The sequence below is a fragment of the Kamptonema formosum PCC 10802 genome (assembly GCF_000332335.1).
Lineage (GTDB): Bacteria > Cyanobacteriota > Cyanobacteriia > Cyanobacteriales > Oscillatoriaceae > Oscillatoria.
On the sequence record NZ_KB235948.1, the window covers coordinates 3828720 to 3878209 of the forward strand.

Genomic DNA, 49490 nt, shown 5'->3' on the forward strand with positions numbered 1-49490 from the left:
TTAGACAAAATCCGGTTAATCGCGATCCGAACTTTCTGGGTGGGGGGGGTTAAGGCATGCATCAGGGGAAGGCGGGGAGTTGCCGGTGAGAGGTTTGGGGAGTTGTTCAATTGTCAGGATCTGGCATATCTTGCCACCGGCACTCTGACTCGGGCATATTAACAGTGTAAGGCGTCAGCCCCCTTTTGAGTGGTGCCCACTCCCAGGCTTCCATACAAATCAACCGGATTTTGTATAGATAAGATAGCTATAACCTATAATAGGTATGGCTTGCGCGTTACAAAATTAGACAAAATCCGGTTAATCGCGATCCGAACTTTCTGGGTGGGGGGGTTAAGGCATGCATCAGGGGAAGGCGGGGAGTTGCCGGTGAGAGATCCACACTCAGGAGATCGCATATCTTGCCACCGGCACTCTGACTCGGGCATATTAACAGTGTAAGGCGGAAACCGCCCAATCACCGGCACCCGGCCAGTTTCGATACAAATTAACCGGATATAAGATAGAGCAGACAGCTATAACCCCTAAGGGATATGGCAGACACGTTATAAAATTAGACAAAATACGGTTAATCACAATATTAACATCCTGCAGCGGGGTGGCTTAAGGCATGCATCAGGGAAAGGTGGGGAGCTGCCGGTGAGAGATCCACACTCAGGAGAGGACATATCTTGCCACCGGCACTCTGACTCAAACCTATCAACAGTGTAAGGCGGAAACCGCCCAATCACCGGCACCCGGCCAGTTTCGATACAAATTAACCGGATATAAGATAGAGCAGACAGCTATAAACCCTAAGGGATATGGCAGGCACGTTATAAAATTAGACAAAATCCGGTTAATCACAATATGAACATCCTGCAGCGGGGTGGCTTAGCTTAAGGCATGCATCAGGGAAAGGTGGGGAGCTGCCGGTGAGAGATCCACACTCAGGAGAGGACATATCTTGCCACCGGCACTCTGACTCAAACCTATCAACAGTGTAAGGCGGAAACCGCCCAATCACCGGCACCCGGCCAGTTTCGATACAAATTAACCGGATATAGGATAGAGCAGACAGCTATAACCCCTAAGGGATATGGCAGGCACGTTATAAAATTAGACAAAATCCGGTTAATCACAATATGAACATCCTGCAGCGGGGTGGCTTAGCTTAAGGCATGCATCAGGGAAAGGTGGGGAGCTGCCGGTGAGAGCTCAACTGTCAGGAGGTGAAATATCTTATCACCGGCACTGAGACTCGGACATATTAACAGTGTACAGCCCTCGCCGAGCCGCCCCCCCATCACTGACGCCAAAACCCCAACCGCCGGCAGTTTTGATACAAATCAGTCGGATTTTGTCTTAAGTAAATCCCTGGAACTGTTTTTGAGCATGACTCTTGCGATCTAAAATTAGACAATTTCTGTTTAATTAGTTTCAAATTGCCCCGCCCCCCGGGCGAAACCCAGATCAGTTCGGAAAAGCCCCGCCGGGGAGCAATCCAAACTAATCAAACGTAATTTGTATAAGTTTAAATTCTGTGAATCATACATGATGGGAGTTACAGTCTTCAAAATCACACAGTTTCCGGTTAATCGCGATCCGAACTGTCCTGGGGGCGGAGGGGTGAGGGTTTGGGAGGGAGTTGCCGGTGAGAGGTGAAAAGCGTGCTCAACTTTCAAGAGCTAGGATATCGTGTCACCGGCACAATCATACATCCAACCCCAACCCTTGAATCAGAAACCTGGTTTCTCATCCCCCCCAGCCCCTGATCGCCCGGCAGAAACCGGGTTTCTGCGACAACTTTGGCATCCAACCCCAACCCTTGAATAAGAAACCCGGTTTCTTATTCCCTCCTCAGCCCCAACGTTTGAGAAACTAGGTTACTACCACAACTTCACAACTAGAAACCCTAGATTTTAAATCTTAGATTAGAGAGGCAATTGGACAGACCCTAATTTAACCTATCTAACTCAAATTTCTCCCTACAAGTCTAAACCTCTAGATCCCCCCAAACCCCCCTTAAAAAGAGGGGCTTTGAGAATGTCCCCCCTTTTTTTAGGGGGCTAGGGGGGGATCTCACCATACTCACTGGTAAGTAGCAACTTGAGCTATCTAATCTAGACTATCAAAATCTAAACCTATAAACCAGGTTGTGCCTTATGGGTTACGTCTTGAATATGCTCAGAGTCTGACATCTTAATGCTCACAATCTCTTGAGCATCCAGATCGCACTTCATCAGATCCACCATGCGAATAAGACGGCTTTCGTAGGTGTGGAAGTAGAACCGTTTGCTCTGCAAATCGCAAGCTGAAGTCCACACGGTATAGTCATAATGATCCGGAGTTTCCGAGTTCGGAGCGGGGCGCACTGAACCTCGGGGAATGTCGAAATTGTTAAGAATGTGGAAAGCCTGAAGCACAGCTTGCTCGCCAGTTTCTGCGGGGAGCACTGCCTGGGTAGTTTTACTGAATACTGCAGCTCGGACGAAGCGAGAGGGAGGCGTAAAATCACCGGGCAAGCCCAGCAACCCACTCCCCTCGCCAAATTGCTCCAGTTTCATCTCACTCAGCTCCACTGGCGGCACGTTTAACGGTGAAAGATTAACATAGTTGCGCAGGTTGGTCAGGTGCCAATCAAAAGTGGGAGAATTCCCTATCAATCCCAGCGGATTATCATGCAACGTTAACTGGCCCTTCACATATTCAACCACAACGCAATTGCCCTCGCTGTCATGAATGACGTAATGAAGCGGTGGGATAAAGCCAAATTCTTCAAATATGACTTTACCTACCTTCACAGTGGGCAATGCAGCTTTGACCTCTGACACTGTGGCGAACTGACTGAGCGCCCAAATCCCAAACTGATCGGGAGCGATAGTCTGGGGATAGTCTTTTTCCGACACCTCTTGGAAATCGGCATATCCGGGGAAATAAAATGAGCCAACCGCTAGCCCCTTTTCATTCAAGCCATCTGTGAGTACTAACGTATCTTTTGCGTTCGGGCCGGCACATGCGTACTTTGTCTCCCAGCTCAATCCCTGGGAGTTATTGTCTGGGGTTTTACCCGTTAACTTGTACTTCCGGGGGACGACAATAACATCCGATTCGATATCAACACCAAACTCCATCGTTCGGGCATGGATAACAGAGTTATCTTTCGCCTTTATGCGAATGCCGGTACACATGAAATCAAGACTCCTTACTAATTTTCGATATACAGCAATCAACAGTCAACTTAGGACTGCGTTGCGTTCGGCCAGCCCTCAGGGACATTGGGACATTGGGACGGGAGCATCCCGTTTTTGAAACTATCCTGGTGAGGGCGAAGAATTCGGATTATCAATTCCTGGTTTTGACCTAGAGATTATTCGCCCTCATGCTCGCCCCTACATAATCGGGATGCTCACCATTGGGACAGCCTCTGGCTGTCCTGCGGGTATAACCAACTCGGAGGTACGGCAAAAGCGCTCTTCGCGCCCGCAGCGCTGGCCCGCAGCTTCCCTAAAGGAACGGGCCGTACCTGGTGCTGTAACAGCACTTCTGTTACCTGTGAACATAATAACAGAGCTAGACTTTTTAAAAAATCATTTTTTCCTATGTCCCAAGGATTTTATATAAGTTTTTCAAATCAAGCCACTTTTCCCTAAAAAGCAATACCCAATGTCCAATCCACTTGCGGTTAAGTAATCTGACTCATGGAAGGGGGAATATCAGTCCAAATGTAAAGTTTTATAGCAATAGACAGCTCAGTAATGGACACGCTCCTTGGAAGGAACGCCTGTCCTACGAAGTATAGGCGTAGCTACGGCTTCGCCCTAGCCCCAAGATCTAGTGTCCTAACCTAAGTTGCTACTGCTCTATATCTGCACCCAATCACCAGGGGCTGCCAACGATCGTAAAAGCTGACCAGTAGAAAGGGTGAGAGAAATTTTCCAAGGGCAGTCGGGGTGCTGCCGGCTGAGGCGGACTCCCTGTGGGGCGCTGTAGCGAACCCCTTTGCAAAGGGACTTGCCCCCGGATCATCGCCATCTGCGCCTGTCTGAGCGCTTCCGCCTTAATCGGAGCGGTTTTCAGGTGACGGTAAAATTCACTCATCAGCGCCAGGGTGCCGGCATCGCTAACATACCACAAACTAGCCACAGCTGACTTGACGCCGCTCTGAACAGCTAAACCGGCAAACCCCAGCTCAGCCTGTTTGTCCCCGATCGCCGTCCTGCAGGCACTCAGCACCAAAAGCTGCACCGGCGAGTTTTTCCAGCCGAGATCGCGCATCTTGTCCAGCGTCAGCTTGGCGTCCCAAAACTGAATGTAGGATTTGTTCGCTTCCCCGGGCTGGAACTCGGCATGGGTGGCCAGGTGAACAATCCCAAAAGACTGCGGCTTCAGGTGAGACTGGAGATTAGCTAAAGTAAAGGCTTGGTTGAGGAACGTTTCACCGGGCCACAATTTGCCCACAATTGCCGACAGTTCCACCGGCACCGCCGGCAGCGGACTGAGTTTTTGGAATTCCGACGCCCCCATTGCCAAGACGCGGGAATTGCGGATGTCCGTATAGAGCGTATCAGTGAGCTTAAAAGCAGGAATGCGGGCGAGACTGTACTTTTCTACCAAAAACTGCTGCCCGTCATGCAAAGCAGCCAGGGGCATAGCCCGCAATCCTGGCCCAGCGCAGAAAAGCAGCGTATCGGCGCTTGCTGCTCGCAACTCGCTTTCCAGCGGCGCAACCATCCACTGATAGAGCTGTTGCGCTGGTTGCAGGTAAGAGGTGGTGCTGAGTTTTCTGGGGTTTTTGATTTGCTCGCCGAAATCTTGAACCACCTCCAGCAGCCTCTCTCGGGGCGCTGCCGGCACGAGAATGCGCACCGGCAGGCGCTGGGGGGCAATCAACACCAGTGCCAATTGCTGCGAGCCTGGAACCAGATAGATCAGGGCCGGTTTGGTGCCGGTCTTGCGCCCGATTGAGTCGAGAGTTGCCGCAATCTCCTGCGCCGTCAGCGGCAGGCCGGCGAGATTGGCTTTAAAGTAATCTTCATAAGACTCTTCCCAGTGGCGCTCGATGGCGGTGACAGCCTCCGCCAGGGATTCTTGCTTGAGGATGTCTTCGAGTTCTAGGGGCGCAGCAGCTGGTGCTGGGACAGTCTGTTCGGCAGCGTGTAGGGGCGGCACCCCGTACTCGCCAGAGGCGCTGCCGGGGGGCGGGACAGGGGAGTGTGCCGGCACCCCTTGTGCGGTGAGGGTTGCCGCCAGGATCGCGGCTGCTAGCAACCGGCTAATGCGGCGTACTGCTGATTTCATGGGGGGTTTCCCTGGGGCGAAACAGTCCAGTTTCCGGGATTGATTCTGGCGCTTGCTGGCGGCGTGCTGCCGGTGAGGAATTCAGGGGAATGCGGCTATCAGCTGTTTTTACTTAGTTTGAGTTCAAGCTCTATGTATAGCACATCAGAGGGTTAAAGATCATCCCCCTTACGGTATAAATTTGCCGGCACCTACACGCACTTGCCGAGCCCGCTCTCTGTGTGAGAATATCCCGCCCGCAGCGAAATAGTTCTATTTCTTAGATTGAGAGCCGGCTCCCCCACCTCCTGTGGGGCAAGGGATTCTGACCCCAGGGTGGGGCACTATACAATTAGTGACATTCCAAGCTGTAAAAAAACTACACTCCCCATTTGGGACAAGAATCAATGGATGCCTTCCTCACCAAACTGCGGCGCTCCCGATGGCTCAAAGACCAGGTGGGCAGGCAAGGGGCGCTGATTGTAGCCATCCCGGTTACCTGTCTGTTCGCCTCACTGCTGGCATTTGCGTGGCTGGAGTTTAACACCAAAGCGGCTCAAAAGCAGGTGCGACAAAGCGAGCGGGTACTTTTGCAAGCCAATCGCTTGCTGGCAACTGTGGTGGATGCCGAAACAGCCATCCAGGGTTACGGGCTGACGGGGCGTCCTGAATTTCTGGCACCCTATAAGGCAGCAAACAGCGTCTTGCCTGACTCGCTAAAAAAACTCGACCTTCTGGTTGAGAACAATCCCACCAGGCGTCAGCCGTTAAAAAAAATTGAAGAAAGCGCTCAGCAGAGAATGAATCTCTCGGGAAAGACGCTGGAGGCGATCGAGAGGTTGGGCAGCCAAACACGGCGATCGCCAGAACTGACTGCGCTGCTGGTGGAAAGCAAATTGAAGATGGATGCTCTGCGGGAACAGATTGCAGAGTTTGTTGCCTCGGAGGATTTGTTGCAGCGCCAGCTGAATGAGCAAATCACATACTGGCAGAGAAGTGCCAGCGCCGTGCAGTGGGCTGCAATGCTTGCCAGCCTGCTAGGCGGTTGCGCCTCCTGGCACCTGTTTCAGCGGCTGGAGCGGGAAGTGGGAGCGCGGGAAGCGGGTTTGCAAGAGAGTAAGGCTCGCATTCAGGCTGTGGTAGACAGCGCCGCCGATGGCATTATCACCCTCAGCGAGCTGGGGAATATTGAGTCGTTCAATCCTCAAGCCGAACGGATTTTCGGGTATAAAGTGGCGCAAATCAAAGGAGCGAACCTGCGGCGGCTGATCGCTGAGCCGGTCCGTCAGGACACGACTGGCGATCCGCTCAGCTATTTTCTGGGAACGGCGAGCGCTAAGCTGTGCAGCTGCCGGCGGGAAACTGTCGGGCGGCGGGCAACCGGCGCTAAGTTCCCAATGGAGCTGGCGGTTAGTGAGATGCGCGCCGGCGATCAGGTTTTGTTCATTGCGATCTGCCGGGACATCACGGAGCGCCGGAAAGCGGATGAAACCGTGCGCAACCAAGCGCAGTTGCTGGATCTGGCGAATGACAGCATCCTGGTACTGGACATCAACGGTACGATTTCTTATTGGAATCAGGGAGCCAGACGGCTGTACGGATGGAAGAAGAAAGAAGCTCTCGGGAAAAACGCCCACGCGCTCTTGCAAACCCTATTTCCCCACCCTGTGGAGAAAATCAAACAAGTGCTGTTGCGGGAGGGTCACTGGGAGGGGGAACTGGTTCATAGCAAGCGCGACGGCACAAAAGTGAATGTGGCCAGCAGCTGGACTTTGCAGCGGGATGAGGAGGGCCAGCCAGTGGCCATTTTAGAAATCAACAATGATATCACCCAGCGCCAGCAAGCGCAGAAGGCTCTGCGCGAATCGCAGAAAATGTTGCAGCTGGTGATGGACAGCATCCCGCAGTTTATATTTTGGAAGGATGGGAATTCTGTCTACCTGGGGTGCAATAACAATATGGCGTGGCTGCTGGGGTTGAACAGTCCGGCAGATATTATTGGCTTGACGGACTTTGACCTGCCGGTGAGCCGAGAGCAAGTCTATCGCACGCGGGAGTTTGACCGGCAGGTGATGGAAACGAATACGCCGATTTATCACGTTGTCGAGCGCTTCTCGCTGCAGGAGCCCGAGAGCAAACTGATTTGTGCCGATGCCAACAGAGTTCCACTTACGGATGCGGCGGGGAAGGTGGTGGGAATTCTGTGCACCTTCGACGATATCACCGACCGCATACGGGCAGAGGCTGCTTTGGCGGAGAGCGAGCAGCGCTTCCGCGCCACCTTCGAGCAGGCGGCTGTCGGGATTGCTGAAAAGACACTGGACGGCCAATTTCTTCGGGTTAATCAAAAGCTCTGTGAGATTTTGGGCTACACCCGGGAAGAACTTCTGGGGCGGATGTTTCAAGAGCTCACCCACCCAGATGACTTGCAGGCTAACCTGGGGCTGTTGCGAAAACTGCAAGCGGGAGAGATGGAAACTTACTCGCTGGAAAAGCGTTACATCCGCAAAGATGGGCTGCCGGTGTGGGTGAATTTGACGGTCTCGCTGCTGCGCCACCCGGAGGGCAACCAATCTCTGATGGGGGTGGTGGAGGATATCACGCACCGCGTAGAGGCGCAGGAGGCGCTGCAAGCCCGAGCTGAAGAACTGGCCCGCACGACTGCTATTTTGGCGAAAACCACTGCGGTGCTGCGCAAGCGCAATCAGGAACTCGACCAGTTTGCTTATGTGGTTTCCCACGACTTGAAAGCGCCGCTGCGGGCAATCTCTAACCTCAGCAGCTGGATTGAAGAAGACCTCGGCGACGCGCTGACTGGGGAGACTCAGCACCAAATGAATCTGCTGCGCGGTCGCGTACAGCGCATGGAAGCGCTCATTAATGGGCTGCTGCAATATTCCCGCGTCGGGCGGGTTCAGAATGCTGTGGAAACTGTGGATGTCGGTCAGTTGCTCGCTGATGTGATTGATTCTATAGCGCCGCCACCTTCATTTACTGTGGACGTTGCACCGGCAATGCCGGCTCTTGAGACGCAGCGGTTGCCCCTGCAGCAGGTGTTTGCTAATCTGATCGGCAATGCCATCAAACACAACCGCTCTGGCTCTGGCTGTGTGAAAATATCTGTTCGAGAGGACGGCGATTTTTACGAATTTGCTGTGGCTGATGACGGTCCGGGAATCGCCCCCGAGTACCACGAGAAAGTGTTTGCGATCTTTCAAACTTTGGAAGCTCGCGACATTGTGGAAAACACCGGCATCGGTCTGGCGCTCGTCAAGAAAATTGTGGAGAGCCAGGGGGGGACTATCCACCTGGAATCCCGAGAAGGTCAAGGCGCAATTTTTCGCTTCACATGGCAGAAAAAACAAGCTCAACATTATTAAACTATGGAAGATAAAATCATTCATCTTTTACTCGTAGAGGACGATGAGGTTGACGTGATGAACGTCCGCCGAGCGCTAAAAAAAAACAATATCAATTGCCCGCTTTACGTTGCTACAAACGGGATTGAGGCTCTGGCTATGTTGCGGGGAAATGGCAAGCCACCACAGATTCCACCCCTGCGCCGGCTCATCTTGCTCGACATCAATATGCCCAAGATGAATGGGATCGAATTCCTGAGGGAATTGCGAGCTGACCCTGACTTGAGAATGATCCCGGCTATCGTGCTTACCACTTCTAATGAGGATAGAGATAAGGTGGAAGCCTATAACTTAAATGTGGCTGGATATATCCTGAAGCCGGTGACGTTTTCCAGTTTTGTTGATGCGATTGCCACGCTCAACAGATACTGGACGATGAGTGAAATTCCTTAATATAGCGGTTCTATTTGATTTGTGCAAATTAGTCCTTAAATACACCGCCCAGTCGCCATCGCCCCCACGAAACCGTACCCATGGCCAGCGCCTGGAGGTAAATTTGACAGTTTCCGAAAGAATGGTTTTTACAAATTCCCGGGTTTAGACCGGTTTTGTATATATGCTTTCTTCCGGAAACCAGAAATGTGTGCCCGTTGCTCCCAAAAATTGCCCCCACAGACGGGCCCAATGTCCCATGTCAGATGCCCAATGGCCAAAAAAACCGGAGCAGTCCCCCACGAAACCGTACCAATGGCCAGCGCCTGGAGAAAATTTTTACAGTTTCCGAAAGAATGGTTTTTACAAATTACCGGGTTTAGACCGGTTTTGTATATATGCTTTCTTCCGGAAACCAGAAAAGTGTGCCCGTTGCTCCCAAAAATTGCCCCCACAGACGGGCCCAATGGCCCATGCCAGATGCCCAATGGCCCAAAAAACCGGAGCAGTCCCCCACGAAACCGTATCAATGGCCAGCGCCTGGAGAAAAATTTTACAGTTTCCGAAAGAATGGTTTTTACAAATTCCCGGGTTTAGACCGGTTTTGTATATATGCTTTCTTCCGGAAACCAGAAAAGTATGCGGTTGGCTGACAAACATTGCCCCCACAGTCGGGCCCAATGTCCCATGCCCCATCGGCGGCTGGCCCATCGGCGGCTGGCCCATCGGCGGCTGGCTCATGCCCAATGGCCAAGGTTTAATTGTTCTGGTTGGGGGATCTTTCCGACAGCAGTAGCGCCCGAGCCGCCTCGCTGTCCACCGGCTTGGAGAAAAAATATCCCTGCCCGTACTCGCACTGCAGCGTCCGGAGGATCTCCATCTGCTGGGGCGTTTCCACACCTTCGGCGACGGCATCCATGCCCAGATTGTGAGCCAGCCGGACAATGGTCTGGACAATTTCTGAATTGTCGCTATCCGCAGTCATGCGGCTGACAAAAGAGCGGTCAATCTTCAAGGTATCGACCGGCAGCTGGTGCAATCGCGCCAGAGAGGAGTAGCCGGTGCCAAAGTCATCAATCGACAGTTGAATGCCCAGGGCTTTCAGCTGCTCTAGCATACCGATCTGAGCGGCGGTATTTTGCATGATAGCGCTTTCAGTGATCTCCAGCTTCAAACTGCCTTGATTGATACCCGTCTCCCGCAGAATTTGGTCAAGCCGCTCAATCATCCCCAGCTGCCCCAACTGGACGCCAGACAGATTCACGCTCATCATCAAAGGCTGAGGGGCTGGAAATGCCCTCTGCCAGAGCCCCAGCTGCCGGCACGCCTCCCGCAGCACCCAGCGGTCGATAAAGCTAATCAGCCCAGTTTCTTCTGCCAAGGGGATAAACTCTCCCGGGGGAACCATCCCCCGCGAGGGGTGTTCCCAGCGCACCAGCGCTTCAAAACCGGCAATCTTGCCGGTCGCGAGCGAGACAATCGGCTGGTAAAAGACCTGAAACTGCCGGCGCTGAATCGCCCGCTGCAGGTCGCTTTCCAACTGCAAGCGCGTCAGGGCTCCTAAATGCATGGCTGGGTGGAAGACAGCGCAGTGCGCTTGACCGTGCACTTTGGCGTCGTGCATCGCCGTGTCGGCGTCGCGCAGGATGTCCTCTGGCAGGTCATAAATCAGGGCGGGCAGTTGAGAGTGGGGATTTTCCTGGTTCGAGACGCGATTCGAGACACGATTTATCGCGTCTCTACAAGAGGCGACCGATGGCGTGTGTTCGAGATGCTCGTCTCTCCAACTTAGCGCAATGCCGATACTGGTAGTGGAGAACACCTCACGCCCATCGAGGTCAAACGGCAACGCCAGTTGCTGGTAAATTCGCTCCGCGATGCTCATCGCCTGCGAGACGTCCTGAATATCCGCCAGCAGAATGGCAAACTCGTCCGATCCGACTCGGGCGGCGGTGTCTGTGGGGCGCAGGCACTTCTGGAGCCGGCGGGCGGTGGCAATCAGCAATTTGTCGGCTACCAGGTGTCCGAGGCTGTACTTAACAATCCCGAACCGCTCCATATCGAGAAACAGTACGGCAAATAAACCCCCCTCCCCCAGTCTGGCACGCTCAATCAGCTCTGCGGCGCGAGCCAGGAACAGGGCTCGGTTGGGCAGCCCGGTCAGCAGGTCGTAGAAAGCATAATATTGCAGTTTCTCCTCCACTCGCTTGCGCAGCGCTGACGCGCCGCTAGCGCTAACGGTGATGTCAGTAATGGCGCTCAGAGCGCCGGCGCAGCTGCCACCGGCATTGAAGATCGGATGGGTAGAGACAATGGCCCACAGCTCTGAGCCGTCTTTGCGGCGGAATTGCAAATCCTGACGCTCCTGGATGCCCTGCCGGCGGAGCGACCTGCCGGTCGCGGCCAGGGTTTGCGATGCCTCGTCCAAGAACGCCTGCAGTGGCTGCCCTTGCATTTCCTCTGGGGTGTAGCCCAGCATTTCTGCCATTTGCCGGCTGACAAAAACTGTTTTGTCTTCCGCATCGAGAACCCAAACCCCTTCTATGGTGCTTTCCCGCAGCTGCTCAATCGCCCGCACGCGGTCGGTGACCTCTGCCACCATTGAAAGCACTCCTGTGACTGTGCCATCGGCTTGTTTGAGCGGCGTGTTGTGCCACTCGCAGATAATCGTGCGGCCATCTTTGGTGAGGTTCTCGTTGAGGCTGTGCGCCGTCATGTCCCCTTCCTTCAGCCGCTGCTTGAGGCTGTCGAGATCGAGGCGAAGCGCTTCCGGAACAAGCCGGTCGGGGACACTGCCTTGGACTTCTGCCTTGGTGAAACCAAAAATTCTTTCTGCAGCGGGATTCCAATCGGTAATGCGAAACTCCGAATCGTGAAGGATGCAGCCAATTGGCATGCGGTTAATTTGCATCAAATGGTGCTCTTGCAGCTGTTTGGTTTTCTCAAACAGCTGGGCGTTGAGAATCGCCATCGCGCACCGCTCTGCGGTGATTTCCAGCAGGTGTGTCTGGCGCTCGCTACAGGGGTGGAGGCTGTGCCAGTCAGCGTGGAGGACGCCCAGCAGGGTGCTGTTGCGCTTCAGCGGCACGCCCAGCATGCTGCGAATGCCGAGCTGTTTGATGAATTCAGTGCTGGTGCGAGGGTCAGTTTGGGCGTCCTCTATATAGAGGGGCTGCTCGAGTGCGGCAATTGTGCCGGCGAACCCCTGCCCGATCTCAACAGGGCTGTCGTAGGGGCAGCGGCTCGCCGAGCTTCCTTCCAGCCCTGCGCAGGCGCGCAGGTGCAGCTGGCCATTTTCCTCCTGCAGGATCGCCGCAAAGTCAGCCCCCATTACCTCTACAATTCGCCCGAGCAGCGCGTCGAGCAGTTCTTCCAGATTCAGGGTGCTGATTCCGCTGGCGGTGACGGCGCTGAGGGCAGCGAGGTCTTCTGTCTCTCGCCTGAGTTGCTCGATCAGGCGCTCCCGCTCCCGCTCGAGGGTTTTGCGCTCGGTTATATCCGAAATGATACCCATTGCACCGGCAATCTTGCCCTTGGCGTCGCGCAGCGGTGCGGTGGAGATGCAGACGTCTATCAGGGTGCCATCTTTCCGCCGGCGCTGCGTTTCCCAGCCAGTAACGGCTTCCCCCTGGAACACAGTCTCCAGCACCCCTGTGAGTTCGTCGAGTTTGTCTTCCGGAACCACACGAAGAGGGCGTCCTTTGACTTCCTGGGAGCTCCACCCAAAAATCCGCTCTGCAGCTGGATTCCACAGCTGAACTCTCCCCTGCAAATCGAGGATATTTATGGCCACCGGCGCGGCTTCAATCAGCGCCTGCAGTTTGCGCTCGGTTTCCCGCAATGCCTGCTCTGCCTGCAAGCGACCGGTAATGTCGTGCGCTCTGCCTATGACGCCGGTGACGTTGCCCTGACGGTTGCGACAGGCGCTTTTGGTGGTGAGAAACGTTCGCCCGCCCGTCTTGAGTGTGGCGACTTCTTCGTAGGGTTGAGTTTGACTTATTGCGATGACTCTCCTATCTGCTCCCACAATTTCTCGGGCGGTTTCCGGCGGAAAGAATTCTGTGTCGTCGCGCCCCAGCACTTCCTCCACCGGCTTGCCGAGGAGGCAGGCAGCGGCGGTATTCACTGTCAAATAGCGACCCAGAAGATCCTTGACAAAAATCGGATCTGTTGTGCTTTCTATCACAGACTGCAGCGCGCCGCACTTTTCCTGCTCAATTCGCGCGCTCCGGCGCATTAGCAGATAGACCAGTCCGCTTGTTGCCAATAGAAACGCCCAGCCTGTAACGGCGACCGGCCAGGCTAGCCCGGCTAGGTCGTAGCTCGGCGCACTGGGCAGCCGGTGGGAAAACAGCACCCACAGGCTGCTGAGCGAGGCATATAGAAAGACAACTCTAATAGCTAAATTCTCTACAGAGGCACGTTCGCTTTTGCGCCGTCCTCTCAGGACATTGGATTTCATAATTCACGGCACTGAATTTTTCGGGCGCTGTTGTGTCAGCCTGTTGCCTTCTGCCAGTTTAGCAGTCCGGCATTTTTACTTGACGAGGGGGTGTTCCCACCTGCTCCCGGCGGCCACGGGGGGCGGCCACGGGGGGCGGCCACGGGGGGTGAGCAACGCTCTCTACTGTGTGGCAAATATTTCCGATCGAACCCGCCCCTACTAGGGGCTGAATCACGAAAAGCGCAGCCAGGACAATCCCACCCAATAGCGCCAGGGGCACCCACAGCTCGGCTGTGCTCTAACATCTGATCTCGATTTTAGTTTTTGGATTTGAAATTGAGCGAAACCTGCTACAATTCATAATATAACCCTTTTCCTGCTTTGGCAAAATCCCCCGTCTATTACTAACTAATCTTCCGGAGGTTGCTGAATTTTACTTCCCCTCGCTTCTCGATCGAGAGGGGTGGGAGTGAGGGCGGTCAGGAGCGTCCCTCTTTGACAAAAATATGGCGAGCTTTAGGAGAGGCAGAGCGAAAGAACTGGCACCGTGAGGTGGCGGTTTCGGTATATTTACGCTATCGGGATGCTGGCGGGAGAACTCTTGGTTTCGCAGGAGAACAGAGAATTAAGAGATGTTCATATAATTTACATTTGGTGAGGGGTGGCGAGTTCAGGAACTTGCATGGGAAGGTGCGTTGCGCGCTTGAGAGCAACACACCCGGCTGTTAAATTCAGCGTTTTAAGTCTAGCTCTATAATGTAAAGAAAAAGTTATGTAAAAGTTAAAGATGGCACCCACAGAGGCGGTGATATGGCGGCGGGAGCGAACAGCCCTGGTAAAAGGTGCTGCCCTCACCGGGGACGCTCTCGGCCCAGATGTGGCCTCCGTGCTGCTGGGCGATGCTGCGGCAGATGGCCAGACTGAGGCCGGTGCCGCCTTTATCTCGGGAGTCGGAGGCGTCTACTTGTCCGAAGCGCTCGAAGACTGTCTCTAGTTTATCTGGGGGGATGCCCCGCCCTTGGTCTTTGACCGCGATCGGGCAGTAGGGGGATTGGGGGTTGGGAATTTGGGCCGGGATTGGGGGATTTGGGGATTGTTTTGGAACTGAGCTAGGCGGCTTTTGGACTTCGCCAGTCAGCCAGACGGTTGTGCCTGGGGGGGATAATTTTAGAGCATTGCTGAGCAAATTTGTCAAGGTCTGGAGGATGCGGTCGGGGGCGGCGCAGAGTGGGGCGTCTGCCGGGATGAGGGAGAGGGTGATGCCGGCAGTTTCGGCTGCCGGCTGCATGGCTTGTGCCGCCCGCACTATCAGGGAGTGCGAGATTGCAGGTCTGTTTTTCCATTTTGAGGTGGCCGGAGTTGAGGCGCTCGATATCGAGGATGTCGTTCACCAGGCGCACTAAGCGGTTGGTGTTGGCGGCGGCAATGTCGAGCATCCGCTGGGCTCTTTCGGGGTGGGAGCGCAGCAAGCCGCCGGTGAGCAAACCTAAAGATCCGCGAATCGACGTGAGGGGGGTGCGCAGTTCGGGCGCTGCACATTGGTGGGATGAACCCGGCACCCCAACCCCCTCCCCGCGCTTCGGGGAGGGGGAGTAAGAGGGGTTTTTGATGAGTGGAAAAAGTTTCAATCATCCTTCTACTGTGCGACGCCGATTTTTTCTCCATTTTTTTTGAGATGAATCAGCTCTCCGCGCCAAGAGCCGGTGGTGGCTAAGGCGTCAAAGGCGGACTGTTTGTCTTCTGGTTGCAGCCAGCGATATTGAGTGACTTCTGCTTGGGGTCTGCCGAGGACTTCATCAGTTGAGAAATGATATAGTCTTTCCGCCGCTTGATTCCAATAAATAATGCGCTGTTGAATATCGACTGCTACCACGGCGTCGCTGACATGAGACAGGACAAATGCCTGAAATCTTAGCTGTTCTTCTACTTTCTCGCGGCGGGCTATTTCCTGTCGCAGCTGTTCGTTGGTTCTGAGCAGTTCGCCGCTGCGCTGCTCGACGAGCTGTTCGAGCCGGTCGCGGTACTGTTTCAATTCTTCCTCAGCGCGAACGCGCTCGGTGGTGTCGCGCATGACAGACAGGTGCCGGTGGGGCAGAAAGTTGGCGGTTGCAGCGCTTTTTTTGCGTTTTTTAATAAGTGGGATGCGCTCGCCCTGGCGGAACGCAAGCTAGAGATATAATAAAGTTAAGCGAAACAGAGGTCGCTGTTCAGTATGGAAAATAAATTGACACAAGCCCAGCTCGATCGAGTGATTGCTGAAGTGCAGCGGCTGTCGCTGCGCCGCGAGGCTGAACTGGACCGGCAGCAGGTTCAGGAGATTTTGCAAGAACTGAATCTGTCACCGGATTTACTGGATGAGGCGCTGGTGCAAATTCAAAGGCGGGAAGCGCTTTCGGTTCGGCAGCGGCGCAACCGGTGGATTGTGGCGGGAGTCACCGCTGCTTTGATAGGCGCAATTGCGACTGCGACGGTGTTTGTACAGCACCGGCAGCAGGTGTTGGCTCGCGTGTCCACCTATGAGAGTCGAATTGCGCTCGATCTGGAGCGTGGGGAAAATGTGAGTGCGGTTGACCGGCAATCGGGTCCAACGGTTTTCTACCGCGTCACTCTCAGTGAAGCGCCGGTGGGTGAAAAACTCTCTCTCTCCTGCGATTGGACCGATCCGAGTGGCAGAGTGGCTCATCAAAACCGCTATCAAACTCGCGAGATTGACCGGGCTGTTTGGCCCACTTATTGCTATTACCAGTTGGGCCCAAATTCGGCTGCCGGCACTTGGCAGGTGCGGATGTTTTTGGATGGGCGCACTCTCACTACGAGTTCTTTTGTGGTAAAATAGTAAAAGGCACAGGTGAGATGCCTGGAAAAGTCACAGGCGTCTCGCCTGTGCTACGTCTCAATGGGGAGGTGCTGTTTTGGCCGGTGCTACGTCAAAAATAAGATAATTTCTGAATAAATTGCGATGGCTGTAGTTGTCTCAAAACCTTATGATTTTTTTGGCTATTGGGGCTGGTGCTATCAGCCTGAATTGCAACAAGAACTCCTGGACGCTATTGTCGGCGGAGGCGCTAAGCTTAAGGCTAAGAGGTTAAGCCGGCAGTCGAGTGGCGGCGAGAGTAAAAATGATGGTGAGAGGGATTGTGTTTGGGGTGTGGCTCACACCGGCACTCCTGACACCGGCACTCCAATTTATAGTGAGGACTTCAGTCCTGACTGCCAACAAGAAGTCACAATCGCCTCTGTGAGTGCGGCGGGATTGCCTGAAACGCCGGAAGCTTGGGTTAAAATGTTAGGAGAGTGCCTGATTTTGGGGCGGGAACCGTTTGGGCGCGCGCCTCTTTACTGGAGTCGGCTGGGAGAAACGATCTGGTTTTCTTCGCGGCTGCAACTGTTACTGCCGGTGATTGAAAGCCGGCAAGTTAGTGTGCCGGCTTTGTACGGATACAGCTGTTTTTCCTATGTGCCGGCACCCCTGTCGCCGGTGGCTGGGATTTTTGCGGTGCCGGCGGGATGTGAAGTGAGGTTTTTTGGCAGAAACGAGGGAGATATCCGCACGGAAAGACTGCGGGAGTGGCGGGAAGCGCCGGCACTATTGCGGGATGAGGAATCGGCGGTGGCGCAACTGCAAACTTTGCTTTTTGACGCCACCCACCGGCAAATTGCCGGCTTGCCTTCCGAACCGGTGGGTGTGTTTTTGTCTGGGGGGATTGATTCCTCAACGGTTGCGGCTTTGCTGGTGCTTTCGGGGGTGAGGGTGCGGGCTTACGCCTTGGATTTTGAGCCTATTTTGGGGCAAACCGGCACTGCAGAATTGCCCTACGCCCAGCAGGTGGCTGAGTTCCTGAATATTCCTTTAGTCAAAGTGCCGGTGACGCCGCAGAAAATACGGCAAGCGCTGACATCCGCCGCCTCCGCTTTGGATTTGCCTTTTGGGGATGGGGCGACTTTGCCTTTATTTTTGTTGGGGGAAGTTGCCAGTCAGGAGACATCTGTTGTTTTCAATGGGGAGAATGGCGACCAATTATTTGCCGGTTGGACGAATAAGCCGCTGATTGCTGCCGGTGTTTACAATCGGGAAAACCCGGCTGGTGCCAAGGACTTTAACCGGCACTATCTCGACACGTTTCACGCCCTCTGCGGGTATGAAGCGCAGATTTACCAGCCAGATGTGCTGGCTCAAGTGGGGGATTTGAATCCAGAAGATTGGCTGCAAGAGGCGCTAGATCCGCAATTTAGCTCTAATCTCCTGGCAAGATTGCGCCGCGCTAGTTTGATGCTGAAAGGGGCGCAAAATATCCAGCCCCGAGCCAACAATATAGCCCGGTATCAAGGGATGTGGGTGCGATCGCCTTTTTGCGATTTGCCTCTGACGGAATGGACATTTCAGCTGCCCGGAGAATTTTGCTTGCGCGGCGCTTGCGAAAAGTATATACTGAAAAAAGCTGTAGAGTCCTGGCTCCCGCCGGCAGTCGTCTGGCGAGAGAAGCAAGGAATGGCAGTGCCGGTGACAGCTTTGTGCTTAAATTCCCTGCGAAAGGAGGTAAGATATTGGTTAAGTCCGTGGCGATTGCGAGAGCAAGGAATATGGCAGCCGCAACTCCCTTTCCGGGTAATAACCGGCCAAATGGGGGGGAATGTGCGCGGGGGAAGAATTGGCAGAATTATGTGGCTGCTGATGATGTGGCAAGTCTGGGCAGCAGCTGTTTTAGGCGAGAAACCCCTCCTTCCCGATCCTCCCTTGGCGTCTATGGCGTCTTGGCGGTTCATAAAATCAATACCCTCCAGCAAATTATTGTACGATTTGCTTTACTTCCCCCCTTGGGGCTGGAAGCGCCGGTGAATCAAAGATTAACGTTTTCGGACACTTAATGGAGAGTGTGAGCAGTGATAGAAATTCAAGAAAACCTGCCGTCAAAGACTTTACATGCAGCGCCGTTTGATGTAGAATTAGGGAGGGAGTTGCTCGACACCTATGGCTCTCCGCTTTATGTCTATCAGGGCGACCGGCTTCGGGAGACGATTCGCCGGATTAGCGGGGCAATTCCCTATCCGCACACGCAGTTTCACTTCGCCAGCGTGACGAATGGCAATGTGGCGCTGCTGCAGGTTTTTCAGAAAGCCGGTTGGGGGCTTCACGCGAACACGCCGGGAGATATCTATTTAGGGCTGCAGGCGGGATTTGCCCCCGGCAAAATTGTCTACACCGGCAGCAATCTCAGTCGCGAGGACATGCAGCAAGTGCTGGGGTGGGGCGTCAGGACGTTTAATTTAGATAGTATTGCCCAGGTGCAGCTGTTTTGCGATGTGTGTGGGGCGGAAGTCGGGGGAGATGCCGGTGAAGTGCGGCTGGGATTGCGGTTAAATTTGCCGGAAATTGCGGGAGACAGTCGCATTGGCGTGCGCCCGGAGGAATTTCCAGCGGCAATTGCCATTGCGAAATCCGTTAGGTTAAAATTGAGTGGGCTGCATTTTTATCGCGGCACCGGCACGAATGCCACCCAAGCTTTCACGCAAGTGATGGATGCGGTTATTGTCACAGCCCAAAAGCTTCCAGACTGGAAATATCTGGATTTTGGGGGCGGGTTTGGCTATCCCTATCATGCCGGTGGGGTGGCGTTTGACTGGGAACTGTTTGGGGCTGAGTTGGCGCAGAAACTTACTGCTGTGGGGCGAGAAATTGAACTGGTGATTGAACCGGGGAGGGCGGCAATTGCCGGCTGCGCAAGTTTACTCGCTCGGGCGATTTCTGTCAAGTGGCAAGAGGACAAGCAAATTGTTGGCGTCGATACAAGTATTGCCAACTTAGCTGTGCTATCTGTACATGGGGGCTACCGGGAAATTGTCACTCTGCAATCTGGGGAAGGGGAAGTGGCGCAACCCCGGCATGTGACGGATATCTGCGGCAATACTACCTATTCCCGCGACTATCTGGGGAGGAATTGCCGGCTGCCGGCTTTACAAATGGGAGATATTGTGGCAATCTTAGATGTGGGAGCTTATGGATATGCGATGTCTTCGCATTTTCTGCACCGCCCCCGCCCGGCAGAGGTGTTGCTGGAAGCGGGGGGGCAGCGGCTGATTCGCCGGCGTGAGGATTATAATGTTTTGCTGAACAACCAAGTGTTTTAAGAGGGGCTGTATATGGGTATGAAATGTGTGATGTGCGGCACGGATAATAATTTAAAGGAGCGCACGGATAATGGGGGCCGGTGTAAGAATTGCAATCATCTATTTGCCTTCGATATTTACGCTGATAGCAATTCTAAATTCAGATTGACAGATGCGTTTTTCGCTAAGGCTATTAAAGATATTTCCGCAAATAATACGCTGTATTATACGCGCGTTCAGCTGTTTTACCTTTTAGAACGGCGCTTAAGTCGGAGAAGCCCTGCGGTGTGGAACAGTGCCCAAATTTTGGGCTGTCTGGCTTTTGTTTTAGCTCCGTTATGTTTAATGATCCTGAAGACGTCGGTTTATCTGGCTTTATTGCCCGCAGGAATAATTATTTTTATATATGGCAGTTCTAAGCCACCCAGAGTAAAAGGCAATAGCCCGAAGAACTTCTTGATCGCTCAGGAGCAGTTTCAAGATTGGCTGAATCGCTGGCAAGAAGTCAAGAATCCTGTGGGCAAGATGTTGCCTCCCCCCCGCGAGGAAAGGCTGCCGGCAGAAGTCAGTACCGAACTCACCGCTTACAGCTTCGATCGGGCGGTTATCTGCGACAGTGCTATCATTGCTCAACTGCTAATTGCCAACAACTTCCACTTTGAAAACAACTGTGCTGTGCTCAGTGTCACCGGCTACCCCCAGAGCATTTTTAGCACAGTTCTGGAAATGCTCAACCGCAATCCCGACTTGAAAGTGTACGCCCTGCACAATGCCAGCCCTCGCGGTGTCACCCTGACTCACCACTTGCGCACCAGCCCCAATTGGTTCCAAAATCGCAATGTGATAATTTATGATTTGGGATTGCTGCCTCGCCAAATTGTTGCCAGCCGCAACATGTTTGTACGCGCCTCAGAGGAGTCGGCGCGAGAGGCGAAAGAAATGCCGGTGGAAGTTCGCCAGAGTCTGTCAGCGTCGGAACTCGAATGGTTAGAAGCTGGCAATTTTGTGGAGTTGGAATCGTTCACTCCGCAAAAGCTTATGCAAGTGCTGAATCAGGGAATTGTGCAGAGTCAATCTGCAACTGCCGGTGACAGTTTGGTGGTGATTGATGGGGGTGGCGATTATCTGTATGCTGCTGACAGTTTCGGCTAGGCAATAAACCTCAGAAGCATCTGCGTTTATCCTTGCTCTTCTGCAGTTCGTTTTTAACCGCAGACGCACGCAGATGAACGCAGATATCAGAGGCATCTTTGTACTTGAGCGTTAGTCTTTCTGATTCACCTGCAGCCAAATTTCTAAACTCACCAGCAACCAGAGCAACTGGCCATATCGCGGCCACAATTGCCCCCGGTAATCTAGCCACTCTCGAATCAAGGATTGATTCAGGTAAGGCGCAATGGCGGCTCTTTTGTTTAACAGCAACCCCCTGGCTTGTCGCTGCCAAATTTTGCGGAACCACTGCTGCATGTGCATGATCATGCCACTTTTTTGCCGTTTCAAGATCGCCTCTGGCAATAAATCCGCTACCGCCCGCTTCAGGACTGCCTTTTCTTCCGCACCGGCAAGTTTGTATTCTGGGGGGATTTGCAGGCTCAACTCTACCACGCGCCGGTCAAATAAGGGAGAGCGCCCCTGCAAACCGGCAGCTTGCGTAAAATTACTCACTTTTGTTAGAATGTAATCAGCTCCCTTAAATTTGATGTTGAGCAGCATCAGCCGGTTTAAATAAGTGGCGTCTGGGGAGTTTAAATCCACTTCAAACACGGAGGGTTCGGCTTGTACCGCCGCCCAAACCTCAGGCTGCAAAAGGCGCGGCAAATCGGGGTAACATTTTTTGAACGAGGTCAAATACGCCGGCAGGGAACCGGCTGTCTCTCCAGTAATTGCGCAGCCGTATAAACTGTTCAATAGCATTGGCTGGTTTTTCGGCCCGCCAAAGCAGGGATCGCCTCCTTCTCCATTGAGTGCGACGCTGACAGATTCTGTAGCGAGTTCTCCTACTAGCAAATTGGGAACAGTTAACCCCTCGCCAATGGGATCGTCTAAATGCGCCATCGCTAAGGGCAACTTCTCCCACAGGGTATCGGGTGGGATTTCCAGAATGTGGTGCTGAGTTTTGCAGTGTGTGGCAACTAAATTGGAGAATTCCAATTCATGGGGATGTTCGAGTCCGAAATGAATGGAGTAGGTGTTAACAGGGCGGTGGTGCAATTTGGCAGCGAGGGCAGTAATGCAGCTGGAATCGATTCCGCCGGAGAGGAAAACGCCCACCGGCTCACCCGGAGGCAAGTATTCCGCAACAACCTGTTCTAAGAGTTGGCGCAGCTGTTTGGCGTGCCATTCCAAAGGTTGCGAAGCGTCGCGAATTTCTTCTCGCGGCTGCCAGTAAATTTGGGCAGTTTCATCGGGGAGACGCAAACAGGTTCCGGGGCGCAATTCGCGCACATTTTGCCACAGTGTGCGCTCTCCGGGCACAAAAGCGCAGCAGAGATAATCTCGCAGGGCGACTAAATCTAATTCCGAGGAGCGGTGCGGTGCGAGGGTGCGCAATCTGGGGGCGACAAAACGAGTTGCGCCGGCAGTGGTATAATATAAAGTGCGGGAGCCGGTTCTGTCGCGCACCAGCCACAATTCCTGACGCTCCCGGTCCCAAATCGCCAGGGCAAACATCCCTTCTAGCAGCGACAGGGATTCGACGCCCTCTCGCTCCCAAAGTTGGGCGACAATTTGACTGTCTGTGCCGGGATCTGCGCCCTGTATCTCCTGCAGTTGGGAGCGATTGCTCAGCCAGATGTCGCCCGTGACGGCGAAGCGCTCTCCGGGGCTGAGTGCGGGTGATGCGCCGGCAATTGCCAGTCGATCGCTGCGCCAGGTTACGCTTTGTGAGGAGGTGAAATTTCGCATCTCTACCTCTGAACATCCCCAAGCGAGAAACCAAGCCGGTGCCGGCATGACTTGGGAGCCGGCAGCCGCGAGCCGGTTGGGAAAAAGTGCCTGCAATTGGGGTAACAGAAAAGGCATGTTCCACTATCGATTATTATCAATTCTAGACGGTTTGGGGGACAAAAACGGAGAGGGCTTGCGGGATGACGCGAAATTGAGCCGGCGTTTGGCTTGCCAGTTCGCCATCTGCGTCTATGGGGTGGGGAGTGCGAGTGCTTATCCTGATTTCTTTGGCTTGGAGAGTCAGCACGCCGCGACTCGGTTTCCCCCTAAGTATGGCAGGCAGCAGCGGAACGATCTGCAGCCTGTGCTGAATTTGAATGCAGTAGAGGTCGAGCCTTTCGTCATCAATCTCTGCGTCATCCGCCACACTCAAACCGCTGCCGTAATAGCGCCCGTTGCAGACGGTTATCTGAACGGTTTTTACCGAAACGGACTGTCCGCTGCCTTCTATTTCCGCCCAAAAAGGCCGCCTGTAGAGGAGAACCTGCAGGGCGGTGAGGGCGTAGGCGATCACGCCCCAGCGCCGCTTGAATTCTTTTTTCACCTGCTTGTTGATTTCGGCGCTCAGCCCCATGCCGGCGACATTGAGGAAGTATTTGCCATTCACCCAGCCCAAGTCTATGCGCCGGATTTTCCCGCCGGCAATAATCTGGCAAGCTGCCGGCACCGACTGCGGAATTCCCAGATTGCGGGCTAGATTGTTGGCGGTTCCCAGCGGCAGGATACCCAAGGGCAAGTGAGTGGAAGCCAGCGCATCCACTGCTGCATTGATCGTGCCGTCCCCACTGCCAATGATAACGCAGTCCACCTGCTGGCTGTACTGCCGGATCAGCTCGGGCAGCCGCTGAGGGTTTTCTGCTGACTCTTCTATCAAATCCAGCCCAAATTTTTGCAATTCTTGAATAGCTTGCAACCGAGCTTCTTGCCCCCGCCGAGCGTGGGGGTTCACTAGCAGCAGTGCGCGTTGACTCATTGGGATTTTATATTTTGGATTTTAGAGTTTGGACCGCCGCAAAATCCGGGTGAACCGGCAGCAAAAAGCTACAGCGGGGCTAGGGTTGGGGGTCAATCGGAATCAGGATCGTGAACTCCGCGCCCTCAGCGGGGGCTGAGTTACATTGTAGCTGACCGCCGTGTTTTTCCACAACAATCTGATAGCTAATGGAGAGGCCGATGCCGGTGCCCTTGCCGACGGGCTTGGTGGTGAAGAAGGGATCGAACACCCGCTGTTTTACCTCCTCAGTCATGCCTGGGCCAGTGTCAGAAATCCGGATTTCCGCCCAGCTGTCTTCTGTGACGCCGGTGCGAATCCAAATCGTGGGGATTGGGCACTGGGCGCTGGGCCCGGACAAGAGCTGTTCTTTCCCGCGCCCGACGTCCTTGTGCCCGTGACCAATTTCCAAGGCGTCAATGGCATTGCTGAGCAGGTTCATAAACACCTGGTTGAGCTGACCGGCATAGCAAGTTACGGGAGGCAGTTCGCCGTACTCTTTAATCACCTGGATGCTGGGACGCCCCGCCTTCGCTTTGAGCCGGTTCTGCAAAATCAGCAGGGTGCTGTCCAGTCCGGAGTGAATATCCACCGGCTTTTTCTGGTTTTCATCCAGGCGCGAGAAGTTGCGCAGCGACAGGACCACTTCCCGGATGCGATCTGCCCCCACCTGCATGGAAGACATCAGTTTGGGGAAGTCTTTGCTGAGGAAATCGAGGCCCATTTTTTGCATTTGAGCCTGAATTTCTGCTGCGGGGTGGGGGTAGTGCTTCTGGTAAAGGTCAACGAGGTGCAGCAGTTCTTGAGTGTACTGCCGGGCGTAGGTAATATTTCCGTAGATGAAGCTCACGGGGTTGTTAATTTCGTGGGCGACACCGGCAACCAGCTGCCCGAGAGAAGACATTTTTTCCGTTTGAATGAGTTGGGTTTGAGTCTGTTTTAGCTCTTGCAGGGCTTGCTCTAGCTGTTGGGCTTGCTGCCGGAATCGCTCTTCGGAGCTGCGCAGCGCTTCCTCAGCTTGTTTGGCGAGGGTAATGTTTTGCGTCATCACCATGCCGGCGAGTACATCTCCCTGTTCGTTTCTCACCGGCAGGGTGTGCGCCAGGTAGATGCGGCTGTCGAAGGGGACTTCGGCGACAACCGCAACTCCTGCCAGTGCGGCGCGGTAAAGCGGCTCAATGGCAGCGCTGGTTTCCGGCGGAAAGACTTCCCAAATGGTTTTTCCTTCCATTAACTGTTTGGAAAGTCCCATTTTAGCGAGTTCAGTGCCTTCAGCGAGGGTGTGGCGCAGCTGGGAGTCAAACAAGCACACGGCACCGTTGGGGAAATTCTCCGCCAGCGTGCGGTAGAGGTTTTTGCTGCGGTGCAGTTCGGCTTCCATCCGCCGGCGCTCGGTGATGTCCACCCCGACAAACACCGCTTGAGTGCCTTGATGGTACTTCTGAGCTACTATTAAATAATTGCGGCGCGTGCCGTCAATTCCCACGCCCACCTCTTGAGAGGTTGTCTGAGACTTTGAATTAAAAAACTGGCGGGCAAATTCAGCGAATCCGGGGCGGTTTTCCATAAAGCCCACTTCTCGACCGGCAAAGCTGTCTGCCGGCAAGTCAAAGGCGGTAGCGAGATGCCGGTTGACGCCGAGATACCGCAAATCGGACCCTATCCAAGAAACCAAACCGGGCACGGCATCCAAGACGGCTTGCAGCTGATCTCTGGCATTTTGCAGCTGGGCTTCCGCTTGTTTGCGCTCAGTAATGTCCCGCACGAAAGCGCAGTGGTACTCAGAGCTGTTGAATTTTAAATAATTGACAGTGACTTCCACCGGGAAAAGCCGGCCCTCTTTGCTGCGGTGGGTGGATTCAAAGGTGAAGGACTGAAATTGCTTGATGGCTCGCCAGTGTTCCGCCCAGGCACCGGCTGAAAAGCCGGGGTTGATGTCGCAGACTTTCAGCGACAGCAGTTCTTCTTTGGTGTAACCCAGCAACCGGCAGGCGGCTTCGTTGACGTAGCTCAGGGAAGCGTCTGATGTCATCCAGAAGATGGCGTCAGCGGCTTTGTCCATCGCGAACTGCGTCAGCTGCAGCCTCGCCGCCAGCTGCTTGCGCTCCGTGAGGACTTCGCTGAACAGGATCAGCCCGCCGATTTCACCGGCACTGCTGTGCCAGGGCTGGATGTCCCACTTCACCCACTCGGCGCGCCCGTCAGGCGTGGTGAAGCCATCTTCCCGGCACTCCCCCTGCCCTTTGGCCAAACAGCGCTCGCAGATTTCTTTCCAAGAATCGGGGAGGTTGGGAAAGACTTCGTAGTGAGAGCGCCCGATAATCGAGTGTGGCGCTCTGCTGGCTGTGGCGATGCCGGTGTTGCGGGGTTCGGCTGGCTGAGGGGGTTCCAAGCCGTAGTCACTCAGCCACCGCCGGCTCACCGCCAGATAGCGCATCTGGCAGTCCACCATCGCCACAGCTGCCGGTACTTGCTCGACAAACCGGCGAAATCGTTCTTCACTGTCGTGCGCAGCCACTTCTGTCCTCTGGTGTGCGTGTGGGGCTGTCCCCGGTAGAGCTATGGGGTCAACTGTTTCTAGGGTAACGACTTGCAGGTGAATCGTATGCTTTTGCTGGACTGATGTGTTCTGCACGAAAAGCAACCTCCATTCGGTGGATCTGGGTGAGAATTTTTCAGGACTGTCACAAGCCGCAACGGACCTGCCGGTGGAACACTCCTGGATGCCCCGATGAATGAGATCCACCGGTCAAACCCAAACTGCGGCTCCAAAGCTGTCAAATCCTGACAGTCCAGTTGAATGAGATGCGAACCCTGATACGCCTCGAAGGTAGGACGCCGGTGCTCCCGCACGCGGGTGCTGGCGGTGGCTTATGTCTGTTATACAGGCGCAAGCCTCTCCCATAGCGTCAGTATTTATACTAAATGCGACTAACTTAACCGTTTTTATCAGCGGCGTCAATTTTTCTCATGAGAGCGGGTGCTGCGTTTAAGGTAGTTTTTCATATCTTAACATAAATTTAATAAATTTTACATTTAGCCGGTTGACGCAGCGCCAAGCCTGTGCTGAGTGGCTCGCCGGCCCGCTCTGGTCAAATTGAGCAACAGATGCTATAATCTGCCGGTGCTTGGCAATCGCAGCGATCCATATGTCTGACAAACCGATCTCGCGCTATGTCACCCGGAATCCTGATATCTTGCAGGGGGAACCCATGATTGCCGGTACGCGAACGTTAGGCAAGCGCCATTGTCGATTCCAGCTGATTGGCGGCTCCCGGATTAGTGGCCAATCAATTTAACTAAAATCACTTTCAAGACTCAGGCAATCATTATCTGTGAATTATCTGGCACATTTATATCTAGCTGAAGACTCCCCAGAGTCTCTCCTTGGCAACCTTCTAGGAGATTTTCTTAAAGGGAGTGTGCCAGACGGCTACAGCGAGCCAATCAAAAAAGGCATACAGCTGCATATAAAAGTTGACCGATATACTGACTCTCACGAAGTCGTGCGCCTCTCAATGCCAGCCGGCGTCCCCTGAATCCGAATATCCCCGGTTGATGTCAAGTCGAAAATCTAACTGCCTCGCTCATCCCTATCTCTTTTTTCTGCTATCATATATTCAGGAATCCAAAATCTATCTGGAGACATCAGGATAGCCACCGGCACAAAGATATCGACATCTCTGCCTCCTAAATTCGCCGGTGGCAGGAACCCAAAAAGTTCCCCCTCACTCCTCACCTCTTCCAGGATATCAGCAAAATACTTTTGAAGATCGTCGGCATATAAGCAGTGGATTCCCCTCTCGTGTTCATAATATGCCTCCTCCTCGGGAAGATACTGAGAGGGTTTGAGCCCCTGCATGAGATACCCCAGCCTGTTAAACTCCTCAACCGGGATGATAGCCGCTACTTCTTCACCGGCTTGCTGCAAGAGGATGCGCTCGCCTTCAACCAGCACTCTTCTCATTATATCAACCAAGCCCTCCCGAACTTCATCAGTTGATAAGCGGATAAATCCCTCGCCCTCACCGGCACACTGTTGATTCCTCAGCGTTTCCATATCCCGCAACCCTCACATTCTTCTATTCACGCCCACTCTGAATATCCAGCCCTAAGCCGGCTGGCAAACTTTCTCGGAAGCTAGTCCCATAGAGCTAGCTATCGCGCCACTCACCCGCCGCGCAGTTTAAGAAACCAGGTTCCTTAACCCCTCCTGTAGAGACGCGACATGCCCTTGTTCCCACACCTGCATTGCACGAAGGATTTAGATTTGCTATATTATAGATCGCGATAAATTTCGCGCCGGTGTCCCACCCGCACCACAGCCACCAGAAGCCGGTCATCCTCTATCCGGTAAATGACCCGATATTCTCCAGCACGAATCCGCAAAAGTCCCGGATATCCTTGTAAGGCTTTAACTCCAGGTGGGCGCGGATTTTCTGCTAGAGCCTGAATTTTAGCGTTGATGCGCGAACGTTGATTTTGTGGTAAAGCATTCAATGCCCTTCGAGCCTGAGGAGAGAAGAAAATTTGGTAGCTGCTATCTTGAGGCATTACTCTAACCCCAGTTCCTTTTTAATTTGCTCGTAGGGAATGTAGTCTTCAGGGTTCGTCTCGGCCAAAATCTTCTTAGCCTCCTCTACATCCATCTCGTCTTCCAACTTTTCAATGACCCGCTCCAAAAACCAAAATTCCTCTATCGAGATAATAGCCGCCACGTCTTTGCCGTCTTGACTGACAATCACCCGCTGCTCGCCCGCCGCCACCCGGCTAACGGTTTCCGCAAACTTATCTCGCGCCTCATCCGCACTGACGCGCACAATCGGGCTATCCTCAGGGGTTAGGTATCCTTCAGCCATCACAGGTTCCATTGAGTTGCTCCAGTCGTTGGGAAATATTGCAGAATAGAATAAATTGTAAATCAAGACTCTTTTTCCTACCGAGATCGCCAATGAAAAGCCCTTTCCTCGAACGCCTCCACAGCCCAGAGCGCCCCGTCATCGTCTTCGATGGGGCGATGGGCACCAACCTGCAAACCCAAAACTTGACAGCAGACGACTTTGGCGGTAAAGAGTACGAAGGCTGCAACGAGTATCTGGTGCACACCAAACCGGAAGCGGTGGAAAAAGTCCACCGGGGCTTCTTTGAAGCCGGTGCGGATGTCATCGAAACCGACACCTTCGGCGCTACTTCCATTGTCCTCGCGGAGTACAACCTCGCAGACCTAGCCTATGACCTAAACAAAACCGCCGCCTCCCTCGCCAAGCGCATCGCGGCGGAATACTCCACCCCAGAAAAGCCCCGGTTTGTCGCCGGCTCGATGGGCCCAGGCACCAAACTGCCCACCCTGGGACATATTGATTATGACACCCTGAAGGCCGCTTTTGCGGAACAGGCGTCGGGACTCTACGACGGCGGCGCGGATTTGTTAATCGTCGAAACGTGCCAGGACGTGCTGCAAATCAAGGCGGCGCTCAATGCCATTGAAGAAGTATTCCAACAAAAAGGCAGTCGGATTCCAATCATGGTGTCCGTGACGATGGAAACCACCGGCACCATGCTCGTCGGTTCCGATATCAGCGCCGTGGTGGCCATTCTCGAACCCTACCCCATTGATATCTTAGGGCTGAACTGCGCCACCGGCCCCGATCGCATGTCCGAGCACATCCGCTACCTCTCCCAGCACTCGCCGTTCGTGGTTTCCTGCATCCCCAATGCCGGTTTGCCGGAAAATATTGGCGGACAAGCGCACTACCGGCTCACCCCGATGGAACTGCGCATGTCTCTGATGCACTTCGTCGAGGACTTGGGTGTGCAAGTCATTGGCGGGTGTTGCGGAACCCGACCGGCACACATTGAGCAGCTGGCGGAAATTTCCAAAACCCTGCACCCGAAACCCCGTCCTGTGCGGCGTTCGGCGGAGCGCCCCTCACGCGAGGCTTTGCAGTATGTGCCGGCGGCGGCGTCAATTTACAGCACCCAGCCCTACGAACAGGATAACTCCTTTTTAATTGTTGGCGAGCGCCTCAACGCCAGCGGTTCTAAAAAGTGCCGCGAGTTGCTCAATGCCGAAGATTGGGATGGGTTGGTGTCAATGGCGCGGGAGCAAGTGCGGGAAGGCGCACATGTCCTCGATGTCAACGTCGATTATGTCGGGCGCGACGGCGTGCGCGACATGCGGGAATTGGTGTCGCGACTGGTGACAAATGCCACGCTTCCCCTGATGCTGGACTCGACAGAGTGGGAGAAAATGGAAGCAGGTTTGAAGGTTGCCGGTGGCAAATGCCTGCTCAATTCCACCAACTTTGAAGACGGGGAGCCGCGCTTTTTCAAAGTGCTGGAACTGGCGAAAAAATACGGTGCCGGTGTGGTGGTGGGCACCATTGACGAAGACGGGATGGCGCGGACCGCTGAGAAGAAGTTTGCGATCGCCCAGCGAGCCTATCGCGCCGCGATCGAATACGGCATCCCCGCCTACGAGATATTTTTTGACACCCTCGCCCTGCCAATTTCCACCGGCATCGAAGAAGATCGCGCCAATGGCAAAGCCACCATTGAGTCAATTCGCCGCATCCGGCAAGAACTCCCAGGATGTCACATTCTCCTCGGCGTTTCTAACATCTCGTTTGGCTTAAACCCCGTGGCGCGACAAGTGCTGAATTCCATGTTCCTGCACGAGGCGATGGGAGCGGGGATGGATGCGGCAATTGTCAGCGCCAGCAAGATTTTGCCCCTGGCAAAGATTGACCCCGCACATCAGGAAATCTGCCGGCAGCTGATTTATGACGAGCGCCGGTTTGAGGGGAATGTCTGCATTTATGACCCTCTGGCGAAACTGACAGAGCTGTTTCAGGGGAAAACGGCAAAGCGCGATCGCACTCAGGATGAAAGCCTGCCGGTGGAGGAGCGCCTCAAGCGCCACATCATCGACGGCGAGCGCATTGGATTGGAGGCGCAACTCGCCAAAGCCCTGGAAAAATATCCCCCTCTGGAGATTATCAACACCTTCCTGCTGGATGGCATGAAAGTGGTGGGGGAACTTTTCGGGTCGGGGCAAATGCAGCTGCCTTTTGTGCTACAATCAGCTGAGACGATGAAAGCCGCCGTGGCGTACTTGGAGCCGTTCATGGAAAAGTCGGAAGCCGGCGATAATGCCAAGGGGACTTTTGTGATTGCTACCGTTAAGGGGGATGTGCACGACATCGGGAAGAACCTGGTGGATATCATCCTGAGCAATAACGGCTACCGCGTGATAAACTTGGGAATTAAGCAGCCGGTGGAGAATATCATCGAGGCTTACGAAAAGCACAAGGCAGACTGCATTGCGATGAGCGGGCTGCTGGTGAAGTCCACTGCGTTTATGAAGGAGAACCTGGAGGTGTTCAACGAGCGGGGGATTACCGTGCCGGTGATTTTGGGCGGTGCGGCGCTGACGCCCAAGTTTGTCCATCAGGATTGCCAGAACACTTACAAGGGTAAGGTGGTTTATGGCAAGGATGCCTTCTCTGACTTGCACTTCATGGATAAGTTAATGCCGGCGAAGGCAGCGGGGAAATGGGATGATTTGCAGGGATTTCTCGATGAGGTTGAGGGGAATGGACACGCGCCGGCTGAGAGCGGCACTCACACTGCCAAGCCTTCTTCTATCGAGGGAGAGGGGGGTGTGAGTGAAGCGCCTCAAACGCTAGTCGTGGATACGCGGCGATCTGAGGCGGTTGCGGTTGATATTGAGCGCCCGACTCCGCCTTTCTGGGGGGCGCGGGTGCTGCAGCCAGAGGATATTGCGCTGGAGGAGGTTTTGTGGTATTTGGATTTGCAGGCGCTGATTGTGGGGCAGTGGCAATTCCGCAAGCCGAAGGAGCAGTCGCGCGAGGAGTATGACGCTTTCTTGGCGGAGAAGGTTTATCCGGTTTTGGAGGAGTGGAAGCGCCAGATTGTTGAGGAGAAGCTGTTGCAGCCGCAGGTGGTTTACGGGTATTTTCCCTGTCAGGCTGAGGGGAATTCCCTGCTTCTCTATGAGGCGGGGGTGATGAGCAGCCAAGACGCCACAGACGCCAAGGTGCCGGTGGCGAAGTTTGATTTCCCGCGCCAGAAGTCGATGCGCCGGTTGTGCATTGCTGATTTCTTTGCGCCGGTGGAGTCGGGGGCGATTGATGTGTTCCCGATGCAGGCGGTGACGGTGGGGAATGTGGCGACGGAGTTCGCGCAGAAGCTGTTTGCGGCGAATCAGTATACGGATTACCTGTATTTTCACGGGTTGGCGGTGCAAACTGCAGAGGCGCTGGCGGAGTGGACTCACGCGCGTATTCGCCGGGAGTTGGGATTTGCTAGTGAGGAACCGGATAATATTCGGGATGTTTTGGCGCAGCGGTATCGCGGTTCGCGGTACAGTTTTGGCTATCCGGCTTGTCCGAATATTCGGGACCAGTACCAGCAGTTGGAGTTGCTGGGTTGCGAGCGCATTAACCTGTATATGGATGAGAGCGAGCAGCTCTATCCGGAGCAGTCTACTACTGCGATTGTGACTTATCATCCGGCGGCGAAATATTTCAGCGCTTGATAAGTGGGTCCAGAAAACGGCAGAATGAATTCTGCCGCTATCCAGACAAAGCCCGCCTTCGCGGGCTAAGATTTCTCGTTCCCAGGTTCTGCCTGGGAACGAGTTGCGGGAGGCTCCGCCTCCCAGCGCAAATCGGCAGAATCAATAAGCCGGCAGAATCAATAAGCCGGCAGCATGAATCAGCCGGCAGCATGAATAAGCCGGCAGAATCAATAAGCCGGCAGAATCAATCAGCCGGCAGAATCAATAAGCCGGCAGAATCAATCAGCCGGCAGAATCAATCAGCCGGCAGAATCAATAAATCGGCAGAATCAATCAGCCGGCAGCATGAATAAGCCGGCAGCATGAATCAGCCGGCAGAATGAATTCTGCCGCTATACAAACGAAGCCCGCCTTCGCGGGCTAATATTAAGCCGGGGTTCAGCCTGTGGTAGAGCTGCGGGTCCCACCGGCTCCCTTCTCCCCTGAAAAGAAAGCGCGGCATCCCCGCCTACATTTTAGGGAAATTTGTTGCTATAATAGAAACGACACCGGCACAGCAACCCAAGAGAGGTTAACATGGCAGAAGTCAAGATTATCCGCAAATCAAAGGTTTGTAGTTGGGCTTTAGCCCAAAGAGGTTTGTAGTTGGGCTTTAGCCCAAAGAGGTTTGTAGTTGGGCTTTAGCCCAATCCAAGGTTTGTAGTTGGGCTTTAGCCCAATCCAAGGTTTGTAGTTGGGCTTTAGCCCAAAGAGGTTTGTAGTTGGGCTTTAGCCCAAAGAGGTTTGTAGTTGGGCTTTAGCCCAATCCAAGGTTTGTAGTTGGGCTTTAGCCCAAAGAGGTTTGTAGTTGGGCTTTAGCCCAAAGAGGTTTGTAGTTGGGCTTTAGCCCAAAGAGGTTTGTAGTTGGGCTTTAGCCCAACCCAAGGTTAATTTGCGGAAAGCCGGCGTTGGGGGAGTTAGGCGAGGTTGACAGTTGGGGAGGCGCTGTGCTATAGTTAATTTGAGAATACCTAACTAAAATGAGAGATAACCAACGATGAATTTCAAGGATGTAGTCGAGGTAATCAAAAATCTTTCCACAGATGAAAAACAGGAAATTCAATGGCTGTTGCACCAATATCTTCGTGAAGAGCGCCGGCAGAAGATATATGATAACTTCCAGTTAGCACAGGTCGAAGAACAAAAAGGGGGACTGAAGTTTTCCTCCAATATTAACGAACTGAGACAGCTGATAGAGGAAGAATAGTGGAAGTTAGTTTCAGCTTCCCATTCAAACGCGACTTCAAAAAGCGCATCAAAGGCAACGCAGATTTAGAGGTGAGGTTTTGGCAAAAATTGGAACAGTTCACTGCTGATCCATTTGAGCCGAGTTTGAAAACGCACAAACTCTCAGGCAAGCTTAAGGAATTTTGGAGTTTTAGTCTGGATTACGAGGAGAGGGTATTGTTCTACTTTACAGAAGACGAAAAAGCTGTGTTTGTAGATATCGGCAGCCATGATGAGGTGTATTAAGCAGTACGGGTTGCGCCAGCACAACTGTTATGGGTTATAATATAGTAGACCGCAGCCCAGTAAGGATAGATTCGAGTCGGTGGGGGTTGTGGGCGGAAATGTGGCAATGGAGGGGTGCCGGCAATCGGGCAAAGTGTGCCGGTGAAGCCGGTGAGAGCACCCTTGGAAGGTTGGGCTAAAGCCTAGGGGGGTGCGGGTTTGTCCAGTTTTAATCCGCACCTTTCGTTACAAAATTCTGCTAATTTAGGATCTTTCTTTTCTTAAAGACGTTCTTGAGCTACTGCCTTTCCTGTAGAATTCTAAGCGATCGGCGAAAAACTCTATCACTAACTCGTTGCTATTCCTATCACAGGACTCTATCCCTGGCGATCTAGAATAGTCTGTATAGCTACCTGTAAAAACATTTACGCTTAAAGTTCCGCTGTAGCGATAAACGCTTGTTCCTTTTTCAGAGGAAATTGAATAAACAGCTATATTCGATTCCTGAATATAGAAAATACTGATTTTATTTGTGATATTTTCGTAACTGGAGCTGAAGCAGTAACCGTAATAGTATCTGCTTTCTTCTGTGCCAGTGTAAAAACCTGTATATTGATTGCGTTGCTTAGCCTCCCTTACCTCTTGCGATAGTTTACTTACCTTTTCGGATAGTTCTGTAACTTGCCTTTTGAATTCTTCAATTTGCCTTTGTGCATTTCGTTCTCGATCGAGAAGAGCTAAATTTTTAAAATTAAAAATTAAAGAGTAGATGACAAAAAAAATTAAAAAGAGTCCTAAAACAGACAGAGAGAGATCGGACAGTAACTCGAATATAGAGTCGTCCTTCCTGTTTTTGTGCTTCGCTCGTCTCATCGCTTGAAATTGAGATAGGGGTAAAGGCCAACAATAACGACACTAATAATAATTAAGAGAGTCACTAATAATTTCATAGTATTTAAAATTGCGCTGATTGCTTCTTTAATTTTATCAAGCAATTTTTTAACCTGGTTTTGAGCATCTACCTGACTTTGATTGCCTAAACCTTGAGCGAGCGATTCTAGTTTTTTACCTGCAAAGGTCATACTTTGAGTGTATTGCACTAACTGATGCTCAATTATTTGGGCTGAATTAATAAAATAATGTAGGCTTTCATAAGCCTCTGAAAGCTCGCGTAAATCTCTTTCCCATATCTGCTTTTGTAAAGAAGGAATAACTTCCACTTCTGCCTTATACCTGATATTATCTAACAAATCTTCAATTAAATTGGTAGTAGCGTGGCTCAACAATTTCAAGAAAAGACCACCTAGAACCGCGCCTGCTAGAGTTGTGACGAATGCACTAGACATTCCAGAGAGCGCATCCCCAAGCCCCGAGATAGAATTTGTGATTTGAGGAGATGTTAGGTTATCAGCTAATAAGCTGTTTTTTATGCTCTCCATAGCCTGAGAAAGTCCTCTCATAGAAACAGTTAAGCCTAAAACCGTTCCAATCATTCCTAACGTGACTAGCAGGTTGGCAAATAGCTGAACCCAGCTCTCTCTCCTCATAAGTCTGTTTTCAATTAGGCTTAGCGAGAACTCCTGATCTATCGACAGTTTGTTCTGAGCTACAAGATTTATATTGGCGACATGTTCCTCAAACAAACCTTTGGAATAGCCGATCATTTTAAATTGTAAATAAATTTTTATAGTATTAAGCGTGTTAACAAAAAGCGCTAGAAAAAATATAACTACGATCAGGGAAGTAACTCCTGTACTGTCAGCATAGTCATTGTGACTGTTCAAATCATGGTTAGCAGAATACCAATGTTGCCATGCTGCAACAAACGTTGTCAGGGTAGCAGCCAACCAAAGTAACCAAATCAAAAAATCTCTACTGCCTCTCCCAGTCATACAGAAATGTCTCCACCGATAAAAGAACTAATTTTTTAGCCTGAGAGCTTTATTGTTATCTATATTTTCTATGCTGCCACAACCGTAACTATTGCGCTGCGATCGAAATCATTCACATCCGCGATCGTGGTCACTGCCCCAGATCCCCAGAGTTCCTCTCGGACTCCGGTTGAGTGTTCCTCGCCTGGTGGCGTAGGGGAGAGCAAAAGCTACTCGCCAGCTAGCCCACAGGCCCGAATTGATGGCTCTGGCAAAAGTGCCAAAACTGCCTAGAAGAAAAATCGCAACAACCAGCGCCAGCGCCCGAACGCTGCCCCCAGAGAATGCAAAGCCGGCGCGTGCCAGAGAGCCAGTACGGGCGTTCCGCGCCCCTGAATACCGACTCGCGCACGCAGCAGCCGAGATGATGCGATAAACTTGGGTGAGGTCGAGATGGCCTTCTGCGCTGCCGTCTCTCTGAGCAAACACCAGTTCGCTAACACCGGCATCTCCCCTGTGCCCTCACCTGTGCCCTCGACGTAGCACCGGCATCTCCCCTGTGCCAAAATGCCCTCACCTGCGCCCTCGGCGTAGCACAGGCGTCTCGCCTGTGCCAAAAGCCTGTGCCCTCACCTGTGCCAACCCACCGGCACACACCTCAACCTAAACAGAACATCTCAACTGTTCCTCCGAAACCCAACCGGCATGGAACCCATACGGCACCCGCTGCAGAATAATCACCCGCGCCACCGGCTCACCTGTCAAATCCTGAACACTCACCACCACCAATTCAGAAACACACAGCCTCAATCACTGCCACTCATCCCTAACTCTTTTCTGGCACTCCAAAGGCTCTTCAGTTAGCTCAATCACACCGGCATATTTGCTCAAGCTAAATTCTTCAGACTGCTGACGCTCCTCCAGAATCTTCTCAATCTTCTTCCAATCCTGATAATCAATCAGCACAGCCACAGGATTCATAGCTTCATCCGTGACAATCTTTTTCTTAATAGGTGCCATCTCCGACCTCTTGAGGCAGCCATTATTTTTTACCTCTTTTGCGGATTGTAGCATCCATTTCACCGGCAGTCAAGCTTTTCCCTCAAAAAAAGCCGGTCGCCCTCCCCACCCCAACACCAAAAAGCCCGCGCAGGCGGGCTTTGTTTGGATAGCGGCAGGTTTTAACCTGCCGCTATCTTAGCCGGCTCATACGACACACCGGCAAGAAAGTCGGCTGCCAGAAAGCCGGCACACACCTCAACCTAAACAGAACATCCCAACTGCTCTTCCGAAACCCAACCGGCATGGAACCCATACGGCACCCGCTGCGGAATAATCACCCGCGCCACCGGCACACCTGTCAAATCCCCAGCACTCACTACCACCAATTCAGAAGTATCCTCCCCCCCATCGTAAACAAAAGTCAGCAACCACCCATCATCCTCAGAAACAGCACCCCGACGCGGAACAAAAACTGCCTCACCGCCATATCGCCCCGCACCGAATTCGTGAGTTTCTGACTTGCCGGTGATCAAATCATACTTAATCAACCCATCGAATAGCGGAACCGGCATCGGAGCCTGTTTTCCAGCGTAACCGTATCGCGTCTTCCGCCCCACAAACTGCTCATTCATGCGCGGGAATTCCGCCGGCACATCATTGAGCATCTCCTCCCGCACAGTGCCGGTGTTCAAATTAAACCGCCACTGGTGCAGACGGGGGATATCCCCCTCCGGATCGCGATCCTTCTCTTCAGAAACAAAAACATTCGTCGAATTCATCCGACAGGCGACAAGCACCACCTCATCCCCCTCCTCCCAAGCATTAAGGGTATGCCAGACAAAGCACGCCCGACTTTCAAACCAGCGGATATTGCTATTATCCCCGTAACGCGGTACAATACCAAACCGGCTGGCACGCTCCCGCTCAAACATGAACACCGGCTCGCCCCGCCGTATCCGTTCGCCACTGAAAGTCAGCGGCAAATCCATAAAAATCGTATAATTTTCCGTGATGGCAAAATCGTGCATCATCACCCCCACCGGCAACTCAACCGGCACAGTCTGCAACAGCTCCCCCTCCGCTGAGACAACGCCATATTGCAGGTAAGGAGGCTCCACCGGCGAATAGCCAAAAAACATCATCTCCCCACTCCCCGGATCGACCTTAGGATGAGCCGTGAACGGAGAACCCAACTTGCCCCCATAAGTCTGCTCCCCAACCGTCTCCAAACTAGGCAATTTAATTGCGTGAGGCGCACCGGCTTCCCAGAGCGCCAGCAACTGGCCGGCGTGCCAAACCAAAGCCGTATTTGCCACATTCTTGCCCGGACCGTGCGGATTGTCCATCTGGGGGGGTTCCAACAGCCCCGTCCAGACCGCCTGACCGGCATCCCGCTCAATCTCAAAACCCCGCGTCCGCACATAGCGGTTGAGGTAAGAAGCTTTCCCATTGCTAATGCGCACCCCGTGCAGCATCCCATCCCCATCAAACCAGTGATACTGCCCAATGGGCGGAAACTGCGGATTCGGACCATTGCGCAAGAACATCCCAGACAAGTCACTGGGCAATTCGCCAATGACCTTCAACTCATCAGCTGCAATCTCAGAGCGCACCGGCGCAAAGTTGCCCTCCAGATAAGGATTTCCTGCCGCTGTAGCCATTTTCTCTGCTGTCATCGCAAGTTAAACTGTTATCAACACTACTCAGGTACTCCCAAAGCATAATAACGTTTTCCCCTGGATAGCTGCGACCCGTTGCGCCAGAACCCCTCTCGTCCTATCGATAGAGGTTGCGGCAATGTGCAGAGCGCTAAACTATCACTAGCTTCATCAAAACTGCATAACTTACCATTAACAATTACTTCACATTTACCTGACATGACCGGTCGCCGAGCCTTCTTGCAGCAGAGTGCCAGTTTATTTGGGCTTGTGGGACTGTCCCTCGCCGCCTGCAGCACTGCCGGCACCGGCAGCCCCAGCCAACCGCAGACAGCAACCACTATGAAACTGCACAGCACAGCATTTGACCCCAACAACCTAATTCCCGCCAAACACACCTGTGATGGCCAAGACATTTCCCCGCCCCTCAGCTGGGACGATCCGCCTGCCGGCGCAAAAAGCCTCGCCCTGATCTGCGACGATCCCGACGCCTCCAGAGGCAGCTTCATCCACTGGCTTGTTTACGATCTCCCCGCCCTAGCGCACCAACTGCCCGAGGGGGTCCCCAAACAGCCCAAACTCGCCACCGGCGGCGTCCAGGGGAAAAACGACTTTGGCAGCATCGGCTATGGAGGCCCTTGTCCCCCCACCGGCACCCACCGCTACGTTTTCAAACTCTACGCCCTAGACAAACAGCTCGGCTTGCAGCCTGGCGCAACAAAAGCTCAAGTCCTGAAAGCAATCGAAGGCCACAATCTAGGCACAGCCGAACTCATTGGACGCTACGCCCGATCGCGCTAGAAAGCCCACCCGCCTAATAAATTGCCTATTTTCCGGCTGATTCGTAATTTAAGTACCTCGCCCTGTTCTTTGTTTTATAAGCGTTCGCGAGGTTTTTACTCTCTTAAAAGTAAGAGTAATCAAGCAAAAAATATTCCCCCTCCCCGCAAGCGGGGATGGTGGGGCCCCCTCTGGGGATAAGGGGCTGGGGTTAGGGGGTGGGGTTCTTCCCTAACGCTGCAATTTAACAGCCGTGCCGGTGGCCGTAATCAGCAGCAAAGCCCCACTGCCGCCAAGACTGATCGTGCCGGTGTCAACCTCAATGCCAAGCACAGCATCCGCGCCCAGCCTGCGAGCGCGCTGCTCCAGTTCGGCGAGCGCGTCTCGGTGTCCGCGCTCAAACACCTGCTCATAGCTGCCGGTGCGCCCCCCGATAATATCCCGAATGCCGGCAAAAAAATCTCGCACAGCATTGCTGCCATAGACGACTTCAGCTGTTACAATCCCCAAATAAGCTTGAACGACCGCACCTTGAATGACATCCGTTGTTGTTAAAATCATACACTGCCCTCACGCACGCCCATCGCTTCGCACAGCTGCGGTTTCCAAACACAACTATTCCTGATTCAATATTGAGGCTAGAGTAGCACACACCAGTGACAGGAAGATAGCAGACCGTGCAAAAGCAGACTTTATTTGTACTCAGTTCCTTGCTGTTGGGAACAGTGGCAGCAACCCAGCAGCCAGGCGTTCGAGCTGAAACGCCCGTCGCTCAAACCAACAGCAACAGCCAGCAATTGAGGGACCTGTTGCGACAAGCCCGCCAGTTCGTGGACAGAGGCGACTTGTCCAGCGCCCTGGCAATTTACCAGCAAGCCGCCAGCTTGGACAGCAGAAATGCCCGGATTTTCTCTGGCATTGGCTACTTGCAAGCGCGTCAGGCCAACTACCAGGCTGCAGCGGACGCCTACCGGCAGGCGGTTGCCCTCGATCCGAAAAATGCAGATTTCCAGTACGCCTTGGGCTACAGTCTGGCCAATGCGGGAGACAATACCGGTGCCGCATTTGCCTACAGTCGCGCCGCCTCCCTCAACTCGAAAAACGTCAATGCCTATCTGGGGCTGGGCGTGGTGCTGTTGCGAGCCGGTGACTACAGCACAGCCCTGAATGCCTTCCAGCAAGTGATTGTCCTCGATCCCAAAAACTGGAAAGCCTATGAGTCGATGGGGTCAATACTGGTACAGCAGCAACGCTATCCGGAAGCGATTCAAATGCTGCAGCAAGCGGCCAAGCTCGCTCCCAGGCAAGCCAGCGTGCAGGTGAGTTTAGGCAGCGCCTTCCTGGCTCAGGGCAACCTGAGCGCGGCTCGCTTCGAGTTAGAGCGAGCCGCCCAGCTCGACCCCAGGAATGCCGAGATTTACTTCCAAATTGGCCAAATTTTCCAGAACCAGAAGGACTTTGAGCGTGCTGTAGGCGCTTATCAGCAAGCCCTCTCCCTCAACTCCCAGTTGGTGGAAGCCCAGGCGGCGATTGGCGCGATTCGGCTGCAGCAACAGGACTTCCTGCAGGCGATAGTGGTTTATCAGGAAGTGATTCGCATCTCCCCCCAAAATGCCGCAGCTTACTATAACCTCGGTCTGGCTTACAAAGGCCGGCAGAGCCTGCCAGAAGCAATCTCCGCCTTTGAGCGAGCCCGCACCCTCTACCAGCAGCAGGGCAATTCTGAATGGGTGCAGAAAGTCGATGAGGCGCTGCGGGCGCTGCAGCGGTGAGATGTTTTCTGTTTGATTCCTTTTCCTTAAATTCCGAGTCTCGCGCCTCTCTCCCCCCTGCTAAAACCCTCTGTGTCAGGGGTAAGGTCGGGGTAAACCCGCCGGGTGGGGGGAGAGTTGCCTCTGGCCGGCTTAAAGAAATCATATGGGCGCAGTTGAAGATATAGCGGTTTTCACTTGGATAAAGTACATGCCAGAAACCCGGTTTCTTTAAGAAACCGGGTTTCTGGGCACCTCACCTCGGATGAAAACCGCTATAAATGGCGCAAGAACTCTAAACTCTAATCAGCCAGAGGCTGCTGAGCAATTTTATTGAGGCCCACCGATTGCAGCAGGCTCGCCCAGTCCGCAGCCAGCGCGGAATTGCCCGGATCTGCCCGGCGGGCAGAAGCGAGGGCGCTGAGAGTGTCCTGCCAAAGGCCGGCGGATGCGTAAAGGGCGGCGCGATCTCGCGGTGAGCTTTTTTGTAAATTGCCCGCCAGTGCCGGGTTCGGTTCAACCCGCTGCACCCACCCTTCTACAAGCTGGTCGTCCTCCGGAATGTCAGCATTGCAACTGATGGAAAATTCCCAGCGGTAATCTTTGCCAACCTCTAGCGGTGGCAGCCCTGCCGCATCGGGCAGACTGATGCTAATCACACCGGGTTTACCGGCAGTATTGAAAGTTGTCTTGTAAATCGACTGGTCGTTTTTATCGAGCAACTCAAACTGCACCGTTTGCGGGGCAGTCGCGGGAATGTAGAAAAAGAAACTGGGATAGGGGGATAGGGTTTGCCCCAAGTTGGTGTCTGGCATCAAAGCCATCAGCGGCTCTTTGCACACCGTCACCGGCCCGCGAGTTCCCGCCCCTTCCCGCCGGCCAGGCAGCCCTCGTGCCGGTGCCTTAAACCCCAGACTTTCTGCTCCCAGAACGCCGGCTGGTGTTCCTGATGCCGGCACCCGCGCTGGTGGCGTCAGCTGCGCCAGCGCCCCTGTCGGAAAGCCAGAACCCCACAGACTCAAGCTAGAAGCGAGAGCTGATATTATAATACAAAGGCTAGATTTTGTCAAGCGCATGCTAGATTTTAGATTTGAGATTTTAGAGTTGAGATTTTAGTTTTTAGTTGGCAAGACTTCCGCAGCATCTTGACCTGTAATATCAAGTCCTGTTACATATCCATAATATCTCTCAGTCAGAGCAATGGTCTCGCTGGAATTGCGGAAAATCTTCCCCAAGCCCTATCCCCCATACCCGGTGCTTTAGGGACGCCACCCCCCATTAAATTTAGGGCTATCCGAAAGAATGGTATTTACAAAACACGCCTCCAGACAGGTTTTGTATATATGCGTTCTTCCGGAACTCAGAAATGTTTACAAATTGTGCACAAAATAGCCCCAACAGTTGGGCCAGACCATCGCCGATGCCCAGGGGATAGGTGTTAGAGGTTAGGGGTTAGGTGTGAGGGGAAAGCCATCGCCCCCCGCCCCCATCGCCCCCCGCTCAGCCCTCAGTCTTGCTGCGAGTCCGCCACGCCACTACCCGATAGACATCGACCGTTTGATGCTTGCCCTTGAGGGCCAGCGGGCCCCAGGGCTCCACCAGAAATTGATCCTCCAGGTAAACCAGAGTTTCTTTGGCGATCAGCACCCGGCAAATGCTGGACTGGCGGTCTTTCTCGCAACTTTCCAGACGGGAGGCAATATTGACGCTATCCCCAATAATGCCGTATTCCAGGCGCTCAGAGCCGCCCAAACTGCCGGCGACAACTGGGCCGGTGAAAATCCCCACCCGCATCTGGACCACCGGCAGCCCCCGCCGCTTCCAGTCCTGATTGAGCTGCCCGAGGCGCTCGCCAAAAGCCAGACCGCAAGCCACCGCATGGCGGGCGTCCGAGGCGATTTCCGCCTCTGTGGTGCGAGCCACCGGCACCCCAAACACCGCCATAATGCCATCGCCGGTAAATTTGTTGATAATGCCGCGATGCGCCGCCACTTCGTGCGTGAGGGCAGAAAGATATTCGTTGAGCCACTCCATCAGCCGTTCCGGAGGCAGCTGTTCGGAGATGGTGCTGAAGTCTTTGAGATCCGTGAACAGCATCGTGGCGGTCAGCTTCTGTCCGGGAAGTTTGCCTTCCTTGAGCAAGACAGAGCGGTTGTTCCACAGGGCGTCAGCAACTTCTGGGGAAGTGTTTTGCCCCAAAAGCTTCATGACAATTTGCTGCTGCAGCCCGGCTTGATACGCCCGGTAAGTCACCACCGAGGTAGCGGTGAGAGCCAGAGATAGAGCCGGTGCTGCCACCGGCACCCAAGTGGCGCGAGTGAACAGGTAGAAGCAGCTGCCCACAAGCACCCCGAGCACCGCAGCTGAGCTGAGCGCCAAAACCGCAGGATGCCGGCCCCACCAGCCGGCAGTGCCTCCCACAGCCGCCCACAGCGCCACCCACAGCAGCTCCGCCCATTCTGGCCAAAACCGGAACAGGGGGCGCTCGCCCAAAACAGCACTGAGGATTTGGCTGACGATCTGGGCGTGAACCAGCACCCCAGCCATTTTCGGCTCCTTGAGCTCAGCTGGACTGTAGGGAGTCAGGAAAAGGTCTCTGCGACTGGGCGCTGTGTACCCAATCAGGACAATCTTGTCTTTCACCCAGCTTGGATCGAGCCACCCATACAAAACCTGCCTTAGGGAAACAGTCCGCGCCACATGGCGAGGCGAGCGGTAATTGAGCAAAAGCTGGTAGCCGTTAGTATCAATCCTTTGATAGCCGCCAGAATTTTCCTCCAGCGGCAAAAACGCAGCCATTCCCCACTGGATAGAGTTAGGACTGTCAGGGCTGTTGTTGGGCTCGTGTCCTTTGCCCGCCAGATATTGCATCGCCAGCTGCATGGCAAAAGAAAATAGCGTCGTGTCTTCCGTCAGGTTGCCAAACAGCAAACTGCGACGGACCACCCCATCTGGATCTTGCAGGATGTCGTTAAAGCCAATGCGATCGACCGGCACATCTGGCGGCGGCGGCACGTCCAGCGTCCCCGTACCGGACGTCCCCATTTTTGTTATCGCAATCGTATTCGGTTTTTGCAGCTGAGCCTTCAGTGCGGGTGCGCCTTTCCCTTGCGAGATATCGCGAAACACATCTAAGCCAATCACAGCCGGCTGGGGAAGCTGCAATTTCTCCAACAGCTGCGCCACCACCTGATCGGAAAGCGTTGATTGCTGTAACGCCTGGATGTCTTCCTCTGTGATGCCCACCACCAGCAGACGGGGATCGGGCCCCTCATCCGCCCTTCGCAGCACCATCTGGTCATAAGCCATCAGTTCCAAGCGCTGCAGCCCACCCAGATGCCGCACAGCCAGAAGCGACACGCTGCAAGCAACAGATGCGAGCGCCACTATGCCCGCACCAGTTAAGTCTGGCCGTTTCTCGCGAAGCCGGCGTAATAACTTAGCAATCACGGATGACCTTGAACTCGGAGCGGTCAGTGAATAGCGCAACATCGGTCTACTGATGCTGATAGAAGTTTTTGTGCTTGCCGTCCAATCAGCCCCACTGTTGCTAGCCCTTTGAGCGCGATGTTCCCAGGACAGACTTGATGAAGACGAGTCTGTCCGCTATTTTTCGGCAAATCCTCAATCTCTGTTCCTAGACTAAGACATTTTTCGCTCGCCGTCGAGGGGTCTGGCATTTCGGGGGTCTGACCCCTTGCCCCTTGCCTTGGGAAAGGGGGGGAGAACTTTTCTCCCCTGTTCCCTGTTCCTTGTTCCTTCTTGCTTCCGAGCGGGAGAGCTGACGAAAATATAGGGGTTTTAGCAAGTGCGCGGGCCCGTCGGCATCAGGGGCTTTCCGGCCCTATGGGCCCTACTGGAATGAAAAAACCTGCCCTTCAAGGACGCCCCTCCCACTCCCCAAATCCAAACCGCTACAAAGCACAATCTTTCCCAGAGCCGTCACGCGCTTTCGGAGAGTCTATTGTGGTTTGAGGTAATTTGTGAATTATATCATTTTTTGGGTTGGCAAGCAACATCCCTGCCATCTGCCCTGACGCCGCTGACAGTGGGATGCCCAGAAATGCTGAAATGGTGTGGGGGCCGGTTTAGCCCACTTTGCCGCAGGGTAACATATATTTTGGGCGAACCCGCCCCTAGAATGCAATAGCGCATCAGGGAAAGGCCACCGCCCGATTTCCGGGGGCCGGTGGCCGGTCAGCTGAACAGCTGCTCCCGGAGCGCCGGCAATGGCCACCGCCGGCACTTCAACCGCCGGTGCCGGCGGTCACAGCCTTGTGAGAGAGAAATCTTCCTCGCCCAGGGAGCCCACTTGCCGGCACCGCTGCGGAGCTTCCCGAACAGCGCACGCTCACAGGCATTGGGGCACCGGCGCTCTCGCCGGTGCGGCATCTGAATTCGCCCCGACATCTGTCCGGCGATGTCGGGGCAGAAAACTTATGCCTGCCACCTGCCGTGGGACGGATATATTTCTGCTAGATTATCTTTAGAATCAACCGGCATCCGTTGAGCTGCCCCATATCATCCGCGTAAAATCCAGGGGAGGAATCAGAGGCGGTATCGCTCACGTTAAATGTCCATCCCTCCCCAGCTGCCATCAAGTTAGAGGAGCTAGCAATATGCTTAACACCGACGGTAGTTTTAGTGCCAGTCTCTACGAGATGTGGCATGAAATTACCATAAAGACAGCCAAATTAATGGGGGCTGACCGCGCGACTATTTTTTTAATAGATGAACAAAAGAACGAACTCTGTTCAATTGCTTCCAGTGGTGATGGCGGAGTCTTAGAAATAAGGATTCCCGCAAATCAGGGGATTGCCGGTGAGGTGGCAGCACTCAAGAAAAGCGTCAATCTTCCCAGGGATTGCAATGAAAGTCTTGGCTTAGCTATGCGAGATATGGATCGCAAAACCGGATACTGCACCCATTCTCTACTGGCACTGCCCCTGTTTAATGAGAGAGGCAAGCTGATTGCAGCTGTCCAACTTCTCAACAAGCTGAAGAGCCCTGACAAACCGTCAGCGCCCCTGTCTGAAAGAGTTGACCCATCAGGATTTACGCGAGCCGACGAAGCGCGGTTTGCCGAATTTGCCCCTCTGCTCCTGCCGGTTCTGGAACGGTGCCTCAAGGAGATATTAGCTGCCGGTGCGCCGGCAACTTCTCGGGAGACTTCCCCCTCTGAATTTCGGCAGGCAACCGCAGAAAAGGGAGAAAGGTCTAGTGAAAGCGCCCCGCCGGCTTCCCACAGCATACAGGCTTTCAATGAAAACTTTGAAATCCTCAATGTTATCTTTGACAGGGGGCTGGAGGCCACGCTGCAGGAGATGTTGCGGGCTGCCAGCCAAAAAGCGGGAGAATTGCTCAATGCCGACCGGACGAGGATTTTTATTTTTGATGAGGCCAGCAGTGAGCTGTGGGCGGTGGCGGACGGTGCGGAGGGAGCTTTGGAAAGTGGCATTCCTGCGGGGAAAGGGATCGTGGGGGAGGTGGCAGCGACAAAGAGAGCGGTGAATATACCGCTGGATTTTTTTGACGATCCGCGCTCGGCAGATGCTAAGAAATTTTACCAGAAAACCGGATACCGCACCTACACGGCGCTGGCAGTGCCGGTGCAGAGTCAGGGGGGAGATTTAGTTGCGGTCGTCCTGTTCCTCAACAAGTTGAAAAAAGACCGCCTGGCAAGCGCTACCCTAGCGGAGAGAATTGATACAAAGAGCTTTACGGAGGCGGATAAAGCGCTTTTCGAGCGAGAAGTCCCGCAGATTCGCCTGATTCTGGAAAGATGCCGGCTGCTTTACGCAGCAGCCCAGAAACAGCGCTCAGCTACAGCGCTGATGGAAGCCACGCGCTCTCTGGCACAGAGCAGTTTGGATTTAGACGCAACTCTCCAACGGGTGATGGGGCAGGCGTTGGGGCTGGCGAACGCAGATCGCTGCACCCTGTGGGTTTTAGACCGGGAGCGCGACGAGCTGTGGACAAAAATCCCCCTAGCCGGTATTTTAAAAGAAATTCGCCTGCCGGTGGGGGTGGGTTTTGTTGGGCGAGTCGCGGCAACCGGCGAGCCGGTTAATATTCCTTTTGACCTGTACGACTGTCCCGATACGGAGACGGTGAAAAAAATGGACCGTGATGTGGGCGGCTATCGCAGCTGCAGCATGCTGTGCGTGCCGGTGATCAACCCCGATGGGGAGCTGATTGCTGTCACCCAATTAATCAACAAGACAAAACAGGGCGAGAGCTCCATTTACGATCCCGATGACTGGCCAAATGCTCCCAGTTGCTGGCAGGCGAGCTTTAATCACTCCGATCTGGAATTGATGCGGGCATTTAATATTCAAGCCGGCTGGCTGCTGGAAAAAGCCCAGCAGTTTGCAGCGATTGAGCAACACGAACAGATAGAGCGGGATATCCTTCGCTGTCTGTCCTATGGGGTAATTTCTGCGGATAAAGAAGGCCACATCCTTACTGTCAATGAAAGTGCGCAGCAGCTGATGGGCTACAGCGACGCCGACTGGCTGAAGGGGCGCTCGATTTGCGACCTGATTCAAATTCAGGACGCCGACTTGCCTGAATGCCTGCAAGCGGCAGTCGATGCCAAGGAGGAAAAAGACCGCAAGCAATTCTATCCGGAGCAAACTTTAATCCCTGTCGGAGGCGAACAGCGACAGATTAACCTGTCGATTAATGCTATTGCGGATGCCGGTGACGCTACCCAGATCAAAGGCGTCGTGCTGGTTCTGGATGAAATTGGCGAGCGGAAACTTTTCCGGCGTTTCGTGAGTAACTCCATCACCCAGGAGGTGGGTTCCCAGGTGCGCGAGCGTGGGCGCAGCCGGTTGGGCGGCGAGCGCAAGGAAGTCTCGGTGCTGTTCTCCGGAATTCGCAGCTTCACCAGCTTGCTGGAAAACCTGGAGGATCAGGAGGTGCTGCTGCTGCTCAAAGAATATTTTCAGTCGATGACGGAGGCGGTTTTCAAGTACGGAGGCGTAATCGAGAAGTATATTGGCGACGCGATTATGGCGGTCTTTGGCGCGCCGGTGCTCCTGGAAGAGCACGCTTGGCGTGCGGTGCAAACGGCGGTGGAAATGCGCCGCCGGCTGGTGGAATTAAATGTCCGCCGCGTCGAAGATGGCAAACCCGCGATCCGCATTGGCATTGGCATCAACTCGGACACTGTACTCACCGGCAATATTGGCTCCTCTCAGCGCCTGGAATTGACCACGATTGGCGATGGCGTCAATCTCGGCGCTTACCTGGAACGGGTGAGCAAGCAATATGGCTGCGATATCATTATCAGCGACACGACCTACCAGCCCTGCGCTGACCGGGTGTGGGCCAGGGAACTGGACTTGATTGGCGTCAAGGGGAAACACCACCCGGTGGCTATCTACCAGCTCGTGGCCCTCCGTTCCGAGGAGATTCCAGAAGAGAAGCGAATGGCGATCGAGCTGTACTCCCAAGGGCGCGAACACTACCGCAATCGCCAGTTTGCCGAAGCTGCTGCTGCCTTTGGCCAAGTTCTGGAAATCTCCAGCTGGGACAAACCCGCCGCCATCCAGCAGGAGCGCTGCCAGCACTGGCTGCAAGAACCGCCCCCCGAAAACTGGGACGGTATCTGGTCTTTTGCCGAACTCTAGCGGGCTCATCCCGTTAAAGTAAATGTCTGTGGTGCTGGGGTGCTAACCTAAGTGGCTACTGCTATAGCAGTAGGCAGTCAGTTTAGCACCTCGGAGGGAAGGCGTTGGTACGGCTTCGCCCTAGCCTCAAGGTTTCTGGGATCGGAGGGAACGCCTGTCCTACGTCCTTATCTAAGTGGCTACTGCTATATCCCTCTTCTGTCACTTTCAGGCAATTCGACGAATTTGCGCCATTTCAGGCAACGGCAGAAGGACGCTATCGCGTCCCGCTTGCGCTTAGGCCAAACCCGCTTCGGCTTGGGTTTTAAGATTCTAGTTCTTCTCTTAAGTCCAAGGGAGGCGGACTTCGTTTGATGAGCCGCGATTTCAAGAAGCTGTTGGCGCTCTCGGTGAGGGGTTAGACCCTTATGCCGGTTTTTCCGGGTTCCTGGGCGGACATTGGTGCCACCGGCACTGCTGGTCAGTAAAGCCTCAAATGAGGCTGCGACTCGCTCTCTCACAAGGAATTCAGGGCTCTTCCCGGGTGGCGAGGGGTATAACCCCCCGTTAATTCGCCAACAGTCTCTTTCAATCGCCGGGAGCTTAAGTTGACACCGATGCCCCCCGTGGCCGCCCAGGGAGTGGCCGCCCACGGAGTGGCCGGCCTCCTGACACCGGCGCGGATCGGGCGACCGCCCTGTCATCCTTTCGGGACAGTCGCGGCGGGAGTTGCCCCTACCATCCCTGCCGCCGTGCAGTAGCGCTATAGACGCGCCGCGCCTGCGGTCGATGGCCCAAAAGACAGGTGTTCTAGCGGCAAGAGCTGATTGACAAGAGTCTTTTTTAAGAGATTCCCCCTTGACACCGGCACCTTTTGGGTGTTATGCAGCAGTGTGCCGGCTGGCATGGCGGGCGGCTATAGAAATTTTTAATAATTTGGCTTAAGAATGATTTAATTTTTTAATGATTCCGCCCTCAGGCGTGCTAAAAACGCTCCCTCAGGGGGTGCGGAGGGGGTGCCGGTGCGGGGCATCTTTCTAAGTTACGGCTGTTTAATCATAACAAATCCCGGGGCTTCAGGCGAGCCTCGGCAAATATTATAAATACTAATCAAAAAGAGAAATCATTAAAATCCCAGGGTCAGAGGGGAGAGCGCAGAAGTTTGACAGCCAAAAAAAACTCGACTACAGTAAAAACAAGTACAGCCGCTCCGACAGGTGTGACGGAGAGATTCGTGCTACGA

General features: G+C 53.8%; 37 protein-coding genes. 15 read left to right on the forward strand and 22 right to left on the reverse strand.

Going from position 1 to position 49490, the window contains the following annotated elements:
- Window positions 1-2123: 2123 nt before the first annotated feature.
- Window positions 2124-3170: a linear amide C-N hydrolase gene (locus tag OSC10802_RS0116505; RefSeq protein WP_063711960.1), complete on the reverse strand. Its 1047-nt coding sequence runs from the start codon at window positions 3168-3170 to the stop codon at window positions 2124-2126.
- Between the two features lie 688 nt (window positions 3171-3858).
- Complete coding sequence (locus OSC10802_RS0116510) at window positions 3859-5280, reverse strand: CHAT domain-containing protein (RefSeq protein ID WP_017717881.1); 1422 nt, start codon at window positions 5278-5280, stop codon at window positions 3859-3861.
- Between the two features lie 371 nt (window positions 5281-5651).
- Here OSC10802_RS0116510 and OSC10802_RS0116515 point away from each other — a divergent pair, with 371 nt between their 5' ends.
- Window positions 5652-8639, forward strand: a complete 2988-nt coding sequence (locus OSC10802_RS0116515; protein ID WP_232731696.1) for a PAS domain S-box protein — start codon at window positions 5652-5654, stop codon at window positions 8637-8639.
- Window positions 8640-8642: 3 nt separating this feature from the next.
- Entirely contained in the window at window positions 8643-9071 is a 429-nt protein-coding gene (locus OSC10802_RS0116520; RefSeq protein ID WP_017717883.1) for a response regulator, read from the forward strand.
- A 736-nt stretch (window positions 9072-9807) separates the two neighbouring features.
- On the opposite strand, the gene OSC10802_RS44470 is transcribed toward OSC10802_RS0116520, so the two are convergent.
- The 4 genes from OSC10802_RS44470 to OSC10802_RS0116545 form a co-directional block, all read right to left on the reverse strand.
- Window positions 9808-13512, reverse strand: coding sequence for a PAS domain S-box protein (locus tag OSC10802_RS44470; protein WP_017717886.1), 3705 nt, complete (start codon window positions 13510-13512; stop codon window positions 9808-9810).
- 763 nt (window positions 13513-14275) lie between these two features.
- A complete protein-coding gene (locus OSC10802_RS54550) occupies window positions 14276-14689 on the reverse strand; it encodes a sensor histidine kinase (RefSeq protein WP_232731826.1) in 414 nt (137 codons plus the stop codon).
- Window positions 14604-15122 (reverse strand): histidine kinase dimerization/phospho-acceptor domain-containing protein, encoded by a 519-nt coding sequence (locus OSC10802_RS54555; RefSeq protein WP_026098550.1) that lies wholly within the window; start codon window positions 15120-15122, stop codon window positions 14604-14606. The genes OSC10802_RS54550 and OSC10802_RS54555 overlap by 86 nt, the downstream gene beginning before the upstream one ends.
- A gap of 8 nt (window positions 15123-15130) precedes the next feature.
- Window positions 15131-15565: a PAS domain-containing protein gene (locus OSC10802_RS0116545; RefSeq protein WP_026098551.1), complete on the reverse strand. Its 435-nt coding sequence runs from the start codon at window positions 15563-15565 to the stop codon at window positions 15131-15133.
- Window positions 15566-15706: 141 nt separating this feature from the next.
- Here OSC10802_RS0116545 and OSC10802_RS0116555 point away from each other — a divergent pair, with 141 nt between their 5' ends.
- From OSC10802_RS0116555 to OSC10802_RS0116570, 4 genes are all read left to right on the forward strand, one after another.
- On the forward strand, window positions 15707-16330 hold the full coding sequence (locus OSC10802_RS0116555) for a hypothetical protein (RefSeq protein ID WP_017717889.1): 624 nt from the start codon (window positions 15707-15709) through the stop codon (window positions 16328-16330).
- Window positions 16331-16453: 123 nt separating this feature from the next.
- Entirely contained in the window at window positions 16454-18331 is a 1878-nt protein-coding gene (locus OSC10802_RS0116560; RefSeq protein ID WP_017717890.1) for an asparagine synthetase B family protein, read from the forward strand.
- A 44-nt stretch (window positions 18332-18375) separates the two neighbouring features.
- The gene (locus tag OSC10802_RS0116565; RefSeq protein ID WP_017717891.1) at window positions 18376-19620 is read left to right on the forward strand and encodes a diaminopimelate decarboxylase family protein; all 1245 of its coding nucleotides are present in this window, start codon (window positions 18376-18378) and stop codon (window positions 19618-19620) included.
- A 324-nt stretch (window positions 19621-19944) separates the two neighbouring features.
- On the forward strand, window positions 19945-20751 hold the full coding sequence (locus tag OSC10802_RS0116570) for a toprim domain-containing protein (protein WP_232731697.1): 807 nt from the start codon (window positions 19945-19947) through the stop codon (window positions 20749-20751).
- Window positions 20752-20862: 111 nt separating this feature from the next.
- Here the strand turns inward: OSC10802_RS0116570 and OSC10802_RS0116575 are convergent, their stop codons facing one another.
- The 3 genes from OSC10802_RS0116575 to OSC10802_RS0116585 form a co-directional block, all read right to left on the reverse strand.
- Window positions 20863-22620 (reverse strand): asparagine synthetase B family protein, encoded by a 1758-nt coding sequence (locus OSC10802_RS0116575; protein WP_017717893.1) that lies wholly within the window; start codon window positions 22618-22620, stop codon window positions 20863-20865.
- Between the two features lie 25 nt (window positions 22621-22645).
- Window positions 22646-23518, reverse strand: a complete 873-nt coding sequence (locus OSC10802_RS0116580; protein ID WP_017717894.1) for a lipid kinase — start codon at window positions 23516-23518, stop codon at window positions 22646-22648.
- A 79-nt stretch (window positions 23519-23597) separates the two neighbouring features.
- Window positions 23598-26171: a PAS domain S-box protein gene (locus OSC10802_RS0116585; protein ID WP_017717895.1), complete on the reverse strand. Its 2574-nt coding sequence runs from the start codon at window positions 26169-26171 to the stop codon at window positions 23598-23600.
- Window positions 26172-26685: 514 nt separating this feature from the next.
- On the opposite strand from OSC10802_RS0116585, the gene OSC10802_RS53035 reads away from it, so the two are divergent.
- Both OSC10802_RS53035 and OSC10802_RS50090 read left to right on the forward strand, forming a co-directional pair.
- Window positions 26686-26835, forward strand: a complete 150-nt coding sequence (locus OSC10802_RS53035) for a DUF433 domain-containing protein (protein ID WP_198525136.1) — start codon at window positions 26686-26688, stop codon at window positions 26833-26835.
- A 36-nt stretch (window positions 26836-26871) separates the two neighbouring features.
- Window positions 26872-27075, forward strand: coding sequence for an ACP phosphodiesterase (locus tag OSC10802_RS50090; protein ID WP_155967925.1), 204 nt, complete (start codon window positions 26872-26874; stop codon window positions 27073-27075).
- 35 nt (window positions 27076-27110) lie between these two features.
- On the opposite strand, the gene OSC10802_RS0116590 is transcribed toward OSC10802_RS50090, so the two are convergent.
- From OSC10802_RS0116590 to OSC10802_RS0116600, 3 genes are all read right to left on the reverse strand, one after another.
- Window positions 27111-27596 carry a type II toxin-antitoxin system Phd/YefM family antitoxin gene (locus OSC10802_RS0116590; protein ID WP_017717896.1) on the reverse strand — a complete coding sequence of 162 codons (486 nt, stop codon included), beginning with the start codon at window positions 27594-27596 and terminating at the stop codon, window positions 27111-27113.
- Window positions 27597-27814: 218 nt separating this feature from the next.
- The gene (locus OSC10802_RS0116595; protein WP_017717897.1) at window positions 27815-28090 is read right to left on the reverse strand and encodes a type II toxin-antitoxin system RelE family toxin; all 276 of its coding nucleotides are present in this window, start codon (window positions 28088-28090) and stop codon (window positions 27815-27817) included.
- A complete protein-coding gene (locus OSC10802_RS0116600; protein WP_017717898.1) occupies window positions 28090-28461 on the reverse strand; it encodes a type II toxin-antitoxin system Phd/YefM family antitoxin in 372 nt (123 codons plus the stop codon). Before OSC10802_RS0116600 ends, OSC10802_RS0116595 begins: the two co-directional genes overlap by 1 nt.
- A gap of 26 nt (window positions 28462-28487) precedes the next feature.
- On the opposite strand from OSC10802_RS0116600, the gene metH reads away from it, so the two are divergent.
- The 4 genes from metH (at window position 28488) to OSC10802_RS50095 (ending at window position 33769) form a co-directional block, all read left to right on the forward strand.
- Window positions 28488-32096, forward strand: coding sequence for a methionine synthase (metH, locus tag OSC10802_RS0116605; protein WP_017717899.1), 3609 nt, complete (start codon window positions 28488-28490; stop codon window positions 32094-32096).
- Between the two features lie 1018 nt (window positions 32097-33114).
- Window positions 33115-33324, forward strand: coding sequence for a hypothetical protein (locus tag OSC10802_RS0116615; protein WP_017717901.1), 210 nt, complete (start codon window positions 33115-33117; stop codon window positions 33322-33324).
- Complete coding sequence (locus tag OSC10802_RS0116620) at window positions 33324-33590, forward strand: type II toxin-antitoxin system RelE/ParE family toxin (RefSeq protein ID WP_017717902.1); 267 nt, start codon at window positions 33324-33326, stop codon at window positions 33588-33590. The genes OSC10802_RS0116615 and OSC10802_RS0116620 overlap by 1 nt, the downstream gene beginning before the upstream one ends.
- Before the next feature lie 29 nt (window positions 33591-33619).
- Window positions 33620-33769, forward strand: coding sequence for a hypothetical protein (locus OSC10802_RS50095; protein ID WP_155967928.1), 150 nt, complete (start codon window positions 33620-33622; stop codon window positions 33767-33769).
- A gap of 64 nt (window positions 33770-33833) precedes the next feature.
- Here OSC10802_RS50095 and OSC10802_RS0116625 read toward each other — a convergent pair whose 3' ends face one another.
- From OSC10802_RS0116625 to OSC10802_RS0116650, 6 genes are all read right to left on the reverse strand, one after another.
- A complete protein-coding gene (locus OSC10802_RS0116625) occupies window positions 33834-34442 on the reverse strand; it encodes a hypothetical protein (RefSeq protein WP_017717903.1) in 609 nt (202 codons plus the stop codon).
- The gene (locus OSC10802_RS0116630; RefSeq protein WP_198525137.1) at window positions 34439-35434 is read right to left on the reverse strand and encodes a MotA/TolQ/ExbB proton channel family protein; all 996 of its coding nucleotides are present in this window, start codon (window positions 35432-35434) and stop codon (window positions 34439-34441) included. The genes OSC10802_RS0116625 and OSC10802_RS0116630 overlap by 4 nt, the downstream gene beginning before the upstream one ends.
- A 296-nt stretch (window positions 35435-35730) precedes the next feature.
- A complete protein-coding gene (locus OSC10802_RS50100) occupies window positions 35731-36057 on the reverse strand; it encodes a hypothetical protein (RefSeq protein WP_155967931.1) in 327 nt (108 codons plus the stop codon).
- 46 nt (window positions 36058-36103) lie between these two features.
- Window positions 36104-36250 carry a carotenoid oxygenase family protein gene (locus tag OSC10802_RS50105; protein WP_155967934.1) on the reverse strand — a complete coding sequence of 49 codons (147 nt, stop codon included), beginning with the start codon at window positions 36248-36250 and terminating at the stop codon, window positions 36104-36106.
- Window positions 36251-36460: a RelB antitoxin-like protein gene (locus OSC10802_RS0116645; protein WP_017717906.1), complete on the reverse strand. Its 210-nt coding sequence runs from the start codon at window positions 36458-36460 to the stop codon at window positions 36251-36253.
- Window positions 36461-36702: 242 nt separating this feature from the next.
- Window positions 36703-38118, reverse strand: a complete 1416-nt coding sequence (locus OSC10802_RS0116650; RefSeq protein WP_017717908.1) for a carotenoid oxygenase family protein — start codon at window positions 38116-38118, stop codon at window positions 36703-36705.
- Between the two features lie 201 nt (window positions 38119-38319).
- Here OSC10802_RS0116650 and OSC10802_RS0116655 point away from each other — a divergent pair, with 201 nt between their 5' ends.
- Entirely contained in the window at window positions 38320-38901 is a 582-nt protein-coding gene (locus OSC10802_RS0116655; protein ID WP_017717909.1) for a YbhB/YbcL family Raf kinase inhibitor-like protein, read from the forward strand.
- Between the two features lie 210 nt (window positions 38902-39111).
- Here the strand turns inward: OSC10802_RS0116655 and OSC10802_RS0116660 are convergent, their stop codons facing one another.
- Complete coding sequence (locus OSC10802_RS0116660; RefSeq protein WP_017717910.1) at window positions 39112-39441, reverse strand: YbjQ family protein; 330 nt, start codon at window positions 39439-39441, stop codon at window positions 39112-39114.
- Window positions 39442-39557: 116 nt separating this feature from the next.
- On the opposite strand from OSC10802_RS0116660, the gene OSC10802_RS0116665 reads away from it, so the two are divergent.
- Window positions 39558-40652 (forward strand): tetratricopeptide repeat protein, encoded by a 1095-nt coding sequence (locus tag OSC10802_RS0116665; RefSeq protein ID WP_017717911.1) that lies wholly within the window; start codon window positions 39558-39560, stop codon window positions 40650-40652.
- Between the two features lie 281 nt (window positions 40653-40933).
- Here the strand turns inward: OSC10802_RS0116665 and OSC10802_RS40500 are convergent, their stop codons facing one another.
- From OSC10802_RS40500 to OSC10802_RS0116680, 3 genes are all read right to left on the reverse strand, one after another.
- Window positions 40934-41707 (reverse strand): DUF928 domain-containing protein, encoded by a 774-nt coding sequence (locus OSC10802_RS40500; RefSeq protein ID WP_017717912.1) that lies wholly within the window; start codon window positions 41705-41707, stop codon window positions 40934-40936.
- A 424-nt stretch (window positions 41708-42131) separates the two neighbouring features.
- Window positions 42132-44123 (reverse strand): CHASE2 domain-containing protein, encoded by a 1992-nt coding sequence (locus tag OSC10802_RS0116675; protein ID WP_044170147.1) that lies wholly within the window; start codon window positions 44121-44123, stop codon window positions 42132-42134.
- Between the two features lie 705 nt (window positions 44124-44828).
- Entirely contained in the window at window positions 44829-45041 is a 213-nt protein-coding gene (locus OSC10802_RS0116680; protein WP_017717914.1) for a hypothetical protein, read from the reverse strand.
- Between the two features lie 209 nt (window positions 45042-45250).
- Here OSC10802_RS0116680 and OSC10802_RS40505 point away from each other — a divergent pair, with 209 nt between their 5' ends.
- Entirely contained in the window at window positions 45251-48268 is a 3018-nt protein-coding gene (locus OSC10802_RS40505) for an adenylate/guanylate cyclase domain-containing protein (protein WP_155967937.1), read from the forward strand.
- The last annotated feature ends 1222 nt before the right edge of the window (window positions 48269-49490 follow it).

Bases quoted from the DNA above. Each gene is read 5' to 3' on its own strand.
- OSC10802_RS0116650 (WP_017717908.1), bottom strand. From the start codon at position 38,118: ATGACAGCAGAGAAAATGGCTACAGCGGCAGGAAATCCTTATCTGGAG.
- OSC10802_RS0116615 (WP_017717901.1), top strand. From the start codon at position 33,115: ATGAATTTCAAGGATGTAGTCGAGGTAATCAAAAATCTTTCCACAGAT.
- OSC10802_RS0116625 (WP_017717903.1), bottom strand. From the start codon at position 34,442: ATGAGACGAGCGAAGCACAAAAACAGGAAGGACGACTCTATATTCGAG.
- OSC10802_RS0116555 (WP_017717889.1), top strand. From the start codon at position 15,707: ATGGAAAATAAATTGACACAAGCCCAGCTCGATCGAGTGATTGCTGAA.
- OSC10802_RS0116595 (WP_017717897.1), bottom strand. From the start codon at position 28,090: ATGCCTCAAGATAGCAGCTACCAAATTTTCTTCTCTCCTCAGGCTCGA.
- OSC10802_RS40500 (WP_017717912.1), bottom strand. From the start codon at position 41,707: ATGCGCTTGACAAAATCTAGCCTTTGTATTATAATATCAGCTCTCGCT.
- OSC10802_RS0116655 (WP_017717909.1), top strand. From the start codon at position 38,320: ATGACCGGTCGCCGAGCCTTCTTGCAGCAGAGTGCCAGTTTATTTGGG.
- OSC10802_RS0116560 (WP_017717890.1), top strand. From the start codon at position 16,454: ATGGCTGTAGTTGTCTCAAAACCTTATGATTTTTTTGGCTATTGGGGC.
- OSC10802_RS0116675 (WP_044170147.1), bottom strand. From the start codon at position 44,123: ATGTTGCGCTATTCACTGACCGCTCCGAGTTCAAGGTCATCCGTGATT.
- OSC10802_RS0116575 (WP_017717893.1), bottom strand. From the start codon at position 22,620: ATGCCTTTTCTGTTACCCCAATTGCAGGCACTTTTTCCCAACCGGCTC.
- OSC10802_RS0116645 (WP_017717906.1), bottom strand. From the start codon at position 36,460: ATGGCACCTATTAAGAAAAAGATTGTCACGGATGAAGCTATGAATCCT.
- OSC10802_RS0116520 (WP_017717883.1), top strand. From the start codon at position 8,643: ATGGAAGATAAAATCATTCATCTTTTACTCGTAGAGGACGATGAGGTT.
- OSC10802_RS0116570 (WP_232731697.1), top strand. From the start codon at position 19,945: ATGATCCTGAAGACGTCGGTTTATCTGGCTTTATTGCCCGCAGGAATA.
- OSC10802_RS0116660 (WP_017717910.1), bottom strand. From the start codon at position 39,441: ATGATTTTAACAACAACGGATGTCATTCAAGGTGCGGTCGTTCAAGCT.
- OSC10802_RS40505 (WP_155967937.1), top strand. From the start codon at position 45,251: ATGCTTAACACCGACGGTAGTTTTAGTGCCAGTCTCTACGAGATGTGG.
- OSC10802_RS53035 (WP_198525136.1), top strand. From the start codon at position 26,686: ATGTCTGACAAACCGATCTCGCGCTATGTCACCCGGAATCCTGATATC.
- OSC10802_RS0116510 (WP_017717881.1), bottom strand. From the start codon at position 5,280: ATGAAATCAGCAGTACGCCGCATTAGCCGGTTGCTAGCAGCCGCGATC.
- OSC10802_RS0116545 (WP_026098551.1), bottom strand. From the start codon at position 15,565: ATGCGCGACACCACCGAGCGCGTTCGCGCTGAGGAAGAATTGAAACAG.
- OSC10802_RS44470 (WP_017717886.1), bottom strand. From the start codon at position 13,512: ATGAAATCCAATGTCCTGAGAGGACGGCGCAAAAGCGAACGTGCCTCT.
- metH (WP_017717899.1), top strand. From the start codon at position 28,488: ATGAAAAGCCCTTTCCTCGAACGCCTCCACAGCCCAGAGCGCCCCGTC.
- OSC10802_RS0116590 (WP_017717896.1), bottom strand. From the start codon at position 27,596: ATGGAAACGCTGAGGAATCAACAGTGTGCCGGTGAGGGCGAGGGATTT.
- OSC10802_RS50095 (WP_155967928.1), top strand. From the start codon at position 33,620: ATGGGTTATAATATAGTAGACCGCAGCCCAGTAAGGATAGATTCGAGT.
- OSC10802_RS0116505 (WP_063711960.1), bottom strand. From the start codon at position 3,170: ATGTGTACCGGCATTCGCATAAAGGCGAAAGATAACTCTGTTATCCAT.
- OSC10802_RS0116580 (WP_017717894.1), bottom strand. From the start codon at position 23,518: ATGAGTCAACGCGCACTGCTGCTAGTGAACCCCCACGCTCGGCGGGGG.
- OSC10802_RS0116680 (WP_017717914.1), bottom strand. From the start codon at position 45,041: ATGTCGGGGCGAATTCAGATGCCGCACCGGCGAGAGCGCCGGTGCCCC.